Origin of the sequence: Evansella sp. AB-rgal1, assembly GCF_041820985.1 — a bacterium.
Taxonomy (GTDB): domain Bacteria; phylum Bacillota; class Bacilli; order Bacillales; family Salisediminibacteriaceae; genus Evansella.
Genome location: NZ_JBGUAU010000035.1, coordinates 1 through 55111 on the forward strand (window position 1 = coordinate 1; position 55111 = coordinate 55111).

Annotated in this window: 50 protein-coding genes; 14 read left to right on the plus strand and 36 right to left on the minus strand. The window is 39.2% G+C overall.

Annotation, left to right across the window (positions count from 1 at the left end):
* Window positions 1-276: 276 nt before the first annotated feature.
* From ACERII_RS21965 to ACERII_RS21975, 3 genes are all read right to left on the minus strand, one after another.
* Window positions 277-1050: a Cof-type HAD-IIB family hydrolase gene (locus tag ACERII_RS21965; protein WP_373645117.1), complete on the minus strand. Its 774-nt coding sequence runs from the start codon at window positions 1048-1050 to the stop codon at window positions 277-279.
* A gap of 134 nt (window positions 1051-1184) precedes the next feature.
* Window positions 1185-2354, minus strand: coding sequence for an ROK family protein (locus tag ACERII_RS21970; protein ID WP_373645118.1), 1170 nt, complete (start codon window positions 2352-2354; stop codon window positions 1185-1187).
* Window positions 2355-2498: 144 nt separating this feature from the next.
* A complete protein-coding gene (locus ACERII_RS21975; RefSeq protein WP_373645119.1) occupies window positions 2499-3935 on the minus strand; it encodes a carbon starvation CstA family protein in 1437 nt (478 codons plus the stop codon).
* 984 nt (window positions 3936-4919) lie between these two features.
* On the opposite strand from ACERII_RS21975, the gene ACERII_RS21980 reads away from it, so the two are divergent.
* On the plus strand, window positions 4920-5888 hold the full coding sequence (locus ACERII_RS21980; RefSeq protein WP_373645163.1) for a nuclease-related domain-containing protein: 969 nt from the start codon (window positions 4920-4922) through the stop codon (window positions 5886-5888).
* Between the two features lie 62 nt (window positions 5889-5950).
* On the opposite strand, the gene ACERII_RS21985 is transcribed toward ACERII_RS21980, so the two are convergent.
* Window positions 5951-6145 carry a hypothetical protein gene (locus tag ACERII_RS21985; RefSeq protein WP_373645120.1) on the minus strand — a complete coding sequence of 65 codons (195 nt, stop codon included), beginning with the start codon at window positions 6143-6145 and terminating at the stop codon, window positions 5951-5953.
* An 88-nt stretch (window positions 6146-6233) separates the two neighbouring features.
* Here ACERII_RS21985 and ACERII_RS21990 point away from each other — a divergent pair, with 88 nt between their 5' ends.
* The gene (locus tag ACERII_RS21990; RefSeq protein WP_373645121.1) at window positions 6234-6866 is read left to right on the plus strand and encodes a TetR/AcrR family transcriptional regulator; all 633 of its coding nucleotides are present in this window, start codon (window positions 6234-6236) and stop codon (window positions 6864-6866) included.
* A gap of 110 nt (window positions 6867-6976) precedes the next feature.
* The gene (locus tag ACERII_RS21995; protein WP_373645122.1) at window positions 6977-7519 is read left to right on the plus strand and encodes an RNA polymerase sigma factor SigX; all 543 of its coding nucleotides are present in this window, start codon (window positions 6977-6979) and stop codon (window positions 7517-7519) included.
* 521 nt (window positions 7520-8040) lie between these two features.
* Here the strand turns inward: ACERII_RS21995 and ACERII_RS22000 are convergent.
* The 3 genes from ACERII_RS22000 to ACERII_RS22010 form a co-directional block, all read right to left on the minus strand.
* The gene (locus tag ACERII_RS22000; RefSeq protein WP_373645164.1) at window positions 8041-8670 is read right to left on the minus strand and encodes a nitrite reductase; all 630 of its coding nucleotides are present in this window, start codon (window positions 8668-8670) and stop codon (window positions 8041-8043) included.
* Window positions 8671-9180: 510 nt separating this feature from the next.
* Window positions 9181-9633 carry a hypothetical protein gene (locus ACERII_RS22005; protein WP_373645123.1) on the minus strand — a complete coding sequence of 151 codons (453 nt, stop codon included), beginning with the start codon at window positions 9631-9633 and terminating at the stop codon, window positions 9181-9183.
* A 159-nt stretch (window positions 9634-9792) separates the two neighbouring features.
* Window positions 9793-11304, minus strand: a complete 1512-nt coding sequence (locus tag ACERII_RS22010) for an MFS transporter (RefSeq protein ID WP_373645124.1) — start codon at window positions 11302-11304, stop codon at window positions 9793-9795.
* Window positions 11305-13299: 1995 nt separating this feature from the next.
* Here ACERII_RS22010 and ACERII_RS22015 point away from each other — a divergent pair.
* Window positions 13300-13908: an ANTAR domain-containing response regulator gene (locus ACERII_RS22015; protein ID WP_373645125.1), complete on the plus strand. Its 609-nt coding sequence runs from the start codon at window positions 13300-13302 to the stop codon at window positions 13906-13908.
* Window positions 13905-14939 carry an anthranilate phosphoribosyltransferase gene (locus tag ACERII_RS22020; protein ID WP_373645126.1) on the plus strand — a complete coding sequence of 345 codons (1035 nt, stop codon included), beginning with the start codon at window positions 13905-13907 and terminating at the stop codon, window positions 14937-14939. The genes ACERII_RS22015 and ACERII_RS22020 overlap by 4 nt, the downstream gene beginning before the upstream one ends.
* A gap of 78 nt (window positions 14940-15017) precedes the next feature.
* Here ACERII_RS22020 and ACERII_RS22025 read toward each other — a convergent pair whose 3' ends face one another.
* The 5 genes from ACERII_RS22025 to ACERII_RS22045 form a co-directional block, all read right to left on the minus strand.
* On the minus strand, window positions 15018-15176 hold the full coding sequence (locus tag ACERII_RS22025; RefSeq protein ID WP_373645127.1) for a hypothetical protein: 159 nt from the start codon (window positions 15174-15176) through the stop codon (window positions 15018-15020).
* 37 nt (window positions 15177-15213) lie between these two features.
* On the minus strand, window positions 15214-16164 hold the full coding sequence (locus tag ACERII_RS22030; RefSeq protein ID WP_373645128.1) for a D-2-hydroxyacid dehydrogenase: 951 nt from the start codon (window positions 16162-16164) through the stop codon (window positions 15214-15216).
* A 731-nt stretch (window positions 16165-16895) separates the two neighbouring features.
* Window positions 16896-17045 (minus strand): sporulation protein YjcZ, encoded by a 150-nt coding sequence (locus ACERII_RS22035; protein ID WP_373645129.1) that lies wholly within the window; start codon window positions 17043-17045, stop codon window positions 16896-16898.
* A 282-nt stretch (window positions 17046-17327) separates the two neighbouring features.
* Window positions 17328-17702 carry a response regulator gene (locus tag ACERII_RS22040; RefSeq protein ID WP_373645130.1) on the minus strand — a complete coding sequence of 125 codons (375 nt, stop codon included), beginning with the start codon at window positions 17700-17702 and terminating at the stop codon, window positions 17328-17330.
* Window positions 17703-17965: 263 nt separating this feature from the next.
* A complete protein-coding gene (locus tag ACERII_RS22045) occupies window positions 17966-18706 on the minus strand; it encodes a LytR/AlgR family response regulator transcription factor (RefSeq protein WP_373645131.1) in 741 nt (246 codons plus the stop codon).
* A gap of 499 nt (window positions 18707-19205) precedes the next feature.
* Between ACERII_RS22045 and ACERII_RS22050 the strand changes: the two genes are divergently transcribed.
* Together ACERII_RS22050 and ACERII_RS22055 are read left to right on the plus strand one after the other, a co-directional pair.
* The gene (locus ACERII_RS22050) at window positions 19206-21086 is read left to right on the plus strand and encodes an ATP-binding protein (RefSeq protein ID WP_373645132.1); all 1881 of its coding nucleotides are present in this window, start codon (window positions 19206-19208) and stop codon (window positions 21084-21086) included.
* A gap of 80 nt (window positions 21087-21166) precedes the next feature.
* Window positions 21167-21676, plus strand: coding sequence for a VanZ family protein (locus tag ACERII_RS22055; protein WP_373645133.1), 510 nt, complete (start codon window positions 21167-21169; stop codon window positions 21674-21676).
* Window positions 21677-21949: 273 nt separating this feature from the next.
* Here ACERII_RS22055 and ACERII_RS22060 read toward each other — a convergent pair whose 3' ends face one another.
* The 4 genes from ACERII_RS22060 to ACERII_RS22075 form a co-directional block, all read right to left on the minus strand.
* Entirely contained in the window at window positions 21950-22738 is a 789-nt protein-coding gene (locus ACERII_RS22060; protein WP_373645134.1) for an HAD family hydrolase, read from the minus strand.
* Window positions 22739-23158: 420 nt separating this feature from the next.
* Entirely contained in the window at window positions 23159-24262 is a 1104-nt protein-coding gene (locus ACERII_RS22065; RefSeq protein ID WP_373645135.1) for a Gfo/Idh/MocA family protein, read from the minus strand.
* A gap of 21 nt (window positions 24263-24283) precedes the next feature.
* Window positions 24284-25033, minus strand: coding sequence for a ThuA domain-containing protein (locus ACERII_RS22070; RefSeq protein WP_373645136.1), 750 nt, complete (start codon window positions 25031-25033; stop codon window positions 24284-24286).
* Window positions 25034-25864: 831 nt separating this feature from the next.
* A complete protein-coding gene (locus ACERII_RS22075) occupies window positions 25865-26647 on the minus strand; it encodes an AraC family transcriptional regulator (protein ID WP_373645137.1) in 783 nt (260 codons plus the stop codon).
* A 218-nt stretch (window positions 26648-26865) separates the two neighbouring features.
* On the opposite strand from ACERII_RS22075, the gene ACERII_RS22080 reads away from it, so the two are divergent.
* From ACERII_RS22080 to ACERII_RS22090, 3 genes are all read left to right on the plus strand, one after another.
* Window positions 26866-27642, plus strand: coding sequence for an alpha/beta hydrolase (locus ACERII_RS22080; protein WP_373645138.1), 777 nt, complete (start codon window positions 26866-26868; stop codon window positions 27640-27642).
* A gap of 171 nt (window positions 27643-27813) precedes the next feature.
* Window positions 27814-29022, plus strand: a complete 1209-nt coding sequence (locus ACERII_RS22085) for a threonine synthase (RefSeq protein ID WP_373645139.1) — start codon at window positions 27814-27816, stop codon at window positions 29020-29022.
* A 143-nt stretch (window positions 29023-29165) separates the two neighbouring features.
* Complete coding sequence (locus ACERII_RS22090) at window positions 29166-30392, plus strand: dicarboxylate/amino acid:cation symporter (protein WP_373645140.1); 1227 nt, start codon at window positions 29166-29168, stop codon at window positions 30390-30392.
* A 105-nt stretch (window positions 30393-30497) separates the two neighbouring features.
* Here the strand turns inward: ACERII_RS22090 and ACERII_RS22095 are convergent, their stop codons facing one another.
* From ACERII_RS22095 to ACERII_RS22120, 6 genes are all read right to left on the minus strand, one after another.
* Window positions 30498-31769 (minus strand): MFS transporter, encoded by a 1272-nt coding sequence (locus ACERII_RS22095; protein WP_373645141.1) that lies wholly within the window; start codon window positions 31767-31769, stop codon window positions 30498-30500.
* 113 nt (window positions 31770-31882) lie between these two features.
* Window positions 31883-32677 carry a Cof-type HAD-IIB family hydrolase gene (locus ACERII_RS22100; protein WP_373645142.1) on the minus strand — a complete coding sequence of 265 codons (795 nt, stop codon included), beginning with the start codon at window positions 32675-32677 and terminating at the stop codon, window positions 31883-31885.
* Window positions 32678-33027: 350 nt separating this feature from the next.
* The gene (phnE, locus tag ACERII_RS22105; protein WP_373645143.1) at window positions 33028-33828 is read right to left on the minus strand and encodes a phosphonate ABC transporter, permease protein PhnE; all 801 of its coding nucleotides are present in this window, start codon (window positions 33826-33828) and stop codon (window positions 33028-33030) included.
* Window positions 33825-34670 carry a phosphonate ABC transporter, permease protein PhnE gene (gene phnE / locus ACERII_RS22110; RefSeq protein ID WP_373645144.1) on the minus strand — a complete coding sequence of 282 codons (846 nt, stop codon included), beginning with the start codon at window positions 34668-34670 and terminating at the stop codon, window positions 33825-33827. Before phnE (ACERII_RS22110) ends, phnE (ACERII_RS22105) begins: the two co-directional genes overlap by 4 nt.
* A 36-nt stretch (window positions 34671-34706) precedes the next feature.
* Complete coding sequence (gene phnC / locus ACERII_RS22115; protein WP_373645145.1) at window positions 34707-35465, minus strand: phosphonate ABC transporter ATP-binding protein; 759 nt, start codon at window positions 35463-35465, stop codon at window positions 34707-34709.
* A gap of 191 nt (window positions 35466-35656) precedes the next feature.
* Window positions 35657-36682, minus strand: coding sequence for a phosphate/phosphite/phosphonate ABC transporter substrate-binding protein (locus ACERII_RS22120; protein WP_373645146.1), 1026 nt, complete (start codon window positions 36680-36682; stop codon window positions 35657-35659).
* 439 nt (window positions 36683-37121) lie between these two features.
* Between ACERII_RS22120 and ACERII_RS22125 the strand changes: the two genes are divergently transcribed.
* Both ACERII_RS22125 and ACERII_RS22130 read left to right on the plus strand, forming a co-directional pair.
* Window positions 37122-38120: an ATP-binding cassette domain-containing protein gene (locus ACERII_RS22125; protein WP_373645165.1), complete on the plus strand. Its 999-nt coding sequence runs from the start codon at window positions 37122-37124 to the stop codon at window positions 38118-38120.
* A complete protein-coding gene (locus ACERII_RS22130) occupies window positions 38117-38959 on the plus strand; it encodes an ABC transporter permease (protein ID WP_373645147.1) in 843 nt (280 codons plus the stop codon). The genes ACERII_RS22125 and ACERII_RS22130 overlap by 4 nt, the downstream gene beginning before the upstream one ends.
* Window positions 38960-39051: 92 nt before the next feature.
* Here the strand turns inward: ACERII_RS22130 and ACERII_RS22135 are convergent, their stop codons facing one another.
* From ACERII_RS22135 to ACERII_RS22190, 12 genes are all read right to left on the minus strand, one after another.
* On the minus strand, window positions 39052-40005 hold the full coding sequence (locus ACERII_RS22135; RefSeq protein WP_373645148.1) for a GGDEF domain-containing protein: 954 nt from the start codon (window positions 40003-40005) through the stop codon (window positions 39052-39054).
* Window positions 40006-40024: 19 nt separating this feature from the next.
* Window positions 40025-40864: an EAL domain-containing protein gene (locus ACERII_RS22140; RefSeq protein ID WP_373645166.1), complete on the minus strand. Its 840-nt coding sequence runs from the start codon at window positions 40862-40864 to the stop codon at window positions 40025-40027.
* 201 nt (window positions 40865-41065) lie between these two features.
* Complete coding sequence (locus ACERII_RS22145) at window positions 41066-42433, minus strand: MATE family efflux transporter (protein WP_373645149.1); 1368 nt, start codon at window positions 42431-42433, stop codon at window positions 41066-41068.
* Between the two features lie 821 nt (window positions 42434-43254).
* The gene (locus ACERII_RS22150) at window positions 43255-43608 is read right to left on the minus strand and encodes a SpoIIAA family protein (RefSeq protein WP_373645150.1); all 354 of its coding nucleotides are present in this window, start codon (window positions 43606-43608) and stop codon (window positions 43255-43257) included.
* A gap of 202 nt (window positions 43609-43810) precedes the next feature.
* On the minus strand, window positions 43811-44245 hold the full coding sequence (locus tag ACERII_RS22155; RefSeq protein ID WP_373645151.1) for a ferritin-like domain-containing protein: 435 nt from the start codon (window positions 44243-44245) through the stop codon (window positions 43811-43813).
* A gap of 494 nt (window positions 44246-44739) precedes the next feature.
* Window positions 44740-45159, minus strand: coding sequence for a hypothetical protein (locus ACERII_RS22160; RefSeq protein WP_373645152.1), 420 nt, complete (start codon window positions 45157-45159; stop codon window positions 44740-44742).
* Between the two features lie 168 nt (window positions 45160-45327).
* Window positions 45328-46860, minus strand: coding sequence for an ABC transporter substrate-binding protein (locus ACERII_RS22165; protein ID WP_373645153.1), 1533 nt, complete (start codon window positions 46858-46860; stop codon window positions 45328-45330).
* A gap of 20 nt (window positions 46861-46880) precedes the next feature.
* Window positions 46881-47858, minus strand: coding sequence for an ABC transporter ATP-binding protein (locus ACERII_RS22170; protein WP_373645154.1), 978 nt, complete (start codon window positions 47856-47858; stop codon window positions 46881-46883).
* A complete protein-coding gene (locus tag ACERII_RS22175) occupies window positions 47851-48855 on the minus strand; it encodes an ABC transporter ATP-binding protein (RefSeq protein ID WP_373645155.1) in 1005 nt (334 codons plus the stop codon). The genes ACERII_RS22170 and ACERII_RS22175 overlap by 8 nt, the downstream gene beginning before the upstream one ends.
* Window positions 48845-49759, minus strand: coding sequence for an ABC transporter permease (locus ACERII_RS22180; protein WP_373645156.1), 915 nt, complete (start codon window positions 49757-49759; stop codon window positions 48845-48847). Before ACERII_RS22180 ends, ACERII_RS22175 begins: the two co-directional genes overlap by 11 nt.
* A gap of 12 nt (window positions 49760-49771) precedes the next feature.
* On the minus strand, window positions 49772-50701 hold the full coding sequence (locus ACERII_RS22185; protein ID WP_373645157.1) for an ABC transporter permease: 930 nt from the start codon (window positions 50699-50701) through the stop codon (window positions 49772-49774).
* A gap of 35 nt (window positions 50702-50736) precedes the next feature.
* On the minus strand, window positions 50737-51363 hold the full coding sequence (locus ACERII_RS22190) for a TetR/AcrR family transcriptional regulator (protein WP_373645158.1): 627 nt from the start codon (window positions 51361-51363) through the stop codon (window positions 50737-50739).
* Window positions 51364-51734: 371 nt separating this feature from the next.
* Between ACERII_RS22190 and ACERII_RS22195 the strand changes: the two genes are divergently transcribed.
* Window positions 51735-51911, plus strand: a complete 177-nt coding sequence (locus ACERII_RS22195) for a hypothetical protein (RefSeq protein WP_373645159.1) — start codon at window positions 51735-51737, stop codon at window positions 51909-51911.
* 292 nt (window positions 51912-52203) lie between these two features.
* Here the strand turns inward: ACERII_RS22195 and ACERII_RS22200 are convergent, their stop codons facing one another.
* Together ACERII_RS22200 and ACERII_RS22205 are read right to left on the minus strand one after the other, a co-directional pair.
* Entirely contained in the window at window positions 52204-52488 is a 285-nt protein-coding gene (locus ACERII_RS22200) for a hypothetical protein (RefSeq protein WP_373645160.1), read from the minus strand.
* Between the two features lie 275 nt (window positions 52489-52763).
* Entirely contained in the window at window positions 52764-53936 is a 1173-nt protein-coding gene (locus ACERII_RS22205; protein ID WP_373645161.1) for a DUF5050 domain-containing protein, read from the minus strand.
* A gap of 327 nt (window positions 53937-54263) precedes the next feature.
* On the opposite strand from ACERII_RS22205, the gene ACERII_RS22210 reads away from it, so the two are divergent.
* Window positions 54264-55034 (plus strand): SDR family NAD(P)-dependent oxidoreductase, encoded by a 771-nt coding sequence (locus ACERII_RS22210; RefSeq protein WP_373645162.1) that lies wholly within the window; start codon window positions 54264-54266, stop codon window positions 55032-55034.
* Window positions 55035-55111: the final 77 nt, after the last annotated feature.

Sequence of the window (55111 nt, forward strand, 5' to 3'; positions counted from 1 at the left end):
GAGTTTTTCCCTTTAAGCATACTCAGAAATCAAATTATCATGTTTTTCAAGTTAATAGCCGGAATTTTTCCCTCTATTTTAACTATTTTCGGTGCTATTTCATAATTAAGGGGAATTTCTCCACTTATTATATCAACATATGTTGCCTGATTCCCTCATTGTTCCGAGTGGATCCTCCCTACGAACGGAACTACTTACACGCAAAAAGGATGCCGCACCGATTGGCGCCCCCCCTAGTACACTAAACCTGGATGTGATGAACATATTAATACTAGATTACAATAAACCAACCATCTGCAATCCATGAGTGATTCCATCTTCATCTACGTTTTTTGTAACGTACTTAGCCGCATTTTTGGCAGACTCATGGGCATTCCCCATTGCCACACTGTTTTTCACAAGCGTAAGCATTTCAATATCATTTAGTCCGTCCCCAAAAGCATACACATCTTCTTCTGCTACATCAAAGTGCTTCATCACTTCTTGAATCCCCTTAGCTTTTGATCCACCTGCTGGTAAAACATCCGTGGATACAGGATGCCAACGTACGAAATCGAACTTCCCAAACGAGTCGACATACGTTTGCTCTTCTTCCGGAGTACAGAAAAGCAATGTTTGATATATATCACGATCTTCAAAATACGTAGGATGATAGGATGGATGATCAAACTTTAAAGTAGCAATGCTCTCCTCAATATGAGGGTGAAATTCAATATTGGATTTCATATCTTCATGGTCCATGAAAACCAAAGGATGGTCTTTTTCCGCTGCGAACTTCGTTAATTTTTGTAGCTCCTCTTTTGATAAAGGATTTTTAAAAACTTCCTTATTTCCAACAACGCAATATTGACCGTTATAACTTACGTATGTATCAATGTCTAATTCTTTACTAATTTCCTCAAAGAGAAATGGAGCACGTCCAGTAGCTATGGCAACATGATGGCCCATTTCCTTCAGCTTTTGGATAGATTGCTTTGTAGAAATAGGTAAGTTCTTCTCTTCATCAAGAAGCGTTCCGTCAATATCAAAAAAGATTAATTTCTTTGTCATGAGAGTACCTCTCTTTTCCGTGATTATTAAAAAACTAATTTCTATTTTAGCAAAAAAAAGTTATGTAAACGAAACCATTAGGGGAAATAAATTACTTATTCTCAAGAAAAAAATAATGACTAGAATGTAACTAGTCATTTCCCCTCTAAAAATTGTCGGAATAACTGAATGGCTCCTCCGATGGCAGTGGCATCCTCACCCAATGCCCCTTTTTTTATTTGTACCTTGTCGTTCAGGTACACATGCTCTGATGCGATTCGCACTACTTCGCGATAGTATGGTTCAAACTCATTGATCAATCTCCCATGTAGAAGAACAACATCAGGATGAAGAGAATTGACCATATTTGCGATACCAATTCCATAATAATAGGCTGATTTCATCACACAATCGATCATTACTTCATCTTGGTTTTCAATGTTAGAAAGTATATCTTCCATCGAGTTTAGTTTCTTCGCCAATGTTAGAATGCCGTTTCTTTGTTCAAGAATGGCACCAAAAGAGGCGTAAGCAGTTAAACACCCTTTTTTTCCACAAAAGCAATCTCGCCCTTGCGCATCAACAATAATATGGCCGAAGGAACTTGCATCGCCTTCTTTGTTGGATAAGAATTTTCCTTCGTGAATATAGCCACAACGAATTCCGTAGCCGCTTATGCAATATAAGATGCTGGAATCTGTTTCTGAAACGTGATGCTCCGCTAGGGCTGCAGTACTTGCTCCATTATTTACGATTATTGATACGGAAAAAGATTTCTGTAGCATGGATATAATAGGAACCTCGTGCCATCCTTCTGCTGGGAACGAGCCTGGGTGCAATATGATCCCTTTCTCTCTATTTAAAGGGCCAACTGCTCCGACACCAATTCCTAATAGTTTTTCGATCGTAATGGATTTTTCTTTCATTAGTTCTTGAATAGTTTCCACGATTTCATTGATTGTTACTTCTGGTGTATGTGCTTCGGTTAATACAAAGCGCTTCTCGCCAATCGGAGTGAAGCTCATGTCTACGAGAATCACCTTCACATGGGTTCTGGCAATTTCCACTCCACATAGGTATCCTGCATCAACTCGAATTCCATATAAAACTGGTCGGCGCCCACCACTTGATTTTCCATATCCTTGGACTTCAATGACGTTCATGACTTCTAACTGATCAACGAATCGGGTCATGGTTGTTGGAGGAACATGGAATCGTTCTAGCAAATCTGCTTTCGAAATAGGGCCTTCTTTATGAATGTATTCATATAATGACTTTTTCCATTGATTTCTTTTGGAATCGTCTAATAAAAATTCCTTAAGCACGGAATCACCTCGGTTTTCAGTCCTGTCCACTAATTATCTATAATAATAGAGTAGTTTCCGAATGGATACAATGCTGAAACTTGGTTAATCATCGAACGCAAAAAAAAGCGAATGCCTCCTGACATCCGCTCTTTCTAGAAAATATTATGCTACCCTTCGATCTGACACTTTATTTTTCCAATTATGAGAAGTAATCTGCTTCACATACCATGCGATAATAAGCAGTGTTAAACTTGAACCGATGATCAACGACGTGCTATATCCTAAATTAAACCCTTCCGGTGCGTAGAAGATGTACGTGCAAACAACCGCCGACATGAACATAGCTGGCACCCCACATATCCAGTGAAACTTGTTATTTTTCAACAAATACATAGTGCCAGTCCATAGCATTACCGTGGCCACGAGCTGATTCGTCCATCCAACATAACGCCAAAGGAAAGAGTAATCGATTGTTGATAGGAAAAACGCAGGAACGGTCACCACTAATGTTGATGCAATGATGATCCCTTTTCCTTTCACATTTTTAAAACTTCTGTTCAAAAGCTCTGTCACCATCATCCTTGATGAGCGGATCGCTGTGTCTCCCGTCGTTATTGGAAGCATGATGACACCAATGATAGCAAGGATTCCACCTAACGTTCCAAGAAGCGTGGTAGAGATTTCGTTCACAACTCCAGCTGGCCCACCTGCTGCTAATGCGCCTTGAAGTCCCTCTGTTCCACCGAAGAATGTCATACCTGCTGCCGCCCAGATAAGTGCAATAATCCCCTCAACGATCATCGCTCCGTAAAACACTTTTCGTCCGTCGGATTCCTTCTTTATTGTTCTCGCAATAATCGGGCTTTGTGTACTATGAAATCCAGAAATTGCACCACAAGAAATGGTAACCATTAAAAGTGGCCATAATGGCAATTCACCAGGATGCAAGTTTGATAATGTTAGATTTGGAATCGTGCGATCGGTGAATAATAGGGCGATTGCAATGGATACGGCCATAAAAATAAGGATCGCTCCAAAGATCGGATATATTCTCCCAATCACTTTGTTCACTGGCAATAACGCCGCGAGTAAGAAGTAACCAAATATAAGGATAATTGCTGTTAGAAAACTTAGCGGTGTAATCTGCGCGATTAATTGTGCAGGGCCTGCAGTAAATGCAGCCGCAACTAGCACCATTAAGATGATTGAAACTATATATATGCACGCTTGAACGGTTTTCCCTAAATAACGTCCTACTAGTGTTGGGTATTGTTCCCCACCGTGTCGTAATGAAAGCATTCCTGAAAAATAATCGTGAACCGCTCCTGCAAAAATACAACCGACGACTATCCAGATAAATGCAACTGGTCCGTATAAGGCACCCATGATTGCTCCAAAAATCGGCCCTAATCCAGCAATGTTTAGCAGCTGAATCAAGCTTCCCTTCCACCAGCTCATAGGAACATAGTCTAGTCCATCCGCCTTCGAGTATGCTGGCGTGGGTTGTTTGTCGTCAATCTCAAATACTCTCTCTACTACTTTGGAATAAACGATATATCCTATGATTAATAGTATTATTGCAAAAACAAATGTTGCCATAATTGTCTCCCCTGACCATTGTTATATTATCTAACTATAGAGAATATTGTAACGAGTTGTGTGTAGGTTGACAAGGGTTATTTTCTGAAAATACGAACAAATCAGGCTTTTGAGTATTTACAGGGGCTTCTGCGGCAAGGGAGGTAGCGTTTACAACGTTATAGGGGGAAAATTTTTGTGTCTGCCCCCCGCCCGAGGTGTCGTTTCGACAAACTGTTAGTAAACTCCTTTCATTTGTTAGATAACCGCTCCCAATTGGTAGTTTCGTCAATCCAATTGTCAGTAATCGCCGCGTATTTGTTAGTTTTCGCTCTATATAAGGAAAACTCTGCGATTACCTTTTTTAAAATCCACCTTGTGTGCAGTCACCTCGACTGGCCCGTTTCGACAAATTGTTAGTAAACTCCTTTCATTTGTTAGATAACCGCTCCCAATTGGTAGTTTCGTCAATCCAATTGTCAGTAATCACCGCTTATTTGTTAGTTTTCGCTCTATATAAGGAAAACCTCTGCGATTACCTTTTTTAAAATCCACCTTGTGTGGCGACTCATCGACTGGCCCGTTTCGACAAATTGTTAGTAAACTCCTTTCATTTGTTAGATAACCGCTCCCAATTGGTAGTTTCGTCAATCCAATTGTCAGTAATCGCCGCTTATTTGTTAGTTTTCGCTCTATATAAGGAAAACCTCTGCGATTACCTTTTTTAAATTCACCTTGTGTGGCGACTCATCGACTGGCCCGTTTCGACAAATTGTTAGTAAACTCCTTTCATTTGTTAGATAACCGCTCTCAATTGGTAGTTTCGTCAATCCAATTGTCAGTAATCGCCGCGTATTTGTTAGTTTTCCCTTTTTATTAGAAATATCAATGCTACCTATTTTAAAAAAGACACAATTTCTCCACATCCAACTAAATATAAAGATAGGATTTCCAACTAACTACATGGAACTAATACAAAAAAGGAGAGGTAGTGATAAATTGATAGTGAAACCTTTGAAAAAATCAATATATTTACGAAAACTAGAAGCACTGTCCAAGAGAATACTGCAATACAACTCTAGTTTTCCAGCTGTAGAAAAAGAACTAATCAGTTATAAGTCTGGATTCCGCGGTGAAAAGTCCTTAGAATACTACTTTACCTTCTTAGATGAAAAAAACTCCCTCATTCTTCATGACCTAAGACTCCCTTACAAGACGAACTTCTTCCAAATGGATGTCATCATTCTCACACTTAGCTTTATTTACCTATTGGAAGTAAAAAATTTAATCGGTAATTTGGAGTTTGATCCAGACTTTCATCAGCTAATTAGAACTTACAATGAGAAGGTAGATATTTTTTCGGATCCAATTCAACAAGGGCAGCGACATATCTTCCAGTTAAAAGCATGGCTAACTAAAATGAAGTTTCCGAGCATCCCCATTGAATCCAATGTTGTTATCACAAACCCTCAAGCACGGATTATAACTCCAACACCCAGGCATTCCGCGTACATTATTGATCACGTTATACGAAGTTCCAAAATTGAAGACAAAGTACGTCTTCTTGGTCAAAAATACCCCCATCAAGTTTTGCAGCATCAAGATATGCGAAAATTATCAAACCGCCTCATTAAAAGTCATACACCACAAACGAAGGATATTCTCGAGCATTTTCGGATTCCAAGGGAGTCAATCCTTAAAGGCGTGCATTGTCCGAATTGCTCCAGCTTACCGATGACTCGCTTGTGGGGAGCTTGGCACTGTTCCTTTTGCAAACACAGTTCGGAGGATGCTCATATAGCGGCACTGAACGATTATGCGCTTTTGATTGATACTCACATTACAAATGCACAGTTACGAGATTTTTTACAAGTTCCATCTATAAGATGTGCTACGTATCTGCTACAGTCCATGAACTTCCCCTATACAGGTACGTTTAGGGATAGAACATACACTCTTCCTCTCGAGGAGTAGTAGCCTAATTTATTTAGCCCCCTAATTACATGATTTTTACATTCCATTCGAAGATTATCCAATTAACGGAAAACCCCACCAGCTACCAAAACCCATTTTTTATTGGAAAACGCATCAATAAATAGATAACTATCAATAAACAAGGTGGAATCTCCTCCATTCAAAGAGATCCCATCTTGTTTTTCTGAAAAAAAACATGAAAATAGCTCTCCAACACTACGACCAAAAATATCCAAATTAGCACTTGTAAAAGTCATCATTGACTCTTATAATACTTTTAGAGACACTGATGACTCTTTAAACAAACTTTGTCAATTGGCATTTGTGAAGAAAGGATGTTTTATTTTGGCTCCGAGAGTTTCAGAAGAGCACAAAGATCAGCGGCAGCAATTAATTTTAGATGCAGCAGAAAAGGTATTTATTCAACGTGGTTACAACACGACAACGATGCAGCATATTATAGAAGAATCTGGTGTGAGTCGCGGGGGAATTTATACGTATTACAACAACACGGAAGATATTTTCCTAGCGTTAATTCAGCGGAGAGATGATAGTAGTTTTGAAGAGAGTATTCCTATTTCAGAGGATCATCGTTGTACATGGGATGAAGTTACGGAAATGCTACACGATTTTCAAGTCTTCATTGAGCAGATGCCTCAGAGTTTGGCCCCAGCACTATTTGAATATTATTTTACGGTCGGTTGGCACAGCCATAAGCATATCCCTCTGTTAGAAGCGAGGTATGCAAAGGCCATCAAAATGCTAGTTGCGCTTTTTCAAAAAGGAGTGGAAAGTGGGGAATTTCACCCTGTATTACCATTAGATAGCATCGCCTGGACACTCACCTCTTTTTTCGACGGATTAGGATTCGCTATCATGCAAATTGAAAGAGATATGTTTAAAATGGACCAACAAATGGAAAGCATCGAATTCTATTTAAAAACTGCTCTTACCCCCACGAAAGTGAAGGTAGTTTGAGAACAAACTCTTTTTTTCCAAAAAATCTAATAAAAGCCAGTTACAATTTCTAATTCTTCGTATAGATTATTTTTCCGAAAGTAACAGAGCTGTGGAAGGAAGGGAACTTTGTGAGAGAGGAATTTGACCGTTTATATGTAACGTATCATCACTCACTATTCCAGTACTTATTTTATATGGTCCGAAACCGCGAAGTAGCTGAAGAACTTGTCCAAGAAGTTTACATGAAAGTACTTACTTATTACGGTTCATTTCGAGGCAATAGTTCGGAAAAAACGTGGATGTACTCCATTGCAAAACATGTGGGGATCGACTATATACGAAGTAACAATCGTCAAAAACGTAAATGGAAAGGAAAGCAATACGAATATGGTGAGGTTGCTTACGCCATTCCGGATCAAGCCCCATTACCAGACGAATTGCTTCTTCATAAAGATGAGTTACAACATGTTTATCGTTCGTTAGAAAAATGTACAATAGAGCAACAGCAAGTGATTTTGCTTCGATACGTGCAATCATTTAGCATTTTTGAGACCGCATCTATTCTAGGTTGGTCCGAAGCAAAAGTAAAAACGACGCAGCATCGGGCGATTAAGATGTTAAAGCAACTTTTAGTAAAGGATGCTTCAGCAGAGCTAGTAGCCGGAACATAATTAGAAAAGCTCAGCATATCGCCACCAAGTTCTTACTGTTTGAAAGTCCTTGTTTTTCTTGAAGTTTACTATGCTAAAAATAAAAAAGAAGAGGCTGGAACATAACGAAAATGTAACATTAAAAAGACGAACGATAGGTAACCTTAGCGGTGGAAATATACGAACACTTCGGCGGGATCAAAAGGCAAGGGTGAGACCCCAAGAGTGCTTAAGCGCTCGGCTGCTCACCAGCCGCCCGCGGAAAGCGAAGTATATTTCTGCATCGAATAGTATACCAAGAATCATTTCGTTCGGATTTCTCTTTGCTGAAAACACTTTTGACCCAGCCTCTTTGTATCCAACTATTTTCTTAATTTGCCATTCCTAGATAAATGGATAATCGGACAATTGAGAGGAGAAATCGAGCAATTTGTCGAATGGAGCAGGCTCATCGCAGCGCATCACACCACCCTCCCGAAAAAAACACAAAAAAGATGCCCTCCGTTGTTTCGAAAGACACCTTTAATAAGAGATACATGTTATTAAACTCCCACTTCTCGCTTTATATTTTCTAGTCCGTACCTCGTAATAAACTTCGCCACTCGTTCACGCTTTCTCCCGTTATTTCGGTACACTTCTAGAAAGCGATCCACTAAATCATATAATTCATCTGGCTCAAGACCTGCCTTCAATAAAATAGCAGTGGTTGCATCTTCGCCCTTTGCCTGCCCGCCAATATACAATTCATAATGCTCTTTCCGCTTAATTACACCCATATCATTAATTAACGGCTCGCCACATGCATTAGGGCAGCCAGTATATGCAGGTCGTAACGTAAAAGGTACCTCTTGACCAGCGATACGATTGTTTAATTCAATCGCGATAGGCATCCCCTCTTCCTCTGCCCCTTGGCAAAAGTTACACGTACGCAAGCTCTTTACATAATTCCCCACTTTATAAACAGACAGTCCAACTGAATCCAATTCGTCCTCTACTTTATCCACTTTGCTTTCTGGAACTTGGATGATCAGCTGTTGGAACGTCGTAAGCTCAATTTCCGTATCTTCCTCCAAGTAGTTTCCTAACGCTATGAATTGTTTTGGAGTTAGTTTTGCACCAAATCCGATACCACTATTAACCGCTAGCGGAATTAGTCTTTCATTCGTATCCATACTCATGATGAACTTCCCCCATCCTTTTATCATTAACATCAGTATACAATACCCCCGTGTAGTATTCAACAACAGAGATTACTAGATTCTTAGCCTAGACGCAATAAATTCCGCAAAACCAGAGAGAAGAACTCGATGCCAGCACGTAAGGGTATTGAAAAAGGTAAATGGTTCTTAGATCTTGATTTATTTTTGCTTTTTTCATATACTTCTTTACTTTGCATGCGATACTAAAGTTGTTTTGTACTAATCTACGTGTCCTTTTATCTAGTTTTGGGGCGTATCTAACAATTCAGTGGACGTATCTAACAATTGGAGGGGCGTATCTAACAATAAAGCTTCGGCTCTAACAATTGGAGGGGCGGCCTAACAATTGGAGGGCCGTATCTAACAATTGGAGCACAAATACTAACAATTTGTCGAAAGCGCACAAAAAGTCTTCCAAACCCAATACAAAAAAAAGAGGCCGACAGAAGCACACAACGCCGACGCATCGCTACTCCTCCACCCTCAATATAATCCTTTTGCATTTTCCTTTTCTTGTGCTGTCAGAACGGTGCTAAACCTATATACCATTGCCCCACTATCCGTGAGTCTCCGCTCCGCTAGTCCATTTTTACAAATGTCCTCTAGCACATTTTTCGCTTCCGTGATGGACAGTTCACTACTCGCCGCCAAATCGGTTACAGTAATTGATCCGCCGTTCTTTTTTACAACTTGTAGAACGACTCTCTCCACATACTCCGCTTCCACCTTTTTCACCTTCTGAAAATAACTACGAATAAGATAAATCCCCAACACAATCACCGGAATCGTAAAAGACAAAATAGAAGAAATACTTTGGGCTAGTCCTTCCTCTGCAATGGACTCTATGTCCGAACTAATTCCACCTACAACGCCAAAAAAAGTGAGCGTAATCCCGATATATAAACGTTTCTTCGATATCTTTTTCTTTTCATCCATCTTCTTACCCCTTCCACGAAATATCTAATCTTAGCATACTCCAAAAAGGCTAACATTTCCAAATCAATTTAGAGCAAAAAGAAAAAAGTGTTCCAAAAGATGAAACCACCTTTTGGAAACACTCCCCGCAATCTACACCGAACTTTATTTTTCCCAAACTCACCCCACAGAAGTTTTCCTCAAAGCAGGTACAGCATCCGCTTCACCCGCCAACGCACTATCCACAGAGGACAGCTCGTATTCCTCGCCAAAGGAGTTCTTCGGTTCCTCCAACCAAGCCCAGCAACAAAGTAAACTGATAAATGCTCCCGCTCCTAAGATAAAGAAGAAAACACTAGGAGATACGAACGTCAATATCAATAAATACGTAACGGAACCCACATTTCCATATGCACCAGCCATCCCCGCGATTTGCCCTGTAATACGTTTCTTGATCATTGGGATGATGGCAAAAGTGGAACCCTCAGACCCTTGAACGAACATAGACGTTAGAATAACAATCGCAACGGCCAGAGCGATCGGCCAGCCCGAAGAGATGAAACCCATAACCGTAAAGCCAACACCAATTCCAGCCATGTACGTAAGCATAACAAGCTTTCTATTTCCAAGTTTGTCAGACAGATAGCCACCAAACGGACGAGCAAACAAGTTAACGAAGGCAAAAGTAGCACCTAAAATCCCTGCTGCAGTAGCACTAATTCCCCAAGTCGTTTCGAAAAACATAGGTAGCATGGATACGACTGCTAGCTCCGCTCCGAAGTTCGCAAAGTAGGTAGTATTTAGCGCAGCAACATTTCTAAATCTATATTTATCATCTTCAGGAACACCCTTTTTCAATATTGGGATGTTCACTTGCAAAATACGGAAAATTTGATAGACCAAGACAAGTCCTAGTACAACATAGAGAATATTTGTGAATGCATGAGGAAGTAAACCTGTGTTATCCGCACGCCAAGTTAGCAACGCTAAAGCTGCCACTAGTGGCACTGTCCAAATAATAAGAAGGACCATATCGCCCCAGCTACTTACTTCCATTGCATGGACACTCTTCGGTTTCATATATCGTTTTCCTTCTGGAGTATCTTTCACCATAATGTAATAGATAACTCCATAAACCAAACAGATGACACCAGTCATGGCAATTGCATAACGCCACCCTTCATCTCCTCCGAACATTGTCAAAGCAATCCAAGGCAATGTCATCGCAGCGAATGCAGAACCAAAATTACCCCAACCTGCATAAAAACCTTCTGCAAACCCGATGGATTTCGGAGGGAACCATTCGGATACTAAACGAATTCCAATAACAAAGCCGGCACCAATGGAACTTAAAATTAAACGAGAAACCGCAAGCTGTGTCCAATCATTTCCAAATGCGAAAACGAAGGTTGGAATGGACATGGTAATTAATAAGGAAGAAAACACAATCCTTGGTCCAAACCTATCTAGTAAACTACCTATAATGATTCGTGCTGGAATCGTCAGGGCTACGTTCATTACAGCTAACAACGCTAGATGGTCGGAAGCCAACCAGCCTTGTGATCTCATCATCGTTGTTGCCAAAGGAGCCATGTTAAACCAGGTTACAAAACTTACAAAAAACGCAATCATGGTCAAATGCAACATCTTGATTTCTTCGTTCTTAAACTTGAATAAATCTGCTACTTTCATGTGAATACCCCCATAATTTTTTATAATAGAATGAATGGACCTTTCGACTTTCAAATAGCTAAATATTCTCCTGAGTTGAAAATATAAAAAGACCACAAAGAAATAAGTATCGAAATACAAATCTTTGTGGCCCCATTGCCCCTATTTTCCACACACGTGGTGGAAGAATGATAACATTCGTTTTTTGCGAATTTCATTTTAACGACATGTGAGCACTATATTTCATGGATGATGCGAACTTGTTGGTTTGTATCCCATTCGCTACTGCCCACCAGAGTTCCATGGGCATTCGCTCATTTCATATAATATAGCTGGTTCTAATCTTCCACTACATAAAACACTCGGCTTTTCTAAAAAATTTTAAGCTTCTACAAAAAAGGTTCTTCCATTGATCATGAACACGCCAGTGTGTTCAATCAATAAAGCTCACTCGTTGAGCTCCTCTTACTAACATCATCCTAAATTAGAGGAGATAGCACGTCAATAAACTCGTGAGAAAATGTACCATACTTTTCATACAAAACACTATTAACACTGTAAAATTACCTTTTTATAAAGACTATGTTTAAGGATAATGTTGATATATATACAATGTTGTTTTTTCGGAAGATGCGAGACTCCTTGAAAAATACTAACGGGTTCACTAACGGGTTCACTTCAGAGGTGCAAAACGTAAATTCACAAACGAATTCACACGATAAATCAAACATCTTTCGCAACTAGATTCACAGTATATTCCGCATATTACAATGGCACGAAGGTTCTTCGTGCCATTGTTTATATATTTGCTTATTTCATTAACCGTTTGTTGAAGTAAACGAGGTTTTCTTGGAAATTTATTAGATAAACTTAGCATATAGCCAAGTCCATGTATTCCTATCCTTACCAGTGAAATTAAGAAAAGCGCAAGGCGCCCTCTCATCACCGAAATGCAAATGTTCTGGACGATAAAAAGCTCTTTTTGCTTTTAATCGGGCAGGTTATTTGACACGAGGTGATGGCGCCTGGAGCTAGACAACTTTCTAAGTCCAAAAAAGTTATACGATTATCTTTTAAAATAAGCGGAGAATTTCCGTTTAAAATCAAAATTCACCTAATTTCGTGGCAAATAAGGGAAGTTTTTCCGTCTATGCAAAGGGAATCCCCCCTTTTTATATAGATTCGAGTCAATAAGCGTAATTTCTCCTTTTATTCAGTCTATTTTCCGTGCTATTTATTAAATAAGGGAAAATTCTCCGTTTATTTATTCCATTGAGCATTTCTCCTCGTTTCTTTCATTACATTGCTTGAAAAATTCTATATATCCTTTCATTTACTTTAATATAAATATCCAAGTCCTTGCCTTTCACATTAAAATTCGCATGGCAAATCACATCATAATCACATGAAGGATATATTTATTTCCACCTATGTGAATAGGCTGTGAATTACTTTGTGATTTCACATATATATCAATAAAACACTGATATATAAACCAAAAATCACATGTGATTTCTGCTGTGAAATCGCATGTGATTTTGCTTGTGAATGGCTTGTTTGCACCTCTCAAGTAAATCCGTTAGAAAATTACTACCGTTTTTTTCTGTGTGCGGTGTCTTTAGGGGAAGCTTATTCAAAGTCCTGTGAGAAAAGCTGGCCAGGCGAGACCCCGCAGGGAGTGGAGCCAGGGTGGCGACATGACGCCGTTGCCCACAAGACGTGGGCACGTATTTAGGCGGAAATGGGAGGAGACTTTCGGTTCGCCCTAGGAAAGCGAGCAACCTGTAGTAAAAATCAACATCTACGTTTACCAGAACCTTTCCAAAAGATAAAAGTACGTTGGAAAAACTAGAAAACTATCTCGGTACCCGAATTATTTTTAAAATAGTCTAAAAGTTCAGTTTATAAAGTGTGTGAGATAACTTTCCACATTTGTCATCCTAAAAGATCTGTTTGATATAATGAAAAAATGAAACGCTATGAGTAGAAAAGAATGAATAATTGGAGGTATTGGAGATGATAGACAGTTTTCTTCTTTTTTTCGACTCCAAATTAAGAGAATACTATAAGCCAACCGATCCCTCCAACCTTGGTAGTCGGTTACAGGATTTAGGCTACCGTGTAATGAAAACATCCGATTCAACAACCGTCTCCTCCTTCATCGACCAGGTAGATGCGTTAATTGTGTGTTCCACCGTGGCAAATATAGAGAGACTTGGAAAAACGTTTTTAACGTACCGCTCTCTTCCTTTTATATGGTGGGCACATTCCGATCCACATGGAGATACAAGATGTCAGCTAGAAATTGATATAGATTCCATGCTAAGCTCTACCATGACAGATAGCGAATTACATTGGGCCCTCCATTTATGCTCCAATCGCTATTTGCAGCGAATTCAATGGGAAAAAGAAAGAGAATTATTACTGAATAAATTAGAAGAGCGAAAGCATATTGAAAAAGCAAAGAGTATTTTATGCGAATTACATCAGTTTTCTGAAGCAGAGGCATATGAATTTTTACGGAAACAGGCAATGGACGAACGGAAAAGAATCGTTGATGTTGCCATTTCAATCGTAAGTGTATATCCATTATTAATGGTAAATAAAGGAGCTGGAAACTCATGATGAATTCCTTACTGAAAGAGGTCGGAAGGGGAAAAAGAGGATCTCGAGATTTAACATACGATGAAGCATTCCGTGCTGCGGAATTCATTCTTAATGGAGTAGCAACGCCTGCACAGATTGGGGCTTTTTTAATTGCACAACGCTTAAAAATGGAATCAACAGAAGAATTGATCGCTTTTTTAGACGTTTGCCGCGGAGAAAGCTACATTCATCCCATTGAGGGGGGACTAGATTGTGCAGCACCTTATGACGGAAGATCTCGCTCCTTTTATGCCGCATTACCAACTGCATTTATATTAACTGCGTGCGGAATTCCCGTGACGTTACACAGTAGCCCGACACTACCTCCCAAAAATGGAGTAACGTTGTACGAAATGCTTCAACAGTTACAAATAAAAGTAGATTCATTAAACAAACACACACTCATTCACGCCGCAGAAAAATCAGGTTTTCTTTTTGTACCTACAGAAAAATGGTGTCCACCACTCGCCCGCATCCGCGACTTACGAACGGAGCTAGAGTTGAGAACACTGTTTAATACAGTGGAAAAGCTTCTACGTTTTTCCGATGCTCCGAACATGACTATCGGTATTTTTCACGGAACTGTTGTAGATAAGATAGCAAAACTAGTAAGACAATCAGGTGTTCAACAAAGCTTAGTAATTCAAGGAATGGAAGGCTCTGATGATATTTCTGTGGAGCGACGAACACGTGCCTACTGGGTTTCCGAGGAAAAAAAGGAATGGATAGTTATTGATCCTGAGTTATTAGAACTCCAAGCGACTTATCCTGAAATGAATTGGACTGTCGAACAACAATGCGATACCTTTCTATCCGTACTGAAAGGCAACTCGCCACTTCCTTTCTATCATACAGTGCTATTAAATGCAGGTGTGCGAATCTGGTTGTGTGGAAAATCAGGTTCCATTGAACAAGGAATCTACGAAGCAAAATATATACTAGATAACGGTCATGCCCTAGATAGCTTCAACCAATGGAAAGAAACCGTGCTAACTTCAATGAAAGTGTAAAATCCGTTATAGGTAATTTGCTTATGAAGGGGGCCAATTACAGAAAAAGCGCGCCATTTCTTTCAATGGCACGCTCTCCTACACCAACACTTGTTTTCCAGCACGTAGAAACTCTAGAAATTTCTCTTCCTTCACTGGGTCCTCAAGTCTCCCACCTATAATCACACCACTAATACTCTCAAAGTTATCAACCAAATGCTCCCTGTCCATTCCGTGTTTCGTTAAAATGCCATTCAATTCACATAAATTCCTGCGACGACCTCACAACGCGACCTCAGAACTCCTTGGTCAAGTCAACCTCATTCTCCAACTCACGATTTCCTTCTATATTACTTAGCGTATCCACAAAACAAGCCACTGCTTCCTCTGGAGTAGTAACCGCAGAAATATGAGGAGTAATCGTTACCTTCGGGTTATCCCATAGTGGATCTGTAGTTGGAAGAGGCTCTACCTCGAAAACATCAAGTACTGCAGATTTCAAGTTCCCGTTGTCCAACGCCTTTCGCAACGCGCTGTGATCAACCGACGCTCCACGACCACAATTAATAAACACAGCATTCTTTAGTTCATTAAAAAACTCTTCCCCAAACAGCTTGTCTGTATAAGAAGTGAGTGGCAACGTGTTGATAATGTAATCTGCTCCTTGTAAAAAATCACGACTCAAATTCTCTCGACCAATCACTTTCTCAAAATGTGATTTCTGTTTTCCACTTAAAGATACTCCATACACCTTCACACCAAACGAGGAAAAAGCCCGTGCAACCTCGTGACCAATCTCCCCCGTTCCAAACACAATGAGCCTTATTTCTTTTAATGGAATTGGGGTAAACTCATTCCATTGTTTCACTGCTTGATGCTGAGCGAATGTTTCATGAAATTGAAGGTCTCGTAGCACATAGCTTAGACTATATTCACTAATCCGTTCCCCAAACGAACAAACGGTTCTTGTTAACGGAATTCCTTGCTTCCAAATCCCTAAACTCATATACCGGTCCACTCCAGCTCCTAACGAGTGAACCCACTTTAGGTTTTTCCCGAAATAGAAGTTAGGTGTCGGGCGAAACGACACAAACGCCTCCGACCATTCCAAGTCATCCTCCGTAACCTCTCCCTCAGCACGAAAACGAAGCTGCTTACCACGTAATTCCTCGTACCCTTCTCGCTCCATAATCTCCTCTAACTCCTTATATATCTTTCCAGTAATCAATATATTTGTTATTTTCAATTTCCTCACCTCTATTAATAATCGTCGCTCTACCAATTGTAAGTCACATTCTTCTAGATCACAAAAAAAGAGCCTAGGAAGATCTCCTAAGACTCTACTGACACTATAGAAAAAAAGTCATTTTGATAAGAAGTATTACGAGCACCCAGATTGGAAGGCAGATGGCGACTCCCCAAAATGCCCCTTTGATAAAATTCCCTTGTTCAACCATAATACCATCCCCTTTGATAGTAATTTTTGAACTAACTGAATCTACTTCTAGTATACAAGAAAACGCTTACATATAGAATAGAATACTTTGTCGTTTCGTGAAAATTTCACAAAAAAGTTTAGTTATGTACATAAATGATGTGTCATACACGTCTTGCATGCTCCATATGGTGTTGATGAAGTTGTGTGCTTTTTAGCGGTTGTGCACGTCTTCGTAGGGAGTGTCATTTAAAAAGCAAATTCATCTTTTCATCATTATTTCCCCTTTTTTACACATGCGTAAACTAAGAACTTATCTAGTATTAGATCCTCCATTGTCACATTTCGTAAAATTGTTCGATTTCTAGCCTCAAATGTTCGATTTCCCAGCTCAATTGTCTGATTTTGATCCTCAATTGTTCGATTTCGTCCTCCAATTGTCCGATTTGTAAATCAATCAATGGCACAAATGTCAACATTGTTATTTAACATAGCCAAAAATAAAAGTAGGGTGGTATTTGACTCCACCCTACTTTCGTTCATTAATATGCGCCTACAATGACAGCTCCGATGATCGCAAGCAATACGAACATTACAATAATAAATGCGAAGCCGCCTACTGGTCCTACTCCTGCTGCTGGTGTTGGTTGTGCACAAGTTGTTTCTGGTGCTGGTGTACCTTTGTGTGTCACGATTAATCAGCTCCTTTATCTTATTGCTTCCCTGTCAGCATATGAGATTAGTCTAGGAGTGATTGGACATTCGTTTAGTTTTTGTAGGTTATGGACTAATTAGTGAAATCGCCTAGATAGGGCAAAGGTATCTTCTTACGATATTATATAACTTTCATACGGAGATAAACGTGTAGTAAACAGACCAGATTTAAAGTTTCGTCATACTTTAGACAGAGCACATAAAGGAGATGGATCTTTCTGAAGTCAGTTCCAACTCCTTTTGTCTACTTGATCCATTCCCTATATACAATTTACAATGTTTTTTACCTCATCAATTTTATTGAATGGTTTTTCAATATGATATTTTACACCAAGCTTTTTTGTATATTTTTTCATTTGGATATTATCGTCACTAACAATACATATGAACTTTGACATTAGTTCGTCTCGCTCTGCCTTAGATAGTAGTTCTATCAAGCTATCAATTTGGTGAAACAAATCTATCTCACAGAGAAACACGTCTGGCTTGATATGGTTATAGGTTTTTACGATTGCTTCCGCATTATCTATCGTATATATTTTCTTGTACCCAGACTCCATTAGAATATATTTTATTAATAAATTTAAACTATGGTATTCTTGAAAAACAAGAACCTTCTTCGTACTAAGTTCCATGAACCTAACCTCCCATCTACCTTTTTCACCGTTCACTATTTCACAATTTTATCGAAGGATTAGTATTTTTGTCTAACTTTGCTAGAACCCTTTCGTGCGTTTTTTTTGTATGTTCACTTGGGAAAAGTTTCCGTTTACCATCGATATATTTCTTTTCAGGCAAAACAAAAGACCTGAATAATGACAGGTCTATGGACAGAAAGGAGGTACATTTGTAATGAATAGTAACGGATTATTCGTGAATAGGTCTATATTCCCCCAAACTATTGAATCAAATCCTTCACATCGTTTATATTTAGTTTAGATATATGAGCTGTTTTATGATAATTTGCAAAATGAGCTAGAAATGTCTTCCCGAATGACTCGATACTGATGATATGTTTTAGATTTACGATATAAGATCGGTGCGTCCGATAGAAACTTGGTTTATGTAAATCTTTTTCGATAGATTCTAATGAATCAATTGTTTCATAAACACCATTCTTTGTGTGGATTAATGTCACTTTCCCTTGCTTTTCAATAAAAAAAATGACTTCCACTGGGAGGTAAAAAGTTGTTCGTCCACTTTTCACCACTAGCTTTGAATTCGTAGGTTTTTTCTCATTAGAAACACTTTGGTTACTTTCCAACCCAATTATATTTGCTGCTTTTTGTAGAGCTTCATATAAGCGTTGTTGTTGAATTGGTTTCACAACATAGTCCACCGCACAGATGGAAAATGCTTCAACAGCATACCCAACATCTCCTGTAATAAAGATGAATTTTAACGACGGCTGAAATTGTTTACATAATTTAATGGCTTCTACTCCATTTAATCTTGGCATATGTATGTCTACTAACACTACATCTATCTTTTTTCCGTGAGTGAATAGGAAATCTAATAATTGTTGGCCATCCTTCACTTCTCCCACTACTTTCATATTGGGGAAATACTCTATAAATCTGCTTAAGATATTTCTAGTGTCCTCGTTATCCTCAGCAATTAAGATTTTTAATATCTGCATAGACACTTACCCCTTTTTTACCTGGTTGATATATTGTTTTCCCCTCACAGATTGTATAGGGAAAACTTCAATCATGCGGATACCCCGCCAAGGTAAGCATTATATATAATATTTTTCCCAAAGGCTATTCAACTAAACATAGGTGTAACTCTCATTGGGTACAGTGACATGGGATCTTTTTAAAATAAGGCTCTGTTAAACGTTGATGTTGATTTTTACTCCAGGTTACTCACTTTCCTTATGGCGCACCACAAGACTCCTAGCAATTCCTTAAAAATCAACATGAATAAAAATCGACACAAGACTTTTGAGAACATAGTCAAAAATAAAGTAACTTCCCCCTATATAGTGGTAAAAAAATACATTTATTAATATTTATTATTACTATTAACGATTTTATTACTTATAATTGTAATAGAAACTACTGCTTTTTTTCACTAGCAATATATACTAATCATATATTTTACCATGTTTTAAAAAAAAGGAGGATGAATACCTTATGGATCGAAAACAATTTACCGCTAATAATAATAATGCATCCTCTACATTAAATTCACTTATCAATAGTAAATTACATAATAACGGTGCACATATTCTCTATATGTTCAATGAATATGACAAATATATCAACAACGCCGTTCCATTTATTGCAGAAGGTATTGATAAAGGACATACCATTGTCCTTATTGAAAACTGTGAGTTTATTAGAAGATTAAACAATAATCTTTTACGTCTAGGATATTCACAAAAGGATCTTGATGCAATCATAAAAATGGACTACGCTAGCTATTATTCTAAAAACAAAAACTTCGAAGCACAACGTAGCTCAGATAGTTTAAAAGATCTTTTGGAACCCTATATTGATTCGAAAATAACAACTCGCCTATGGGGGAAAGTGTTAGCACAAGGAGTACAAGTTACGGAATTAAGAGAATACGAATGTATGTGTGATGAGTATGTACAAGGTAAAAATATTATCTCAGTATGCACATACAACGCATTAGTAACTCCAGCTTATATACAAAATGAAATGTTGAAGGTTCATGACTATTTTATGCTTGATGAAAGAGTGGAGCTGTCTCCTTTCTACCATAAAACGAACTCTTCAGCCATAACGTACCAAGAAAAAAATAGGTTACAAAACATGGAAAGAGAAAATATCTCATTAATGAAAAAGAACGAACAACTACGAATGGAAAAAGACCAAGAAATAGTAAAAGTGCAACTTCTTCGTGAAGAGAAAACCAGTGCAGAAAATGCGAATAAGATGAAAAATACATTCCTATCACAAATGAGCCACGATTTACGTACGCCTTTGAATACGATCCTTGGTTATACACAAATCTTATTATTAGAGGAAAACAATACAGATAGTCAACACAGTTTAGGGAAGATTTATGATTCATCTATGGATTTATTAAAATTAATAGAAGAAATAATAGACTTCTCCGCAATTGAAGCTGGAAAAATAAGTTTACATATAGAAGATATCCATGTGAAATCCTTTGTTGAAAACTGTGTACATTCTATCTTTGAAACGCAGAGCGCTAAAATAGTCATCAAAATCGATTCTATCAGTGATGATTTGTACATCACAGCTGATAAATTACGATTACAACAGGTGATAACTAATTTAATTTCGAATGGTATGAAGTACAACAAGGAAAATGGCGAGGTTTCTATCTTTGTGGATTATAACCATTTAGAAAAGTCTGTAAAAATCAGTGTGAAGGACTCTGGAATTGGAATCCCTCATGATGAATTAGTATCTATCTTTAAACCGTTCTATCGAACGAAGGTGAGTCTTGAACAATGGAAAGGATCAGGAGTTGGATTGGCGATCGTTTCAAAGCTTACCAATAAAATGAATGGCTCCTATGGAGTTATGAGTGAAGAGGATATTGGATCTACCTTTTGGGTAACATTTGATGGATTTGTGGAAAAGAAAGCACCTTCTCACAGCATGATGCCTATTAATAGAGATCAACATATCCCTTCCTTATCGGGGAAGCTTAAGATTTTATATATTGAGGATAATGTAGATAATATTGAAGTATTATCGTCCATGTTACAAGTTATTGGCGATATTACATTTACATATGAAACTGCAGGGGAACAGGGTTTTGCTAAAGCAGTTAGGATACAGCCTGATCTTATTTTACTAGATTTACATTTACCTGATGTGAGCGGTTTATCTATATTAGCAAAATTGAAGGCTCATTCTCGTACAAAGGATATTCCTGTTGTAGTGGTCAGTGCTGAGGCAATCGAATCTACTATTAAACTGGCGCGAAAGGAAGGGTGCCAGAACTATTTAATGAAGCCAGTTGATATGAACAAACTTAGGGAAGTGATTTGGGAGCATTCTAATTCAAAGTAAGAAGTAGTTGTTTTGTTTAGTTTTATGTTTAAACACCACTTCTACTGTCAAAACTAGATTACAAGACATGGAGGGATGATATGAGGTTTTTATTGATATTTTCCATTATTTTCACCGTATCATGTTTTATCATTGTACTATCTATTGCCAAAGAAACTGGCGGGATGTTTGACAGCCAGTCCATTCGTTCCATCTATAAAGCAAATAGTAACCCTTTCTTTTTTCTCGATACGAATAGTACTTTTTACTATACCTACGCCCTAACAGAGAGCGCCTACATACAGGTTCGAAAGTTCGGACACTTTATTGCATACGGTATACTTGCCGTGATGATTTTTATCGTACTTTTTGATAAAAATGTGTTGCTAAGAGGTACGACCGCAGTTATAGCTGCTTCCATTATTGGGGCAATTGATGAATATCATCAGCATTTTCTCTTGGCACGTAGTGGTAGACTACTTGATATTTTTATCAACACCGCTGGTAGCATCCTATTTATTACCGCGATGATCCTTTTCCATTACCTTTTTAAAATAAAAGCAAAACTACGCTCCATTTATATAGAAAGATCTAGGTCAAGATCCATGTAAATGAGCTCATATATTGGAACATTGCTTCATGGTGGCACCACCATAAAAACTCCCCCTTTCTGGTTTCCAATATAAAAATTTGGCTTATAGCCAAGTCCTTAATAGAGATAGTATTCCTCCTTCTTATACTCTAACCCATTTGTGAAATGATACTTTCTGGTAGGGTTTAAAAATAGCAAATAGAGCCCTATCCATATATAAGGTCTCCATCTGCTTTATCAAACTACACGCAACTAGCAAGAATGAATCTCCGTCACTAAATCTAAACAAATATCACACCAATCCCAACGACTTCAATCCATTATAAACTCCGGAATCCGTAACCGACGTCGTTCTATGTTTTGCATACTCATATAGATCTGGATTGGCATTACCCATGGCGAATCCGTCTCCAACGAGAGACAGCATTTCCTTATCGTTCATCGCATCCCCAAAGGCGATGGCATCCTCTTTCTCTATTCCTAAAAGATCTAACACCTTCCCAACTGCCACACCTTTATTAACGCTGTCGCGGATCACATCGTACCCGTGCTCTTTTATGCCTTCCACATTGACCGCCGCAAGATGGATATTCCCCGCAGCTTCATACAATGCAGGCTCTTCTTTCCCTAAATTCAGCACACTCACACCAAGAATATCGTCCAGATACTTCGTTTCAAACAAGACATTGTGTTTCAAGTGAAATTTTTCAATAAACTCTTTTATACGCTTTGTTTCAAAACTACTAAGGACATTTTGCCCATTCGTATACATGACAAGATCATGCTCTCTTTTTTTCGCCACATCTAGGAAAAACTCGATAGTCTCCCTTGACATTGGTTCTATAAAAACATCCGATCCCTTATGTACTGCATACGCACCGTTGTATCCAATAAAGGATTGTACGTTAAGCTCCTCGCCAATCTCCCTAATTTCGTGAAGTGGGCGCCCAGTTGCAAGAAATACCTCCAACCCTTTTTCTTGAACACTTCGTACAGCTTCCTTCGTGGAATTCTCTATCGTATCATCAGGAGTTAAAATCGTACCATCGATATCTAAAAATAAAATTTTATGATGTATCATACATTTCATCCTCACTTCAATTTTACAATTAATACTATATATCAAATGATACCACTTTTTGAGTCGTTGAGAAAATAGGTTCCTTTCTTATCTCTCATCATGCACTAGACTATGTTGAAAGAAAAAGTGGAGGAGGATAAAAAAACTAATATCTTCGTGAGCCACTTCTAACATTGTAGCTGGCAATTCTGGCATGTGCTTGCATGTAGCCTCCAGGGGTATAATATAGCTCAAAGGCGACTCAGTAAGCTGTTTCGAAAGGCACCAAGCCTATCATGCCTCTCACTCCGTATCAAGACGGTGTTCTAACTGGAAATCGAGTCGCTCATGTTTTCACGGGCGAAGTGGCTCGATGGTATGTGAGCGAAAAGAGACTAGTGTCAAAACTGTTGTTTTCAACATGTCACTGGACTTATTCCTTTAATTCGCTGTATTTTCATGGAGCTTAGTATCAAACGCTTTTGGTTTCTCGCAGCTACTTTCCATGTGATAAAACTCTCCTTTTTCCGAGGATATGTGAAATCCATGCATCGCTTCTAAAACGTGATAGGCAAGTTCCCCATTGCTACGATGAGGGGAACCATGGAGGATTGCCCTCGCCATGTCTAAAACACCAAGTCCTCGACTGTTCTCATGATATTTTGAGATTAATGGTATTTCAACAAATTCCTGTTCACCTTTTTTACGTAGACGTACTGGGCCTCCAAACGTATTTGGATCTGGCACAAGCAATGTTCCTTCACTTCCGTATATCTCTATTGGAGGAAGGGAAGAACCGCCAAATGCGTCAAAACTTGTCGTTATCGTACCAATCGAACCTGATTGAAAATCCATCGTTCCTGATATATGTGTGGGTGTATTTACTTTCATTATCTTTCCAGCCTTCGGTTCACTTAAGATGGTTCTTTCAGGGTACGTAATTCGAGTCGTACCCGATAGGCGACGGATTGGCCCTAATAAAGCAATGAGGGTTGTTAAATAGTAAGGACCCATATCAAACATCGGTCCACCCCCATTATCATAATAAAACTCAGGATCTGGATGCCAATGCTCATGACCACGCCCTATTAGGAACGCAGATGCTCCAACTAACTCCCCAATCTCTCCTTGCTCAATTAACTGAAGTGCCGTTTGGATTCCCGCTCCTAAAAATGTGTCAGGTGCCCCTCCCACTAGTAACCCTTTTTCTTGAGCGAGATTCACGATTTTTTTCCCATCTTCTAAGGTAACTGCTAATGGTTTTTCTACATGGACATGCTTTCCTGCCTGTAGTGCTTGAATACATACCTCCGCATGGTCTTGAGGAGTTGTAAGATTTACAATGATATCAATGTTGGGGTCATCTAGGATTTCTGGAACTGTACACGCTTTCATTACATTGAATTTTTTAGCTTGAGCTTCTGCTTTTTCCATGATGATGTCTGAGCAAGCTACAAGCTCCAGTTCTGGAAATCCCGGAATATTTTCCATATAGATAGAACTTATATTTCCACATCCGATAATTCCTACATTCATTTTTTTCATTGGAATCCCTCCGATTATATGCTAGTTACTATCTCCCATACCTGAATAAACTCGATTATTCCCATTTCCAACCGCCCCGTACGTTGGAGCTTTCATTCCTTTGTATAATCCTTTTCCTTCTGCTGCCCATAAGAAACCATTTCGCATTATTTGAGTCACTTGCGGCATTGTTACAACATTCGCCACATGACCTAATGAGCTATAAAACACTCGTCCTAATCCCCAGCGTTTTGTCCAAACGACAGGCATATCAACAGGAGTATTCAGGGAATGAGGACCGACTACTACTGGAAAACGAGTCGTTGCCAAAACTTCGACGGCAGGATCCACATGTAAATAGTACTGCTCACTCACAACCTTAAAATCTTCTATTCCTTCTAGTAGGCCGCTAGAGGAGTGCTTGATATTCACCATATACTCCACACCATCGTTACCAGGATGTGCAACCCAGTTTCCTCCCGTCATAAACTGCCAATCTACATTGTTTCGGAAAGAATCACACATTCCACCATGACACCCTGCTATTCCAACCCCACTCATTACTGCTTCCGATATGTTGTTTACTAGGTTTTTTTCTATTTCTCCCATTGTCCAGTGAGGAATAATTAAATCAAGAGATTTTAATTTCTCAGGATCGGCATAGGCTTCCAGTGTATCGGAAACTTCTACTTCAACGTTTTCTTCTTGTAGAATTCCTTGAAAAATAGAAGCTACCTGCTCTGGTTCATGACCATCCCAGCCTCCCCAAACTATCAATGCTTTTTTCTTCATTGCTTGCACTCCTTTGTGTGAAAAATTGTTATTTGTAATTACACGTATCATATCGAGAGGACTGAAAAAACGAATTTTTTATTATTTCAGTGGTTTCATCATATCAAAGGAGATTTTTTATTCCTTGTCATAAAACAATATCTTTGTGCCAAATATTGCTCTTATTGAGAAAAGCACAAATCGCCACAATTTCACCTAAGATCTGCCCACAACCTGTCGGCAACGGCGTAAGTCGATATCCTGTCTCCCGGCGAATGGCGTTGTGTTTCGTTATATTGGTTTTGGAAGGAAAACTTGATTAGGATGAGTAGAGGACTTTTATTTTTTCTTCGGGAATGGGAATCGCTCTTCGATTCCCGTCGCTCCCTTCCTAACGCTACTTCGGGAATTCAAATCGCTCTTCAATTCCCGTTGCTCCCTTCCTAACGCTACTTCGGGAATCGAAACCGCTCTTCGATTCCCGTTGCTCCCTTCCTAACGCTACTTCGGGAATCGAAACCGCTCTTCGATTCCCGTTGCTCCCTTCCTAACACTACTTCGGGAATCGAAACCGCTCTTCGATTCCCGTTGCTCCCTTCCTAACGCTACTTCGGGAATCGAAACCGCTCTTCGATTCCCGTTGCGCCCTTCCTAACACTACTTCGGGAATTGAAATCGCTCTTCGATTCCCATTGGTCCCTTCCTAGCGCTACTTTGGGAATTGAAATCGCTCTTCAATTCCCGTTGCTCCCTTCCTAACGCTACTTCGGGAATTGAAATCGCTCTACAATTCCCGTCGCTCCCTTCCGCCTGCTCGTGTTATAGGAGTAGAGTCTCAGGAATGCTTCTTGCTTAACTGTTTTGCTTTCTATATTCTCTAGGAATGATGTTGCTTTCCTGCTTAAATGCACGATAAAACGTCCTCTGACTTTCAAATCCAGATTCATACGCGATCTCTGTAATACTCTTATTGGAATTACTTAACAAATACTGAGCATGTCTTACTCGAAGAGAATTAATGTACGTATTAAAATTGCTTCCTATTTTTTTTGAAAAAATCCGAGACAAATAATATTTACTCGCTCCAAGATGCTTCGCAACAGACTCAAGCGTAATCTCTTCTTGAAAATGATTCATAATATACACTAGCATTCTATGAGTTAGATTTGAATTAATACTCTGGTTTGTCTCTACTAGTGTGAGGCTTTCTAGAATTCTTCCAAGCATCATGGAAACATACCCTCTCAGTAATTTAATATCCATGTTTTTAGGGGATTCCTCTTGAAATGTGTTCATACAATATGGAATATCTTTGTGAATGCCTCTTGATTGTAAAAATGGAGTGGTAGGCTCATGTTGTAGTAACAGGTTTGAATAATCGGTGGCGATATCTATATTGAATATGAGTATTGCTATTTTACTAAACTCTGAAGTTTTGTAACTATGTATAGCATTAGGGAAGGATATGGCAAGCTCATTTGATTGCAAAACCTTACTTTGACCATTAATAGATACCTCCATCTCACCTTCAAGCACATATACAATTTCAATCTGTTGATGTAGATGAGGATGGAACGTCATATTTTTAACAGTGTTAAAGGAAAATGGGATTTCTCTATTTTCGTATACAATCACAAGTATCTCCCCTACCTCGTTTTTTCCTATTGATTTGCGAATAAAAAATGTGCATTTTTTCCGTTTCCACTTTAAATTTTACAGCGTGAAAACAAAAGTGTCTATGATTTTACAGAGATCTATAAGTATCTCTTGACAAAAGATAGATTTGCATTTAAATTAAAACCAAGTAAACTAATATGAATTATTATAATTAAGATGAAAGAGGGTCTTATCTTATGAATATCTCGTCTGTCATCCCTGGTGCAGAGGCTTTTCATATTCCTGGTAATAGCATCGGAATTCTCCTATGTCATGGATTTGTAGGTACACCTCAAAGTGTTGAATATATCGGTAAAAAATTCGCTGCTAAAGGATATACCGTAAGAGCACCACGACTTACTGGTCACGGTACGAATCCATATGATTTTGAAACTGCAACATATTATGATTGGATTTCGGATCTCGAGGCTAATTATTACGCGTTGAAAAAAACGTGTTCAGAAATTTATGTAGCTGGTCAATCTATGGGCGGACTATTGGCTCTAGTTTTGGCAAGTAAAATAAAAGATATTGCTGGAATTATTACTATAAACGTGGCATATGAAGTGCCTGGTTATGAAAAATATAAAAATAGAGTTTCCCCTAGGTTTCTTGAGGAATCGGCACCAGACATGAAAGCAGAAGGAGTTCATGAAATAACGTATCCTGTTGTTCCAATTACAGCGATCAAGGAACTACTTCGTCTCAAGCAATATACGAAAAGCGTTATTCAGGATGTGGAATGCCCAGTATTGCTGTTTCATTCGACGATTGATAATGTGGTGCCACCTGCTTGTACGATGGATGTGTTTGACGAGGTTCGCTCAACTCATAAAGAAATAATAGAGCTTAAAAATTCGTATCACGTAGCATCCATGGATTTTGATAGAGACAACATTGTAAACGATGCTGACCTTTTTATTAGGAAAGTTAGCAGCATACGCGCAAACATAGCGACTATTAATTCAATATAGAAGATCAGCATGGGAAGCAAGGTCGGTTTGTTAGTGGGAGACAGTTCTTAGTGTTCTGAGTAGGATTAATTATAATTGGAAGCAGGGAGAACCGTCCCCGATGCTTCTTCTAAACGGAAGCACGAGAACCGTCCCCAACGCTTCCACCAACATAGAAAGGACGATTATAATATGAAATTTAGTTACATACAAAACCTTTATTGCCCGAAGTGTGATAATACATATCCGCACGAGGAGCAAATTAATTTATGTAAGTGTGGCTCTCCTCTTCTCGTAAACTACGATTATGAAGAGCTAAAAAAGAATCTATCAAAAGAAGACTTGATTGGGAGACAGCCAACATTATGGCGTTATCATGAGCTTCTTCCGGTAACAAACGAGGAAAATGTTGTTACGTTAGGTGAGGGTATGACGCCCCTGCTTCCAATGCCTGTTTTAGAAAAGGAATACGACGTTGCTCAGTTATGGATGAAGGATGAAGGTCTTCTTCCTACTGGATCTTTTAAAGCGCGAGGATCTGCAGTTGGTGTATCGAAAGCGAAAGAAGTTGGCATCAAGGAGCTAGCGATGCCGACGAACGGAAACGCTGGTGCTGCTTGGGCCCTTTATGCCACTCGTGCAGGAATCAAATCTCATATTATCATGCCAATCGACGCTCCACTTATTACGAGAAAAGAAGTCTACATATCTGGTGCGGACCTTCACCTTGTTGATGGGGTCATTAGTGATGCTGGAAAAATCGTGGGTCAGTCTGCTCATAAACACGGATGGTTCGAAGCTTCTACTCTGAAGGAGCCATACCGCATCGAAGGTAAGAAAACAATGGGCTTGGAAATCGCAGAGCAATTAGGTTGGGAAGTTCCTGATGTGATCCTCTACCCTACTGGTGGTGGAGTAGGAATCATCGGAATCTATAAAGCTTTGAAAGAATTAATGAAACTTGGCTGGATTGAAGAAGGCAAAATGCCAAGACTCGTTGCGGTTCAAGCGGAGGAATGTGCTCCAATCGTGAAGGCATTCCAAGAGAAAAAAGCAGCTTCCGAGTTTTGGCCTGATTCGAAAACGAAAGCATTCGGAATTAACGTACCGAAAGCTCTCGGAGACTTCTTAGTGTTAGAAGCCATCTATGAAACGGATGGCTACGCAATTGCAATCAGCGACGAAGATCTATTAAAAGAACAACAGCTTGTTGCGCAAAAAGAAGGTGCCTTTATTTGTCCAGAGGGGGCAGCAACATTCGCAGCCGTCCGCCAGCTAAAGGAACAAGGCTGGTTGAAGTCAGAGGATCGAGTTTTATGCTTAAACACAGGCATGGGAATCAAGTATCCTGAAACAGTCCAAGAAGAAGCACCAATTTTGCCAAAGGATTCTACTATTTAAGGGAAAGGGTAAAGCATTACTTAAGTTTTACAAGGTCACTGAAAAAATACGAGCCATCTCTACAGTGTTTTCGAAAATAGAGAAAAAAACTAAATCAATATCGTTATTACCATTTTTTTACACAACTTTTTAAAACAGAGAGGATGAAATTTGTGAAGAAACTGAGTTTACTGTCCCAAATACTAATCGCATTCGCTTTAGCGATTCTACTCGGCCTTATTTTTCCAACAGCAATAGCAGTCGTTAAACCATTAGGGGATTTATTCCTACGACTCATTCAATTCATCATTGGACCGTTAATTGTTGCGACCCTTATCACTGGGGTATCGAGCTTAGGCGATCCAAAAAAACTAGCAACATTAGGATCAAAATCGATTTTGTACTTCTTATGCACAACATTTTTCGCAGTAACACTTGGTTTAACTGCTGGACTACTGTTTTCGCCAGGAATTGGCTTAGACGTACCAGTGCCTGAAGCTGGATCAGTGGAGGTTCGTGAAACAGACGGAGTAATCGCAACATTACTCAACATCATTCCTACGAACCCATTTGCGGCACTCGCTCAGCAAAACATCCTGCAAATCATCTTCTTCTCTGTTGCGGTAGGGATCGGAATTACGTTTGTTGGGGAAAAAGCGAAACCAGTTCAAGCATTTTTTGATGGGTTTTCCAGTGTGATGTTCACGATCACTGGTGCGATCATGAAGCTAGCGCCAATCGGGGTATTTGGGATCATGGCTCCAATCGTTGGTGATTACGGATTGGCGATTTTAATGCCGTTAATGAAGGTGATAGCAGCAGTGGCTCTTGCATGTATCTTACACGTTGTGGTGATTTATGGATTGGCTGTGAAGACGCTTGGAAAAATAAGTCCGCTCCAGTTTTTCAAAGGGATGGCCCCTGCAGCAGCCGTTGCCTTCTCCACGTCGAGTAGTGCGGCAACTCTGCCATTGACGATGAAAAATGCAACGGAGAACGTTGGTGTTTCTAAGGAAACAAGTAGTTTTGTATTACCTTTGGGTGCAACGATTAACATGGATGGCGGAGCGATTTACCAAGGGGTCGCCGTAATCTTCGTAGCACAGTTCTTTGGCCATAGCTTATCGGTGTTGGACTTTGGAATCGTTATGCTAACCGCGACGTTGGCCTCTATTGGGGCTGCTGGGGTTCCAGGAGCAGGCTTGATCATGTTAACGATGGTTCTCACTTCCGTTGGATTACCAATCGAAGGGGTTGCACTCGTTGCAGCGATCGACCGAATTTTAGATATGTTCCGAACAGCAACAAACGTGTTGGGAGACGCAACAGGCTCCGTAGTAGTGGACCGTTCGGAGAATAAGGAAAAAGCATTTACGCAGAAGTCAGCGTAAATGTTGGAAGCATCGGGGAAGCATCGGGGACGGTTCTTAGTGCTTCTAATTAGAATAACTATAAAGAGAAGCAGCGAGAACCGTCCCCACTGCTTGCACTACTTCCTAAACTGAAGCACGAGAACCGTCCCCACTGCTTCCACTGCTTCTCTCCCACCTTTGGGCTAGGGTCCAGAAGATGAGTAAAAGTACAAAGATGATTGCTGCTCCTAGGAAGACGTGAAATACGGTTCCCCCCAGGGAAAATAGCAAATAGGACACGAGTGGGCCCATAGCAGCACCGAAGTCGAGGAAAACGGTGTAAGTGGTCATTAATTTGTTGGCGTCCTGACCTTGTGCTTCGTCAGAGGTTAAGGCGTCCACCAATGTTGTTAAAGCGGTGGACGCGGCCATCACAACTAATGTTATACCAATCCAGATTGCCATCGGAAATGGTAATGGAATCATGATAAATCCTACCGCCGATATAGCTAACGACCATAAGAATAATGGCATCCTTCCTCGTTCCCCATCAGACCATCTCCCCATCCTCACTGCTAAGTAAGGCTCCCAAAGCCAACGAACTCCCTGTAAAATACCCGCCAAAGCTGTAATACCGATAGTCCAACTAAGGAATGAAATTTCCTCTCCAAAATGCATCGACATTACTAGACTAATAGAAGAATTAAACATTCCCTGAATAAGAAATGCCAAGATCATCCCGCTAGCGATGATTGTTACCGCCTTGAATGTAAAACCAAAAAACATTTTTCTAGGAACAGAAACAGGACTATTTTTTTCCGAAAGCGTAGCAGTCGTAGTTTTCGCAACTGTCGGAACAGCCATATACACGAGTGGCAAGCCAACGATCATAATTACACCAAACAAAATAGCCGTACCATGAAAACCGAAAATAGTCACTAAAATACCACCACCGATCATACCGCCTAAGCTCCCGAGACGATAAAGTCCATTATACCGCCCCATATTCTCCCCCCTATTTGCATCCGTAGAGGCGTCTAATACCGTGAAAAAACCACCGAGACGGAGAAAGGACCATGAAATACCCCACAAAAGGCGCAATATAATCCAAATAACTAAACCAGTGCCCACACCATAGCCAATTGTAGTAATAATTGCTAGAATTACAGAAATAAATAGGCCGGTTCTGAGCTGCAAACGGCGATACATAAACCCAACTAAAGGATTAACTGGGATTCGGACGAAGCGATTTAAGGAGAGAATGAGACCCACTTCCCATAACGATTGAAGCCCCACTTGCTTGTAAAAAATAGGGAGCGCTACGTACAACATGGAATCCCCTAAGAGACACAGGGCTGTTACGAGTGCCACGACAGTAACTCGTTTATTCTTGTTGTCATTATTGGATTCTTTCACATGGAAAACCACCTAAATTTGATTTATCTTGCGTGCTAGTTACGAAACATGGCAGGATTTCATAAGGATATGATCATTTCATTCATCGGCTCCTACGAAACGTTTACCTACCTTTACTTCACTTTCTGTTTTAAAAGATTGTTTTCTAAAACGATTGCTACACCGTCTTCTTCGTTTGACTTGGTCACATAATTGGCTGAAAACTTTAGTTTTGCTGGTGCGTTTTCCATTGCTACACCGAGGTTTGCATAAGCAATCATTGATTCATCATTTAAATAGTTACCGAATGCCATCGTCTGGGAATGATCAACTTGAAAGTTTTCCGCGAGTAATGCAAGGGCCTTCCCTTTACTTACATTGTCATCAACAATGTCGATGGAATCTTCACTACTACGAAACATCACGAGCCCCGCGTCAGCAACATAAGGAGCAACCCAATCCTCTACAAAGTCCATATCCTCTTGTTTTCCGAGAATCGAAGTCTTGAAAATTGGTTCCTTCACTTCTGTTACATCAGCCACAAGTTTAATAGGTACCTTGATTCTGCGCTTGCCACCATTGATTTTGGCATAGACATTGTCCACATAATAAGCACTTTCTGTACCGAAAACGTGTAGACATTCCCGTTGTTTCAGTACTTTGCTGAGTTCACTGACTCGGTTCCAAGAATACGTGAATTTCAACGTCTCCGATGGTAGTTTAATGTAGGCACCATTAAAGGATACGTACGTATTCGTAAGCCCCAACTCCTCCAATATAGGAGTGGTTACTAATGGGTGCCGCCCTGTAGCGATGACAACTTTATTTCCTTGTTCTACAACTTTACCGAGCGTTATTTTCGTAAAACTAGAAAGCTTCCCTTGATCATTAAGCAGCGTTCCATCTAAATCTATTCCTATTAAATACATAATCTACCTACCTTCTAATTTTGTAGATTTTTCTCTAAAAAACATGAGTAGTATCATTCATCTTGGTTATTTCTATGGGTAAAACGCAAGAATCGAATCAGAATAAACCCAGTACAAATAAGAAAAAGGTAATGAGTGAGGTAATACCTCATTACCTATTGATAGTACTTTTTAAAGTGCTGGTTCGGGTAAATCCTCCCCTTCTACTAAACTACGGAGACTGCCTGAATCCCGAGGAAGTTCGCATTTTTAGTTAGAATAGTTCTATTTAGAAGCAGGGGGAACCGTCCCCAGTGCTTCTATTTAGAATAGTTCCATTTAGAAGCAGGGAGAACCGTCCCCAATGCTTCCTACTGGGATGCGCGGACGTTTACTAGGTCTGTGCGTTTTTGTAGATAACGTGTGATCATCTCAGCTGCTAGGATCATACCGAAGATTACTAGGGTTACACCCAATACTTGGTCGTATGCCATAACTCTCGATGCGCGGACAAGCTCCCAACCGATTCCTCCTGCTCCAACTACTCCTAGTACAGCAGCATATCGCAGATTAATATCAAACCGAAACACAGACCATGAAATGAAAATAGTCATAATGCTTGGGATGATTCCTTGCATGATCACCTGGAACTTTGATGCTCCTGTTGCACGCATAGCATCAATTACACCGTGGTCGATCTCTTCAATCGCTTCTGCGTACACTTTTAATAGCATCCCAATACTGTTTACAGCTAACGCCAAAATACCTGGAGTTGGCCCAAGTCCTACTGCAATAATAAATAAAATTGCCCAAATTAACGCAGGTACCGCTCGTACAAACGCCGCGAATCCCTTTACTAAATAGCTAATGCTAATGTGTGGCGATAGGTTTTTTGCTGCAAAAACAGCGAGAGCAATGGAGAAGATTACTCCCCAAAACGTTCCCATCACTGCTACTTGAAGTGACTGAATTGCCGCTCCGAAAATATCAATAGGCTCATCTAACGTAGGAGGGAACATTCCTTTTACAAGATGTTCCGCCCTACTAAACGCTTGAAGTATACGCTCATCAATGATTCCTATCTTGAACAAACTAAACACAAAGAAAAAGAATGCTAGCAATCCAATAATTATTTTCGTTTGATTTTCTTTATAATTTCTTATGTGACTCATAGAATTTTCTCCCTAATTTTCGCCGTCGTGAACTCTACAATCAAAATAAGTGCAAAAATCATTAAAATCCCTACAGACGCTTGCTTGTATTGGAACAGATTAATATTCCCTTGCAACGTGTACCCGATTCCACCTGCTCCTATAATTCCTAACACTGCCGCTTCACGAATGTTTAAATCCATTTTATAAAGAGACCATGCCACGAAACCAGTTTTAAATTGCGGCCAAACTCCTTGGCCCATTATTTGGAACCAGCTCGCACCGGTTGCTCGAATCGCTTCCACTTGCCCTTTATCAATTTCCTCTAAAATATCCGCGAACGCTTTCCCTAAGATCCCTACTCCGCCAATACCTAATGCTAACGTACCAGCTAACGGCCCAAGTCCTAGTGCAACAACAAATATCATCCCGATGATAATTGCCGGTACGGCACGAATGAAGGTAATCACAGATCTACTTGCAAACGCAAGTGCAGGATGGAACGACGTATTTTTCGCCGCCATCACTCCAAAAAATAACGATAAAACAACAGAAATCACCATACCTACATAACTCATATACAACGTTTGTAACGCAGGGTTGATATATCTTGGAATAGCACTAAAATCTGGTGGTAATAAGTTAGTGAAAATAAAGACCGTTATGTTTGTGATCCCAGTATATAGGAAGGACAAACTAAAGTTCGTTCCTATCCATGACCAAACAACTAAAAATGCGAGTAGTGACCAAATCATTACCTTATTAAAAAGAAGAGCTTTCTTCCGTCGCTTTAATTCCGATAATAAATTGGTTTTCTCCGCTTCCACTTTTAAGGGTTCCAGCTTCTCAGCTTGCATTCCCATGAAAAAACCTCCTCCATTGTTCAAGGCTATAAACGTTTAAACCGTTATTTTATCGTAATATAAATGATTAATAATACCGTCCGTAAGTTCTTTCGGTTTACCGTCAAAAACAACTTCTCCCGCTTTGATTCCAATGATCCGATCAGCAAATTGTTTAGCAAAATCCACTTGGTGAAGGTTTACTATCGAGGTAATTCCATCTTCCTGACAAACCTTTTTCAAGTAATTCATCACGTTCTCAGATGATGATGGATCCAAACTCGCAATTGGCTCATCTGCCAAAATCAACGATGGAGACTGAGCGATGGCTCTTGCAATCCCAACGCGTTGCTGCTGACCTCCAGACAATTCATCCGCACGCTTAAACGCTTGTTGACCCAAACCTACTCGTTCTAATATAGCTAAAGCTTCCTCCGTATCCTCTTCGGAGAACCTCCCAAATCCACCCTTCAACGAAGGCATATACCCTAATCTTCCGTGGAGAACATTTTGATACGTAGGTGAACGTTTGATGAGATTAAAGTGTTGAAAAATCATGCCGATTCTCCGTCTAATATGACGCAGCTGCTTTCCTTTTGCCTTCGTTACATTTTCTCCCTCAAACACAATCTCACCAGAAGTAGGAACGTTTAATAAGTTAAGGGAACGCATAAATGTACTTTTCCCCGCTCCACTAGGACCAATAATGGAAACAAGCTCTCCACGGTGGATTTTAATGTTTATATTTTTTAGTGCTTCTGTTCCATCAGGAAACACCATGCTCACATTCTTTGTTTCTAACATAACTTCAGACATAGATACGTACTTCCTTTCTTATCAACATGATAAATTACGTTAAGTTGTTAATCATTTCATAAACTTTCTAATACCCTTTTCATCATGCTAGGGGTTTTATTCAAATTGATTTTAATGAAAAGCAACTCCACTTTTGTTTTCCAAAGAAAAAGGAGAAGGCAAGCAAAACTTCTCACCTTCTGCTCAATGGGTTATTTTAAAAGTTCTTCAGGACTCATGTTGAGAGCATCCGCAGTATCTTGTACTACCTGATACTCTTCATGACTGATTGGAATAAATCCACCCAAATATTCGTTGTCGATTAAGAATTGCTTCCCTACTTCATCATTGATCATGTTGTAGAAAGCTTCTGCAACAGCAGTTTTAAATGATTGTGGTAAGTCACCTTGAATTACATACGGTCCACCTGGAATTGGTTCTGATTCATGGAACACTTTTAATTGATCAAAGTTCGGGTGATCGTTCACTCGTTCGAAAACTCGTTCAATACAAGTACTACAAACACCTGCAGTATCCACATCACCGTTTAATATAGAGTAAAGGGATGCTTCATGACTTCCTGAGAAAACTACTTGAGAAGGGAAATCATCTACATTGTCCATTGTTAAACCAAGCTCGTTAATTAGCATTGCTTTCGGAAATAAATGTCCTGAAGTGGAAGCTGGATCTGCATATGCTAAAGATTTTCCTTCAATATCTGCTAAGCTATCAACACCAGTTTCTTCTAATGTAATCATTTGAGCATAATAGAAAATATCGTCTAATGTTCCACCTTCCACGTTTACTGGAATCGCGAAGGCTTCTCCATTTGCACGTTCATTGGCGATTAAGTAAGAAAACGGCCCGAAACTAGATGCATGTAAGTGACCATTTGCCATCGCTTCGATTAGTGCTGTGTAGCTAGTTCCGTAAAACAGTTCCACATCGATTCCTAATTCCGCTTCTAAATATTCATTCATTCCGTCAAAACGTTTTGCTAACTCTGCTTGATCTTCTGTTGGAAGTATTCCAAAGATGAATTTTGATGGCCAGTCAGCTCTATCGTCTGTTGCATCGTTATTTTCGTTGTTGTTGGTGTTATTGCTATTGTCATTGTTCGAGCTTGATCCTGCTGGTTGCTGTGCATCTGCTGTCGGTGTGTCATTGTTGTTTCCGCAAGCTGCTAATAATGTGAGTAATAATGTCAAAAGTAATCCCGCTTGAATTATTTTTTTCATAGTAATTGATATCCTCCTCTAATTTGAACTACACGTATTATTTTGCCGTAATACTGTTAACAACATATAAAGTGGACATGTAGAGTTTTTGGATATTGTGAATGGGAAGTTCATACAATTAATAGTTTGGGAGTGTGGATTTAGGAATAGTGTCCATATGTAAATGCTTACTCGGTTGTTTAGTAGGTAAAGGCCCGTTTTGATGAACTGGGTTCTCAATTGGTAATTATGAATAGATGTTTATAAAGTTAAAGGTTTATTTTGGCGGTGCGGGGAGGCATCGGGGAGCAGTGGGAGGAAGCGATGGGGACGGTTCTCACTGCTTCTATTTAGAATAACTATAAAAAGAAGCAGCGAGAACCGTCCCCACTGCTTTTGGTGGAATAAATATGGGATGTGATTACTATGAATAAAATGGAGTAAAGAAAAAGGATGTGAGATAGTGACAAAATCAAGTGAATTTGCGATTGAGGCAGATGGTTTGGTAAAGATTTTCGGGAAGAATCGTGCTGTTGATGGGGTTACTCTGAGGGTACGGAAAGGTACTGTTTATGGTTTTTTAGGTCCGAACGGTGCTGGCAAGACGACAACTGTTAGAATGCTTGCTACATTACTACAACCAGATGAAGGTACTGCAACAGTTTTGGGCTATGACCTTGCGACAGAAGGCAATGAGGTGCGCAGTCGAGTCAGTCTTACAGGACAATTCGCTTCGGTTGATGAGGATCTTACTGGATTTGAAAACTTGATTTTGATTGGAAGATTACTTGGTTTTTCCAAAACAGAAGCAAAAGAGCGTGCTTTACAGCTGTTGCGTGCATTTGATTTAGAGGTTGCAGCAAAAAGACAGGTGAAAAAATACTCTGGTGGGATGCGTAGAAGATTGGATATCGCTGCAAGCATAGTTGTTACACCTGATCTGTTATTTCTTGACGAACCTACGACAGGACTAGATCCCCGAAGCCGAAATCAAGTTTGGGATATTGTTCGGACCCTTGTGAAGTCAGGAACGACTGTTTTGTTAACGACACAATATTTGGATGAAGCAGATCAACTAGCTGACCGAATTGCGGTAATTGATCAAGGAAGAATTATCGCGGAAGGAACGAGCAGTGAATTAAAATCATCTGTTGGCTCAGGCTCCCTTACTGTAAGAGTACTGGATCCAGAGATGAGAGAGGATGCGGAACGAGTTTTATCGAAAAAATTGGCGGCACCTATTCACCTCTCCACATCGGATCCTACGGCGTTATCTGCAGAGGTCACCGATTCTGAATTAGCCGCCACTGCATTAGGAGAGCTTACTCGCATTGGAATTAAGGTGACTGATTTCTCACTAGGTCAGCCAAGTCTTGACGAAGTTTTCCTAACAATAACTGGCCGATCAGCAGAAGAAGTAGCAACGAATTCGAAACAGCAGGAGGAGAATGTAGGATGAGCGCATCGACCAGTACAACTACAAATCCTCGCTCAAGTGAATTGTTGCAGGATGTTTTGTCAGAGCGAACTCGCCCAAAACGCCCTAACGCCATTCGAACTTCGTTGACCCTCGGCTGGCGTGCTTTGTTAAAAATAAAATATGTACCTGAGCAATTGTTAGATGTTACCGCATTCCCAATTATGTTCTTATTAATGTTTACTTACTTATTCGGCGGTGCCATCGCTGGCTCTACAGGTGAATATTTGCAATTTCTCTTACCAGGAATTTTGGCAATGACGATCGTAACGATCACGATGTACACCGGGATCGAATTAAATAATGATATTTCAAAGGGCATTTTTGACCGCTTCCGCTCGTTACCAATTTGGAGACCTTCCGTACTCGTTGGCATGCTTCTTGTTGATGCACTTCGCTATACAATTGCATCTGCAATTATGATCACGCTTGGGCTAATCATGGGGTTTCGTCCGGATGGAGGTTTCGTTGGAGTGCTTGCTGCTGTAGGATTGTTAATCATATTCTCCTTTAGCTTGTCATGGATTTGGACCACCCTGGGTTTACTTCTACGCTCGGAAAAATCGTTGATGGGGGTAAGCATGCTTGTCCTTTTTCCGTTAACATTTGTCAGCAATGTGTTTGTGGATCCACGAACGCTTCCTTCATGGTTGGAGGCATTTGTGGATGTAAACCCCATCTCTCTTTTGGTGACCGCTATACGAGGTTTGATGCATGGCACAGCAGCCGCTGGTGATATTTTGTGGGTACTAATTGCAAGCTTTGTAATCATCGTGATATTTGCCCCACTTACGATGTATATGTATCGAAACAAAAGCTAATTAGAGGAATCGATGGAAGCGATGGGGACGGTTCTCAGTGCTTCTATTTAGAATAACTATAAAAAGAAGCAGCGAGAACCGTCCCCACTGCTTCATAAACAAGAACCCAAATCAGCATGATAACAACTATAATGATAGTTTTTACATATCTTCTTTATTTTTGTAGCGTACTCCACAATGTCGTCCGTTGATGTGTATGTTCGTTCTTTATTTGTAGCTACTGCAATTGAAATGGATAGTAACGGTGTGGTTACTTTTCTTCCGTTACGGTCTCTCGCTGTAATATAATTGTCTTGAAGGTGTTGTAAAGAATAAGCGTTCGTAACAATTTTATTAAAGTTATCTATTATATGATTACAAATAGGAGTGTAATTGTAGTTAGGAAGAATGATTATAAAATCATCCCCACCTATATGCCCAAGAAAACCTGATTCCTCTTCAATACTACTTTGCAATAGCGCGGCCGTTGCTTGAATTACCCGATCCCCTTTAAGAAAACCATATGTGTCGTTATAAGATTTAAAATGATCAAGATCAATGTACAACACACTAAATTTTTCGCAAAAAAGGAGCTTCTTCAGTTGTTCATCTATTGTGTTGTTTCCCGGTAAACCAGTTAGAGGGTTTTGATAGCTTGCCAATTGGATCTGTATTTCTGCAAACTTCATTAGTAAATCTCGTATTGTAACTACTCCATAATAGAGAGAATCCTTTGTAATAATAATATAATCATATAATTCATCTGTGTTTCTCTCCATTGCAACTTTGCTAACCTCTATGATAGTTAAAGAGTAGTCAACTTTGAGGATACTTTTATTCATTAAAAGGCTAATAGATCTCCCCATATATAAACTATATCCGAATAGAGTGCCTATTTGCTGGTAGAACTGACTTCTAGTAATGAGAGCAATAGGCTTTTCATTTTCCAAAACTACAATTCCTTGAGATCTAGGATTTTCTGTAAATAACGTATCGATATCTTGATTAGTTGCTTCTATTGTTACTAGAGGAGCCTCTTTCGCAACTTCCCCAATTACATTGATCATACAAATCCCTCGCATTTTTTCAAGAAGTAATCAATTCACTAGGTCTACCGAGTTTATATCCTTGTCCGTAATGAATTCCTAATTCCCGCAAATAATTTAAGTCCTCTTGCTGCTCTATTCCCTCCGCCACTATTTTGGTTCCAGATTCTATTGCAAAATCAAGTAATAGCTTAGTCATCTTTTGCTGCTCGTTGCTTTGAGTGATATTATGTATCAGCGATCGATCTAGTTTAAGAATCTCTGGTTTGAGATGAACAATTGCTTTTAAACTATTGAAACCACTCCCTGCATCATCCACCGCAATTCGAAATCCCTGAGAACGATAATGAGATAACACCTTCTCAAACAGCACATAATCAGTTACTGCTTGTTTTTCGGTTATTTCAAAGATAACTTGCTTTGGAGGAATATCTAATTCCCGTAACAATTTCGTTGTTTCACCACTTTTATAGTCAGAGTCCATCAGCACTTGAGGGTGAATATTGATAAATAGAAAACGCTCGTTACACCAAGCCTTATCGTGAACGCTTTCGTAAAACTTAGATATTGCTTGATTTCGACAAAGTAAATCAAAAAGGAAAACCTGATTTGTTTTCCCAATATAATCATAAAATTTCTCAGTTGATGCAAAACTTCGGCTAGAGGGGGGTCTATTTAATGCTTCATACCCAAAAATCGAACCGTTCTCCAAATCTATAATAGGTTGGAAAAATGTTGTTAGCAAATTATTTCTCATAATACTCTTTAATTCTAAAAATTTCGCAAGGTCTGATAGGTATTTGCATTCTTTATTTCGAAAATATAGAATGTACGATAATACATCAGACAACTGATCCTTCATTGTTAAACGTCTGTTCATCAATTGTTGTCACACTTTCTATAGTGAATTGTTTTTAATTGTATCACTACACTTTTAAGGAAAGATTAAGATTTTGTAAAATTTTGACGAAAAATGCAACTGAGGGAGCATCGGGGGAGCATCGGGGACGGTTCTCCGTGCTTCTATTTAGAAAGAATATAAAAAGAAGCAGCGAGAACCGTCCCCACTGCTTCCATCAACCTACGCCACGCCTTCTTCTTTTTCTGCTTGTTTGATTAGTGCTTTCTTCTCCCACTTTCGGCTACGCCAACGGGCCCAGACGAGGATTCCTCGAACCCACTCGTCTAAGATAAAGGCAATCCAGATTCCTATTAAACCCCATCCTAGAGAGATTCCTAGAATATAGTATAAAGGTACCGCAAAACCCCAAATGACGGATATGGAAACAATCATCAAGAAGCGAGCATCCCCTGCTGCTTGAAGCGTTGCACCATACACTAAGTTCAAGCAGCGTCCTGGCTCCAATAAGAAGCCCAAAATTAACAGAATCGCTCCCATTTTGATAATTTCTGGATCGTCCGTGAAGATTCGCATCATCGGCTCTCGAATTAATACGATGAGAGTTGTTGTTCCTAGAGCAATCAAGATGCTCCAACGTACGTTTCGAATACCTGCTTTATATGCTTCTTCCATTTTTCCGGCACCTATCAAATGCCCCGTAATGATTTGTGACCCTCTTCCAAGAGAGATCCCTAACGCCATTACAAAGAAAAGTACATTCAACGAGTAAATACGCGTTGCCAGCATTTGTGTTCCAAGCAATGTAATGATCGCTGTCGTTACCAACTGACTACTATTATAAGAAATATTTGCAATGGATGCTGGCAATCCGATGCTTAACACTTTCGTTAAACGTTCTTTTTGAATATCAACAAAGTCACTCCACGTCAACTTTAGTTTTACACGATAATAAAGAACGAGGGCAAAGGCAATCAACGCTAGAAACTGACTAAATGCTGTAGCGATAGCAACTCCAGGTACTCCCCATTGAGGAAAACCAAGCGCACCATAGATAAATAGATAGTTCCCGATAATATTTACGATATTCATTCCGCCACTCACATACATGGTTTCTTTCGTGTAGCCGTGAGTTTGGATAATCATGGACATCGTAACACTCATTGCTTGGAAAACAAGCGCCGCTCCTACGATAATAAGGAAGGTTCTTGCTTGCTCAAATAACGCTGGATCAAGTTGGAAAATCCCTAATAATTGTCGACTAAAAACTATGAGCAAGGTTGCAACGAACAACCCAAATACAAAGTTAATTAAAATTCCATTCCCCGTATATTTCTTAATTTCATCGTATTTTTCCGCCCCGAGATATTGGGCCACGACAACGGATGTACCCGTAGCGATAAATTGAAACAAGAAGAATACAAACATGATAATTTGGTTTGCAACTCCAACAGATGCAACTGCTTCGTCCGACACTTTACTTAGCATAAACGTGTCCGCAGTTCTCAACATGATATGAAGCATGGTTTCTATAAAAATGGGCCAAGTAACTGCAATAATTGATAGGCTTTTAAGATGAGTTTTTGTCATAAAGATCCCTTTCTAATGGTAAATTCACATAAAGAACGAGTGATCCATATGAATTGGACCACTCTTTTTTTTTGAAAAATAATGTATAGTTGTTTTTACATTTGTTTTGAATTCTGACTTCGGTTTTAATGCCGACTTTGTTATTTAGATTAACTAAGTTATATAAAAAGATAATTCGTTACCTAATGATTTTAACAGCAAAACGAGAAAAAACAAATAGGTGATCCGTTCCATTTGTGTAGTATTTGTAAATTATTAAGCAAAGGGATGTTTTGGGATTGGTGAGGATCAAGAATGGAAAATTAGGAATTTTCAAATGGTAATGGCTCTTCTATCTTGATTTTAGTTTGTTTTGTTGATGTCTTTTACACTTTGGGGAGCTGTCGGTACTAGTTTTGTCTTAATTCCTACAATAATTTTCAGTTAGATGGATAAACTAGTAAGTTTTTTCGGTTCTCCCATGGTTTAGCTGCTATTTGGGTTGTTTTGTTTACCAGTAATATGGAATATCTAACAATTCAGCGTTAGAATCTAACAATTAGAGAGGAATATCTAACAATTAGACCCCGATATCTAACAATTTGTCGAATTTCGTCAAACGACAAACAGGTTAATCCAAGACATATAAAAAAGTGCGTATCAAAAGGTGAAAATACACCTTTTGATACGCACTATAGAAGGTGAAACGATACTATGGAGCTGTAATTCACTAAAATACCAGCTTCTCTCGAGAAGTCGATCCACCTCAATATTCACTTAGCAACGAAGACTACGAACATTGATACTACTCTAGGAATCTCCTCTTCCGCTCCATGATCGAACTAATCCAACCAATACAATGCTTTATCTCTTTCAACAAGGTCAAAGTGCTTCACTTCAACTCCTGGTAACACGTTACTAATATTTGAAGCTATCTGGATCCACTTTTTATCGGTTAGAATAGCAATTTTGTTAAAGTCTCTCCAGTGTTTTGCGCTGAATTGTAAGTCTTCCATGACCGCTTGCATGGAGTATCCTTGAATCTCATGAACCTCCATCAGTAGATCTACCTTGCCGTACTTCTCTTTTTTCTCTTTAAAAAGTTGTTCAAACTCTTCCATATCCTCTTTCGTTATCTTCCCGTTCACAACCACTTCCATGATAGCTTCTAAATCGATCGGCTTTACGGTTATCATTATATTGCCTCCCTCGTTTAGAGTTCGTTCCCTTTTCGTGATCAGTGTGAATTCTGTACTTTTATAAAAAAACATCATCATTTTTTTCCAGTTGCTATCAGCCACTTTTGATGAGTGGCCCTTGTCCATTTTCATAACAAACTATCTTTCCATACAATTGAAAACTTGCATGGAAACTTCTATCCAAAGCTACCACATTACCTTAGTGAAACCGAGCATCTGCAAGAATACGGTCTAGCTCTTCCATGTGATGTGTCTCGTCTGCAATCATATCTTCAAGTTTTACAACTAGTTCCGTTTGATTTAGCTCTTCCGCGAGTTGTTTTCGTACTTCATAACGCTCAATTGTTTGTTTTTCTGCTTCTCGTGCTTCCTGTAGCATTTCTTTTACATCGGACGGTTGCTTCACTTCTGCTGGTGTGGTTGTCGGAGTTCCACCGAGCACTTTAATTTTTTCTGCTAAATAAAGAGCATGACCTTGTTCGTCTGAAATTTCACTTTCAAAGAATGGCTTTAATGTTTGCCGATACAATCCTGATACAACAGCAGCATTGTTCGTGTACATAATGCTCGCCGCATACTCATTTGCTAGATCTACATTTAATCCATCAATTAACTCTTGCATTTTACTACTCATAAAAACCACCTTTATATCATGATTTTCGCTTATAGTAATTCCGTTCCCGCTTCTATCATAGTTAAACATATTTCTGCAAAAAGTATGGTAAGGTGACATGATCCGGGAGTACTCTTGTATGACGATGATCAATCAATTTCTAGTATTATTAACAGAGCAGATCAGAAGCTACTTCACGGGAAAAAACAAGGGAAGAATAAAGTGGTATTATAAAAATATCCTATCTGAAGCTAAGAAAAGGTGCTCTTTCCTTCATCAGCTTCCCAATGAAATATAGTAGATTTATTGCATCTTTTGAAAAATCCTAATAAGAGACACGAACCCCCGTACCTATTTAGAGGTATGGGGGTGGTTTATTTATACAAAGCCATATGGTGGAAATCTATATCTACTCATACCATTCCACATCATCTCTACATCCACTAGATTAGAATAAGTATAAAAAGAAGCAGGGAGAACCGTCCCCACTGCTTTCCCCACTGCTTCCAACAAATTTATCCGGCTATCGGAACTATTCGGATCGAGTTCTCTTCTTTTTCTAGTTTCCAATTAGAAGATAGAATGACTCGAAGTAATTCCTGCTTACTATTTGATATGGAAACATCTTCAAAAACGTTTCCATTCACTTGATATCCAGTTCCTTCTTCCAAATCAAATTTTAACGATAGCAACTTTTTTACGCCTAGTTTCGTTAAAAACTTTACTGAGTAGCCTTCTAAAACGGCTTTCGTTATATTTTCTGTATCCGTTTCATACGCAGTAAGTAGATCCTCATACTCAAAACTAGTATCATAGACTTCTATTGCAGCAACATCCTTTGTTTGAAGAAAAAACAAAAGATCCGTACTCGAGATACCTTTTGATACTAATGTTTCTAGCATAAACGCTTCCCATTGTGAAATATGTGCTGTCATTTTATAGACTCCTATTCTTCAGTAAATGGTGAGAAAACCAAGTAGTACTGGTTTTCTCTATTCTTCATTGACTAGGTCCCATGTAGTCAATATACCATTTCACTTATCTATGAATTCAATTAGGTTTAAAAGACAATTAGACATTATCAATTTTTCGTTCTTTTTATATTAATTTAATTCAATTTCATCCGCATAATACAATTCATCTAGACGTGGTGTGTAGTTGATGCGATCACTTACACCATAGCGTCCTCTCAATTGGAACAAGTAAACTACTGGACGTTCTTCTGCTAAAATTTGTTGAATTTCACGATATTGAGCTGCTCTCTCTTCTTCGTCCATGTTGTATGCAGCTGCATCTAATAATTCCTCCACATAACTATTAGAGTAACTCGTTACATTCGATTCTCTAAATAACTCTAGAATACTACCATCGAACATATCATTTCCCCAACCTACTAAAACACCTTCTGCTAATGCATGATTAAATAGTCTATCAGCAAATTGACTTTGCTCAATCATCTCAATATCCGCTGTAATACCAACGGCTGCAAGCATTCCACCTACTACTTCACCGATTTCGCGGTAGTAGTTGTTAGCGGAAATCTCCACTGTAATTCCATCTGCATAGCCCGCTTCTGCAAGTAATTCTCTTGCACGGTCAGGATCATACAAATATGTGTTGTATAATGATTCATCTGCTCCAAAATTACCAGGACTTACATGAGTTCTCGTTGGTGTTGCATTTCCTTCTAATATCTGGTCAATAATTACTTGGTTATCAATCGCTAGTTCGATCGCTTCACGAACACGAGGGTCCGCTGTAGGAGCATCCTCCTCTGTTGACAACCAGAGCTGAATGACACGCTGAATTGGTTCTAACGCAACATGTGTACCATCATTCGCTTCAATACGCTCAATATCGGAGCTTGGAATGTTAAACGCAATATCAATACCACCTGTTAACAATTCAGAAACCCTCGTTGAATCCTCCGGTACAACTTGGAATCGAACCGTGTCCCATTTTGGTGCTCCCTCAAAATACTCATCAAATTTTACAAGCTCTACTCGGTCATCGCGTAACCACTGACTATACTGATATGGCCCAGAACCAATCGGATTTTGTAAGAATTCGTCAATTCCTACTTCCGCAAAATAATCCTTAGGTAGTATACTTGCTGCAGCAATAGACAGACGACTTAACAATTGAGGATCTGGATCTTCTGTAACAATTTGTACTGTCGTGTTGTTTATTACATTCACTTCTAGAATTTTGTTAAATGTACCATGCATTAATAAGGAAGAGTCCGTTGCAATTCTCTCTAGTGAAAATTTCACGTCTTCTGCCGTTAACGCATCTCCATTATGGAACGTAACTCCGTCCACTAATTCAAATTCCCATGTCACTTCATCGACTTGATCCCATGTTGTTGCTAAATCAGGAACAATATGACCTTCCGCGTCACGTTTTACTAGTTTGTTATAAACGTTTACTAAAACCGCAGAAGTAGTGATAACACTATTGTTTTGCGGATCAAATGTGTTAATATCTGCAGGATTTGCAATAGTTAACACACGCTCATCCGTATCATCCTTTGCATCACCATTTGTATTTCCTTCGTTATTTCCATTGTTTGAGCAAGCTGCTAATACAATTACAAATGCTACGATGGTAAAAAATGAATATATAACTCTTTTCATGTTTCTCCTCCTATAAGTTCTTAATTTATATTCAAAGGGAAGTGGCAAGCAAAGCTATTCCCTTTTGATACCTCTTCTAATTTTGGTTCCTTGCTTCTACATATTTCCTCTGCGTACGGACAACGCGTATGAAAAGGGCAGCCTGGTGGTCGATCAATGACACTTGGCGGCTCTCCTTTTATCAGTTCCCGTTCCTTTCGCTGAAACGGATCTGACGTTGGAATCGAATCAATCAACGCCTTTGTGTAAGGATGCTTCGGTGAGGTAAACATCTCCTCTCGATCAGCAACCTCTACAATTTTTCCAGCGTACATAATCGCAATTCGATGACTAATATGCTTTACTGCTGGCAATCCATGAGCGATAAAAATAAACGCAATTCCATGATCTCTTTGTAGTTGCTTTAGTAAATTTAAGATTTGTGCTTGAATCGACACGTCCAACGCGGACACTGCTTCATCACATACAATGAGATCTGGCTTTAATGAAATCGCTCTTGCAATGCTAAGTCGTTGCCTCTGTCCACCACTAAATTCATGCGGATAACGATTCAAATGCTCCCTACTCAATCCAACTTCCTCTAATAGCTGCAACGCTATCGCTTCTCGTTCTTTTTTGGATAGCTTTTGATGAATGAGAAGAGGCTCTGTTACGATGTCTTTCGCCCTCATCCTTGGATTTAAAGAAGAATATGGATCTTGGAAAACTGTTTGAATGTTTTTCTTCACTTCTTTTCCTTCACTAGAAGAAAGCTGCGCGATATTTTTCCCCTTAAATGAAATGGTTCCTTCCGAAGGAGTTAGCAACTGGAGAATTAGCTTTGCAACGGTAGACTTTCCGGAACCTGACTCCCCAACAATTCCAAGGGTTTCTCCTTCCACCACATGAAAAGTCACACCATCCACAGCCTTAATATACTTCTGCTGTTCACGCCACTTCTTTTTTACGGAAAAATATTTCTTTACATTCTCGACGGAAAGTAACAAGTTATCACTCATCCTCTTCACCTTCCTTTCCCGGGAACAGACAGTGAACTGCATGTGTTTCTGAAATTTTCATTACTTCAGGGAAAGCGGCTACACAGTCATCTGTTACTCTCGGACATCTTGTGTGAAAAGGACAGCCGGACGGCCTTTTTCCAAAAGGAGCATTTCCCGGTATTACATCCAGAAATTCAACTTGCTCTTCTAGTTTGGGCATTGCCTTCATGAGCCCCATCGTATAAGGGTGCTGCGGATTAGCAAACAAGTTATAGACCGTTGCCTCTTCCACAATTTTCCCTGCATACATCACAATGACTCGATCCGCAATTTCCGCCACTACACTCAAATCGTGTGTGATAAGAATGATTCCTGTATGATGCTGTTGATTTAGCTCTTTGATTAAGGCTAATATTTGTGCTTGAATTGTTACATCCAACGCTGTTGTTGGCTCATCTGCAATGAGTAATCGTGGTTTACATGCTAGCGCCATAGCAATCATGACTCGTTGACGCATCCCACCTGACAGCTGATGTGGGAATCGTTTTGCAACATTTTCCGCATCAGGAATTTCCACTTCCTTTAGCAATTGCACCACTTTTCTGTCCACCTCTGTGCGAGAGAGCTTTTCATGCGTTATCAGTACTTCTGCTATCTGCGTGTTAATTTTTAACATTGGGTTAAGAGATGACATTGGCTCTTGAAAAATCATTGCCATTTCATTTCCACGTAACTTACGTCTTTCTTGCTTTGACATGCTCTCTATATTTTTCCCATCAAAGGAAATGGCACCAGAAATGACTTGTCCCCCACGCTTTAAAAGCCCCATAATGGAGAGCGACGTGATACTCTTGCCACTTCCGGATTCTCCAACGATCGCAACGATTTCCCCTTCTTTGACGGAAAACGAGATAGCATCTACGACCACGTTTTTTTCCTTACCTCGTGTAGTAAAAGCAGTTGTCATCTTGTCTACCTCAAGCAAAGGAGATACCGTCTCTTCGTTAAGTTTCATTCGTATCTCCTCCTTTTTTCAGCTTCGGATCTAAGAAGTCGCGAAGCCAATCGCCCATAAACGTGATGGAAAGAACAGTAATTGTAATTGCAATGCCTGGAAATGTGGCTACCCACCAACTTGTGGCGATATAATTTTTCCCATCGTTTAGCATGCTTCCCCACGTAATATCTGGCGACTGAACCCCTAATCCGAGAAAACTTAGAGAGGACTCTGTCATAATTGCGTTTGCCACCCCTATTGTGGCAATCACGGTAAACGATGACAAAGCATTCGGCAAAATATGCTTCATAATAATATGTTTGTTACTCGCCCCTGCTGTTTTTGCCATCCGAACGAAATCTCGTTCCTTTATACTTAACACTTCACCTCGAACGATCCTCGTATATTGAACCCAGCTTGTTATTCCAATAACAAAAATAAGTGTTGCAAGTCCAGGCTCTAATACAATAACAACGACTAATACGAGTAAAAGAGTGGGAATTGCTAGCATTGCATCAACTACTCTCATAATGAGTTGATCGATCCAACTTCCTCCGAAATATCCTGAAATTAATCCTAAAAACAAGCCGATCACACCCGCTATAACTACTGCGAGAATTCCTACTAACAAGGAAATCCTCGAACCATAAATTAACCGACTGAAAATATCACGACCTAGATGATCCGTTCCGAGTAAAAATGTGGAGGATCCGCCTTCCATCCATGCTGGTGGAATAAGTCGTTGTGTAGCTTCTATGACGAAAGGATCGTGCGGTACAATCCATGGAGCAAAAATTGCTAATAAGCTTATCATGCTGAAAAACACAAAACCAATTAATCCATGTGGCCCAAAGGATGTTATCTTACGTACGTGAAACATTGTTCTCGATCCTACTGAGTTTCTAGCTCGTTTTGCGTCCATTACTACACCTCCTTATTCCGATTGATTATCGTATTTGATTCTAGGATCTAACAGTCGATACACCATATCCGTTAATAAATTGGTGAAAATTGTGATAATGGCGATGACAAAAACAATTGTTTGCACGACGGACATATCCTTTGCATTCATCGCCGAAAGGAGCAATCTACCAATTCCTGGCCATGAAAATACAGTTTCTACAACAATCGTTCCTCCAATAAGCTGTGGAAACTGAAGACCGATGATCGTTACTACTGGGATAAGCGCATTAAGAAAGACATGTCTAGATAGTACAAGAGATTCCACTAGTCCTTTGCTTCGTGCCGTTTGAACGAAGTCTTGTTCTATCACCTCAAGCACACTCGCTCGAATAAGTCTCGTCATTTCAGCTGCTAAAGCAACACCTAACGTAACCGATGGAAGAACCAGATGTGAAATCGTTCCACTCCCCGATACCGGAAAGATTTGATATGTTACGGAAAAAAATAGAATTAGCATAATCCCTATCCAAAAATTCGGCATTGCTTTTCCAAGAATGGAAATGGCCGAAATAAAAAAGTCAATGACTGAATTTCGATACAATGCAGCAAGTAGGCCTAATGGAATAGAGATAACGATTGCCACTAACATGGAACATGCCGCAAGTAGCAGGGTAATTCCTAATCGTTCCATTACAAGATCAAATGCTGGTTGGCGATACACATACGATGTTCCAAAATCACCTTGGAGCATATTGGTAACATATTGCACGTATTGCATATGAAATGGTTGATCCAATCCTAGAGCAACTGTTAATCTTTCACGATCTTCTTGTGTCGCAGTTTCAGGGAGCATCAAAGTTACTGGATCTCCAGCTACGTATACAAGGATAAATATAATGAATGAAATGATAAAAAGACTAGGAATTACTTGTAATAAAGACCTTCTTACGTACTGAATCAACTCCCCACCTCCTATTTTCGTTTTCACGTTTCTTCCTAATCTTGGGAAGCACCTAGTAATCCATAAAACTCAAAATATACAACTTCCTTCGCAATATCCTCAGGATTCAGCGAGGAAATGGAGTCTTGATTCTCGTTTTGATTGAATAGCCAACGTTGAATCATCCCTTTTACGAGATTCGTTAACATCGTTCCTCTAAGATCCTTAGAATCTCTTTTTTCCAGCATTCCTAGATCAGTCGCTCGATGGATATTACGATTGAATGCATCTTCTAAATCTTGATTTATCTTTTGAATTAAATCTAAAATCTCGTCTTCCGCATTTTGTCCTGTTAAAAATAGAAGCTTCATTAAATCGCGGTTTTCCTTCGCAAACGTAAACAAATGGGTCATCAAGCTCTGCGAAGAATCTAACATCTCCGTGACCGTACCTACTTCCTTCCGGTATCCAGACTCAATCACATTTAATAACGCTTGCTCTCCCTCCGCTAGAATAGCAAGAGCGATTTCTTTTTTACTTTTAAAATGCCAATAAAATGTCCCTTGAGCAACGCCAGTACGCTCCACAATAGATGCAATTTTTGTTGCATAATAGCCATTCGTTGCAAACTCTTCTAATGCACTATCCATTAACTGTCTTCGACGATCTAACTGTGTACTCATAGTTCCTCCGATGAATATATAGTATTTAGTGTCTTGCTTTTTTTATTTGTCTGCTAGTGATTTGCTATTTGTCTCGATTGACACGTCAGTCAGTTTTTTTGTCAGTGATTTGATTGACACGTCAGTCAGTTCGGGAGCTAGTTAGGGTGTTTATTTATTCATGATTCCTTTTCCTATCATAATGTATATGTATAATTCCGATAAGATTACTATATTTTCAATCCATTCATCTGTCAACTTATTTTAATTAAAAAATGTGAAGAAAATGTAATTGATTCAAGTTGTTCCTTTTGTCAGCAATCTCATGTTGTAAATATAGATGAAAAAGGGTATATGTTTAGATTGGTTATGATATATATGAGCGGTGAAAAATGAGAGAATATCACAGGTTAATCTGGCAGGTTATTTGGAACGAGGTCATGGCGACAGCTTTCGATTTACTTATCCTTTCACTCTTTAGTGAGTTTAATCATTCTTCAAGTATAGAAGGAGGACAACCGTATCGAAAGAAGTCTAGTGATTTCCATAATACATTAGTAGCTTATTAACAAGAACACTTACTCCATATGTACTTACCATAAATACAATGAGGCTGGGCCAAAACGAAAGTGTAGATCTGAATATACGTACGATAGGTAGCCTTAGCGGTGGAAAGATACGAAGACTCCGGCGGGATCAAAAGGCAAGGGTTGAGACCCCAGACCCCAGGAGTGCTTAAGTACTTGGCAGCTCACCAGCCCCGCCCGCGGAACGCGAAGTATATTTCCTTAGCGAATACTATACGCAAGGATCATTTCGTTCGGATATCTCAGCGATGGAAACACTTTCGTCTCAGCCTCATTACTTTATTACTTTATATATAATTAAATTAATCGTTAATGATAGTAAAATAGAAATACCAAATGCCATAATAACAGTTGAGAAAATTCCTGTTATTCCATTATTAGTATAAACACCAAATAACAGTAACATAATAAATGTTACACCAAACCATTTTGAAGCTAATAAATTCCTTATTGATAATTCCTTATTTGAAACGTCCGATTTATCTTTGGTCCTGTATGAAAGTATCACAGGGGAAAAGATGAATAATAACACTGCTAATACTCCAAGAAACTCTAACATAATACTCCTCCATTAAACAATGAATTTCTATACAACTGTCAGCGATCATTGTAAGTTTTACTAATATACGAATTTTCCTATAGATAGTTTCATAGAGTCGTTTGGGGCGAGGAAAAGGAAGAAATAATACATACCGAATCGAAGTGATCGTTGAAAAATCATAATATGTGCGCCTCCTAGAATAACGTACTTCTATAACTTAATTTAAGGACGGAAGAAATTAGAATAACTATAAAAAGAAGCACCGAGAACCGTCCCCTGTGCTTCCCAGTGCTTCAATCAACCTTCTCTTTTTCGTAGCTTTTTATATGTATTCGGTATAGGCCACCGACATCATGATAGTAGATCCAGTCTCCTACAAAATTAATCCCACGCACTTCCTTCTTATCTGGACCTGCGACTTTTACTTCATGCAATCTAGCTGCTTCGCTAATATAAAGTTCTCCCTTCCCTTGTCCCCCTTCCCTGCCGTTAATATAAATGATCTTTTTATCACAAACAATTAAGCTCTCTGAATAAATATTTTGAACGGGATAAATATTTCCAACACCATCGATGCGGATCTTGCAAAGATTGCCAAACCACGAGCTTAAATTTAAGAAGTAAATACTGCCTCCATCGACCGCAAAGGAGCCCACTCCATTTTTCATCATCAATCGCTTTTCCGTTCCGTCTATTCTCATCTTGTACAATCGGGAAATGCCATCAGCTCTCCGTGTATAATATATCCAATTATCTTGAATCGCCATTTGTAGAGCCTCATCATGAGTGAGAACATGCCCATTTTGACCATTCAGATCCGTTCTATAGATTCCCAACTGATTTGGTAGTAAAAAATACAAACTATTCTCGTACACTACTAAATTGCGAACCTCTCTATTTATTACTTTTTTTGATAGATAGTTTAATCTACTATTTATTTGGAAAACTCCTGTACTGTTGCTAAAAAATAGTTCAGGACCACGTACATTAAGATAACTTACATCACTGTGAAAAAGCTTCTCTAACTCCGATCCATCTTCTTTCATTTTATAAAGTCCTTGTTTTCCACTTACATAAATCCACTGTCCATCTGTAGTTACAAATCCGCCATTTTGAATATTTGCGTGTACATTTCTTGGTTTTATTATTGGAGCTTTTGAACGATCATTATGAGTGTTATCATGCTTGTTGTAACGTGGTGACTTTTGTTTTTTCCAATTCATCTCCTGCCATTCATACGATTTACCCTTTTGCTGTCCAACTAGTGTAGTGGAAAAATAAGCATCATATTGCATTCGAAGTTGGTTATCTATGAGAATTTTATATGCTTTTTGCCCTTGCTTGAAAAAATTAGGATCTCCACCAACGTCAGGATGATGAAGCTTTGCCATTTGTCGATATGCCTGTTTAATTTCTTCCTTAGAAGCACGGTAATGAACTCCTAAAACATCATAATAATTCATCATAGACCAACTCCTTCCGACACCATCGTGTTCTTTATATAGAATTTATAAACCAATTATAATGCCTTACGTTCTATATAACAACCTTTTCTTTCTCGGCAAAGAACTTCGTTTTCTATTATTACGATACGCACAGGAAAAAAATACAGAACAGAATAATCTAAAATAACAATAGTCTCCACTAATGTGATGATTCCCAGATACAAATTAGAATAATTCTCCAAAGAAGCACTAAGAACCGTCCCCTATGCTTCCTTTATTCAGTGATGTTCCTATATAATATATGTGGCTATACTAAACAGATTAAATATCCCTTATGAGGTGTGAACCATGATAAATAAAACAGTATTAATTACGGGTGCTAGCAGTGGTATTGGATACGAGTTAGCGAAGATATTTGCGGGTAATAAATATAATTTGATTCTTGTTGCGCGGAATACCGAATTGTTAACTAAAATAAAAGAGGAGCTAGCTGATGATACTATCGATATAGTGACTATATCAAAAGATCTCTCCTCACCTGGCGCTCCTAAAGATCTATATAATCACGTGAAAGACATTGGGATGCATGTCCATGTCTTAGTGAACAACGCTGGTTATGGAATGACTGGAAAATTTACAGAGCTAGAGTTAGAGAAACAAACGAACATGATGCAGCTAAACATGTTTGCTTTAACGGAGCTAACCCATCTATTTGCTCAAGATATGGTTGAGAAAAAATATGGACGAGTACTGAACGTCGGTTCAGTCGCTTCATTTGTTTCTGTTCCTTCTATGAGTGTCTATGCTGCTACAAAGTCATATGTACTGTCCTTTTCTGAATCCTTACACTCAGAATTAAGAAGAAAAGGAGATATTGCCGTCACAGCTCTTTGTCCTGGACCTACAAAAACAAACTTTGCAAAAGTTGCAAACGTGGGGGAAATGGAACCCCTTTTTAATAAATATGGGATGACTGCAACTGATGTTGCAAAAATTGGATATAAAGCAGTGTTAAAAGGAGATCCTGTCGTCGTACCAGGATTTACATTTCGATTCGTAGCGAGTTTACCTAGATTTTTACCAAGAAAGCTAATACAAACTCTATTAGGGAAGCAGTAGGGACGGTTCTCGTGCTTCTAATTATAATCAATCTAAACTAACTAACCGCCTTTTTAGCAACTCCAGATTGGAAACTA

What these genes read in the sequence shown, in the direction of transcription:
- ACERII_RS21965 (WP_373645117.1), bottom strand. Translation starts at nt 1,050, where the DNA reads ATGACAAAGAAATTAATCTTTTTTGATATTGACGGAACGCTTCTTGAT.
- ACERII_RS21975 (WP_373645119.1), bottom strand. Translation starts at nt 3,935, where the DNA reads ATGGCAACATTTGTTTTTGCAATAATACTATTAATCATAGGATATATC.
- ACERII_RS21985 (WP_373645120.1), bottom strand. Translation starts at nt 6,145, where the DNA reads ATGACTTTTACAAGTGCTAATTTGGATATTTTTGGTCGTAGTGTTGGA.
- ACERII_RS22000 (WP_373645164.1), bottom strand. Translation starts at nt 8,670, where the DNA reads ATGGATACGAATGAAAGACTAATTCCGCTAGCGGTTAATAGTGGTATC.
- ACERII_RS22005 (WP_373645123.1), bottom strand. Translation starts at nt 9,633, where the DNA reads ATGGATGAAAAGAAAAAGATATCGAAGAAACGTTTATATATCGGGATT.
- ACERII_RS22010 (WP_373645124.1), bottom strand. Translation starts at nt 11,304, where the DNA reads ATGAAAGTAGCAGATTTATTCAAGTTTAAGAACGAAGAAATCAAGATG.
- ACERII_RS22015 (WP_373645125.1), top strand. Translation starts at nt 13,300, where the DNA reads ATGATAGACAGTTTTCTTCTTTTTTTCGACTCCAAATTAAGAGAATAC.
- ACERII_RS22020 (WP_373645126.1), top strand. Translation starts at nt 13,905, where the DNA reads ATGATGAATTCCTTACTGAAAGAGGTCGGAAGGGGAAAAAGAGGATCT.
- ACERII_RS22040 (WP_373645130.1), bottom strand. Translation starts at nt 17,702, where the DNA reads ATGGAACTTAGTACGAAGAAGGTTCTTGTTTTTCAAGAATACCATAGT.
- ACERII_RS22045 (WP_373645131.1), bottom strand. Translation starts at nt 18,706, where the DNA reads ATGCAGATATTAAAAATCTTAATTGCTGAGGATAACGAGGACACTAGA.
- ACERII_RS22050 (WP_373645132.1), top strand. Translation starts at nt 19,206, where the DNA reads ATGGATCGAAAACAATTTACCGCTAATAATAATAATGCATCCTCTACA.
- ACERII_RS22055 (WP_373645133.1), top strand. Translation starts at nt 21,167, where the DNA reads ATGAGGTTTTTATTGATATTTTCCATTATTTTCACCGTATCATGTTTT.
- ACERII_RS22060 (WP_373645134.1), bottom strand. Translation starts at nt 22,738, where the DNA reads ATGATACATCATAAAATTTTATTTTTAGATATCGATGGTACGATTTTA.
- ACERII_RS22065 (WP_373645135.1), bottom strand. Translation starts at nt 24,262, where the DNA reads ATGAAAAAAATGAATGTAGGAATTATCGGATGTGGAAATATAAGTTCT.
- ACERII_RS22070 (WP_373645136.1), bottom strand. Translation starts at nt 25,033, where the DNA reads ATGAAGAAAAAAGCATTGATAGTTTGGGGAGGCTGGGATGGTCATGAA.
- ACERII_RS22080 (WP_373645138.1), top strand. Translation starts at nt 26,866, where the DNA reads ATGAATATCTCGTCTGTCATCCCTGGTGCAGAGGCTTTTCATATTCCT.
- ACERII_RS22085 (WP_373645139.1), top strand. Translation starts at nt 27,814, where the DNA reads ATGAAATTTAGTTACATACAAAACCTTTATTGCCCGAAGTGTGATAAT.
- ACERII_RS22090 (WP_373645140.1), top strand. Translation starts at nt 29,166, where the DNA reads ATGAAATTTGTGAAGAAACTGAGTTTACTGTCCCAAATACTAATCGCA.
- ACERII_RS22100 (WP_373645142.1), bottom strand. Translation starts at nt 32,677, where the DNA reads ATGTATTTAATAGGAATAGATTTAGATGGAACGCTGCTTAATGATCAA.
- phnE (WP_373645143.1), bottom strand. Translation starts at nt 33,828, where the DNA reads ATGAGTCACATAAGAAATTATAAAGAAAATCAAACGAAAATAATTATT.
- phnE (WP_373645144.1), bottom strand. Translation starts at nt 34,670, where the DNA reads ATGGGAATGCAAGCTGAGAAGCTGGAACCCTTAAAAGTGGAAGCGGAG.
- phnC (WP_373645145.1), bottom strand. Translation starts at nt 35,465, where the DNA reads ATGTCTGAAGTTATGTTAGAAACAAAGAATGTGAGCATGGTGTTTCCT.
- ACERII_RS22120 (WP_373645146.1), bottom strand. Translation starts at nt 36,682, where the DNA reads ATGAAAAAAATAATTCAAGCGGGATTACTTTTGACATTATTACTCACA.
- ACERII_RS22130 (WP_373645147.1), top strand. Translation starts at nt 38,117, where the DNA reads ATGAGCGCATCGACCAGTACAACTACAAATCCTCGCTCAAGTGAATTG.
- ACERII_RS22135 (WP_373645148.1), bottom strand. Translation starts at nt 40,005, where the DNA reads ATGATCAATGTAATTGGGGAAGTTGCGAAAGAGGCTCCTCTAGTAACA.
- ACERII_RS22140 (WP_373645166.1), bottom strand. Translation starts at nt 40,864, where the DNA reads ATGAACAGACGTTTAACAATGAAGGATCAGTTGTCTGATGTATTATCG.
- ACERII_RS22145 (WP_373645149.1), bottom strand. Translation starts at nt 42,433, where the DNA reads ATGACAAAAACTCATCTTAAAAGCCTATCAATTATTGCAGTTACTTGG.
- ACERII_RS22150 (WP_373645150.1), bottom strand. Translation starts at nt 43,608, where the DNA reads ATGATAACCGTAAAGCCGATCGATTTAGAAGCTATCATGGAAGTGGTT.
- ACERII_RS22155 (WP_373645151.1), bottom strand. Translation starts at nt 44,245, where the DNA reads ATGAGTAGTAAAATGCAAGAGTTAATTGATGGATTAAATGTAGATCTA.
- ACERII_RS22160 (WP_373645152.1), bottom strand. Translation starts at nt 45,159, where the DNA reads ATGACAGCACATATTTCACAATGGGAAGCGTTTATGCTAGAAACATTA.
- ACERII_RS22165 (WP_373645153.1), bottom strand. Translation starts at nt 46,860, where the DNA reads ATGAAAAGAGTTATATATTCATTTTTTACCATCGTAGCATTTGTAATT.
- ACERII_RS22170 (WP_373645154.1), bottom strand. Translation starts at nt 47,858, where the DNA reads ATGAGTGATAACTTGTTACTTTCCGTCGAGAATGTAAAGAAATATTTT.
- ACERII_RS22175 (WP_373645155.1), bottom strand. Translation starts at nt 48,855, where the DNA reads ATGAAACTTAACGAAGAGACGGTATCTCCTTTGCTTGAGGTAGACAAG.
- ACERII_RS22180 (WP_373645156.1), bottom strand. Translation starts at nt 49,759, where the DNA reads ATGGACGCAAAACGAGCTAGAAACTCAGTAGGATCGAGAACAATGTTT.
- ACERII_RS22190 (WP_373645158.1), bottom strand. Translation starts at nt 51,363, where the DNA reads ATGAGTACACAGTTAGATCGTCGAAGACAGTTAATGGATAGTGCATTA.
- ACERII_RS22195 (WP_373645159.1), top strand. Translation starts at nt 51,735, where the DNA reads ATGAGAGAATATCACAGGTTAATCTGGCAGGTTATTTGGAACGAGGTC.
- ACERII_RS22200 (WP_373645160.1), bottom strand. Translation starts at nt 52,488, where the DNA reads ATGTTAGAGTTTCTTGGAGTATTAGCAGTGTTATTATTCATCTTTTCC.
- ACERII_RS22205 (WP_373645161.1), bottom strand. Translation starts at nt 53,936, where the DNA reads ATGATGAATTATTATGATGTTTTAGGAGTTCATTACCGTGCTTCTAAG.
- ACERII_RS22210 (WP_373645162.1), top strand. Translation starts at nt 54,264, where the DNA reads ATGATAAATAAAACAGTATTAATTACGGGTGCTAGCAGTGGTATTGGA.